This window comes from Pseudomonas entomophila, from assembly GCF_013523165.1.
GTDB lineage: Bacteria > Pseudomonadota > Gammaproteobacteria > Pseudomonadales > Pseudomonadaceae > Aquipseudomonas > Aquipseudomonas entomophila_A.
Window position 1 is genome coordinate 1 of the sequence record NZ_JAAMQI010000010.1, and the last position, 57,671, is coordinate 57,671.

Sequence of the window (57,671 nt, forward strand, 5' to 3'; positions counted from 1 at the left end):
CAGCACCATTTCAGCAGCTTGAACTTTGTGTTCTTTCGAATAAGAATTGCGCACTGATTTTGCCTCCAATTGGACGCCATTATAGCGTCCGAAGAAGGTGTCCAAAATCATTAAGCCAGTTCACCCCCGTGCCGCGATCGGGCCCGGCGGGCCCGCAAAACCAGCCCATTGGCCGTTGAATCCGGGCAATGCCCGTCACGCGACGCAGCCTGGCTCCGTCACTCACCCCCGCGCCTTCAGTCCTCTACCACCAACGTCCCGATCCCTTCCAGAATCGTCCGCAACGTGAGCGCCACCTCCTGCCAGTCCTCGCCCTCGGTGCTGTGCAGAATCTCCAGGCGGGTCTGCCCATTGAGCGCATCCCGGTCCCCCTCGGCGACCTCGATCAGCAGCCGCTCGCGGCCCAGCGTCACCGTCAGCGCATCGAGGGTGGAGAAATCCTCGCCCAAGGTCAGGTCGAGCGTGTCCTCGTCCGGGTAGCGCGTCATCAGGAACAGCTGCCCACCGGTGCACGAGCAGCACAGGGTGGCCATGTTCTCTTCTTCTTCATCGCACGGGGTGGCGATCAGCAGGGCGGCGTTGAGTTGCATGCAGTCAGCTTCCATTGAGTCGAGGCGCGATTCTGCCAGCCTTTTGCCCCGACCTGCACCTGCGCCTGCCGAGCGATGACCGAATATGTCGCAGCTCTGCAAGCCGCAGTGACCGGTCAGTCGTTAAGCTGCATGGTCGATGGTCACCCGTAAAGGCACAGCCCTGGGCAGTCGCTTTTGCAGATGGCCATCCTCGGGAACGGATGGGCGCCGAGCACCGTCTCACGCCTGAGTTCCACCGCCAGCAGGCCGGCGCCGGATTTCGGTCGGGCCAGGCCAGGCGGCAACGCGACGCTTCCTACACCAAAAAGCACAAGCGGAGTAAACAGATGGCGTTCTTCACCGCAGCCAGCAAGGCCGACTTCCAGCGACAACTGCAAGCGGCCCTGGCGCAGCACATCAGCGAACAGGCCCTGCCTCAAGTGACCCTGTTCGCCGAGCAGTTCTTCGGCATCATCCCCCTCGAAGAGCTGACCCAGCGCAGGCTGTCCGACCTGATCGGCTCGACCTTGTCGGCCTGGCGAATCATCGAGCGATTCGACCCCCGGCAGCCTCAAGTACGCGTCTACAACCCCGATTACGAGCGCCACGGCTGGCAATCGACCCACACCGTGGTCGAAGTGCTGCATGACGACCTGCCGTTTCTCGTCGACTCCGTGCGGACCGAACTGAACCGTCGCGGCTACAGCATCCATACCCTGCAGACCACCGTGCTGAGCGTACGCCGCGGCGCAGCGGGCGAACTGCTCGAGCTGCTGCCCAAGTCCAGCCAGGGCGAGGGCGTGACCCACGAATCGCTGATGTACCTGGAGATCGACCGCTGCGCCAATGCCGCCGACCTGAGCGTGCTGGCCCGCGAGATCGAGAAGGTCCTGGCCGAAGTGCGCATCGTGGTCGAAGACTTCGAGCCGATGAAGGCCAAGGTCCGCGACCTGCAGGCACTGGTCGAGCAGAGCGCCTTCACCCCTGCCGAAGCCGAGAAGACCGATGTGCAGGGCTTCCTGTCCTGGCTGCTGGACAACCACTTCACCTTCCTGGGTTACGAAGAGTTCGTGGTCGAGGGCGATGCCGGCGGTGGCCACCTGGCCTACGACTCGAACTCCTTCCTGGGCCTGCCCCGCCTGCTGCGCACCGGCCTGAGCGCCGAAGACCTGCGCATCGAGGACTATGCGGTCAGTTACCTGCGCGAACCGCGCCTGCTGTCCTTCGCCAAGGCGTCGCAGCCCAGCCGTGTGCACCGTCCGGGCTACCCGGACTACGTGTCGATCCGCGAGATCGACGCCGACGGCAAGGTCGTCAAGGAATGCCGCTTCATGGGCCTGTACACCTCCTCGGTCTATGCCGAGAGCGTGCACACCATCCCGTACATCCGCAGCAAGGTCGCCGAAGTCGAGCGCCGTTCGCAGTTCGACCCCAAGGCGCACCTGGGCAAGGAACTGACCCAGGTGCTCGAGGTGCTGCCGCGCGACGACCTGTTCCAGACCCCGATCGACGAGCTGTTCAGCACCGTCATGTCGATCGTGCAGATCCAGGAGCGCAACAAGATCCGCGTGTTCCTGCGCAAGGACCCGTACGGGCGCTTCTGCTACTGCCTGGCCTACGTGCCGCGCGAGATCTATTCCACCGAAGTGCGCCAGAAGATCCAGCAGGTCCTGATGGACCGGTTGCAGGCCACCGATTGCGAGTTCTGGACGTTCTTCTCCGAATCGGTTCTGGCACGCGTGCAGTTGATCCTGCGCGTCGACCCGAAGAACCGCATCGAGATCGACCCGCAGCAACTGGAGCACGAAGTGGTCCAGGCCTGCCGGTCGTGGAACGACGACTACTCGGCGCTGGTGGTCGAAAGCTTCGGCGAGGGCAAGGGCACCAACGTGCTGGCCAGCTTCCCGAAAGGCTTCCCGGCCGGGTACCGCGAGCGTTTCGCCCCGCACTCGGCGGTGGTCGATCTGCAGCACGTGGTGGCGTTGTCCGATGACAAGCCGCTGGCCATGAGCTTCTACCAGCCACTGACCCAGGTCGGCGAGCGCCAGCTGCACTGCAAGCTGTACCACGCCGACACGCCCCTGGCGCTGTCGGACGTCCTGCCGATCCTGGAGAACCTCGGCTTGCGCGTGCTGGGCGAGTTCCCCTACCGCCTGCGCCACGCCAATGGCCGCGAGTACTGGATCCACGACTTCGCCTTCACCTACAGCGAAGGCTTGAACCTGGACATCCAGCAGCTCAACGACACGCTGCAGGATGCATTCATCCACATCGTCAACGGCAACGCCGAGAACGATGCCTTCAACCGCCTGGTGCTGACCGCCGGCCTGCCGTGGCGCGACGTGGCGCTGCTGCGAGCCTACGCCCGCTACCTCAAGCAGATCCGCCTGGGCTTCGACCTGGGGTACATCGCCAGCACCCTGAACAACCACACCGACATCGCCCGCGAGTTGACCCGGTTGTTCAAGACCCGCTTCTACCTGGCGCGCAAGCTGACCCAGGACGACCTGGACGACAAGCAGCAGCGTCTGGAGCAGGCCATCGTCACCGCTCTGGACGACGTCCAGGTGCTCAACGAGGACCGCATCCTGCGCCGCTACCTGGACCTGATCAAGGCCACGCTGCGCACCAACTTCTACCAGCCTGACGCCAACGGCCAGCCCAAGAGCTACTTCAGCTTCAAGTTCAACCCGCGCGCCATTCCAGATCTGCCCAAGCCGGTGCCGAAGTTCGAAATCTTCGTCTACTCGCCGCGGGTCGAGGGGGTGCACCTGCGCTTTGGCAACGTGGCCCGTGGCGGCCTGCGCTGGTCCGACCGCGAAGAAGACTTCCGCACCGAAGTGCTCGGCCTGGTCAAGGCCCAGCAGGTGAAGAACTCGGTCATCGTGCCGGTGGGCGCCAAGGGCGGCTTCCTGCCGCGACGCCTGCCCCTGGGCGGCAGCCGCGACGACATCCAGGCCGAAGGCATCGCCTGCTACCGGATCTTCATCTCGGGCCTGCTGGACATCACCGACAACCTGCGCGAAGGCGAGGTGGTCCCACCGGCCAACGTGGTGCGTCACGACGATGACGACCCCTACCTGGTGGTGGCGGCGGACAAGGGCACCGCGACGTTCTCCGACATCGCCAACGGCATCGCCATCGACTATGGCTTCTGGCTGGGCGATGCCTTCGCCTCGGGTGGCTCGGCGGGGTACGACCACAAGAAGATGGGCATCACCGCCCGTGGCGCCTGGGTCGGCGTGCAGCGGCACTTCCGCGAGCGCGGCATCAACGTCCAGGAAGACCCGGTCACCGTGATCGGCATCGGCGACATGGCCGGTGACGTGTTCGGCAACGGTCTGCTGATGTCCGACAAGCTCAAGCTGGTGGCGGCCTTCAACCACCTGCACATCTTCATCGACCCGAACCCGGATCCGGCGCGCAGCTTCGCCGAGCGCCAGCGCCTGTTCGACCTGCCGCGTTCGGCCTGGACCGACTACGACAGCAGCCTGATCTCCGAGGGTGGCGGGATCTTCCCGCGCAGCGCCAAGAGCATCGGCATCACTGCACAGATGAAGGAACGCTTCGCCATCGAAGCCGACCGACTGACCCCGACCGAGCTGCTGCACGCCTTGCTCAAGGCGCCGGTGGACCTGCTCTGGAACGGCGGCATCGGCACCTACGTCAAGTCCAGCCGCGAGAGTCACGCTGATGTCGGCGACAAGGCCAACGACGCGCTGCGCGTCGACGGCAACGAGCTGCGCTGCAAGGTGGTGGGCGAAGGCGGCAACCTGGGCATGACCCAGCTCGGCCGGGTCGAGTTCGGCCTTCACGGCGGCGCCACCAACACCGACTTCATCGACAACGCCGGTGGCGTGGATTGCTCCGACCACGAAGTCAACATCAAGATCCTGCTCAACGAAGTGCTGCAGGCCGGCGACATGACCGAGAAGCAGCGCAACCAGCTGCTGGGCAGCATGACCGAGGAAGTCGGCACGCTGGTGCTGGGCAACAACTACAAGCAGACCCAGGCGCTGTCGCTCGCCGCACGCCGGGCTCGGGAGCGCATCGCCGAGTACAAGCGGCTGATGGCCGACCTCGAGGCGCGTGGCAAGCTCGATCGCGCGATCGAGTTCCTGCCCACCGAAGAGCAGCTGGCCGAACGCCTGGCCGCTGGCCAGGGGCTGACCCGTGCCGAGCTGTCGGTGCTGATCTCCTACAGCAAGATCGACCTCAAGGAGCAGCTGCTCAAGTCCCAGGTCCCGGATGACGACTACCTGACGCGCGACATGGAAACCGCGTTCCCGCCATCGCTGGTGCACACGTTCGCCGCCGCGATGCGCCGTCACCGGCTCAAGCGCGAGATCGTCAGCACCCAGATCGCCAACGACCTGGTCAACAACATGGGCATCACCTTCGTCCAGCGGCTGAAGGAGTCCACTGGCGCCAGCCCGGCCAATGTCGCCGGGGCCTACGTGACGGTGCGCGACGTGTTCCACCTGCCACACTGGTTCCGCCAGATCGAGGCGCTGGACTACCAGGTGCCGGCCGAGATCCAGCTGACCCTGATGGACGAGCTGATGCGCCTGGGCCGTCGGGCCACGCGCTGGTTCCTGCGCAACCGCCGTGGCGAACAGGATGCCGGCCGTGACGTGGCGCACTTCGGGCCGATCATCGCGCGCCTGGGCCTCAAGCTCGACGAGCTGCTCGAGGGCCCGACCCGCGAACGCTGGCAGGTGCGCTACCAGAGCTTCGTCAAGGCTGGTGTGCCAGAGCTGCTGGCGCGCATGGTGGCCGGTACCACGCACCTGTACGCGCTGTTGCCGATCATCGAAGCCTCCGACGTCACCGGGCACGATCCGGCCCAGGTGGCCCAGGCCTTCTTCGCCGTGGCCAGCTCGCTGGACCTGACCTGGTACCTGCAGGAAATCGGCAACCTGCCGGTGGAAAACAACTGGCAGGCCCTGGCCCGTGAAGCGTTCCGCGACGACATCGACCTGCAGCAGCGCGCGATCACCATCTCCGTGCTGCAGATGGCCGATGCCCCGCAGAACATGGACGAGCGTGTGGCGCTCTGGTGCGAACAGCACCGGCCGATGGTCGAGCGCTGGAAGGCCATGCTCGAAGACCTGCGCAACGCCAGTGGCAACGACTACGCCATGTATGCGGTGGCCAACCGTGAGCTGGTGGACTTGGCGTTGAGCGGGCAGGGGCAGTAAGCGGGAGGACATTGAAGGAAAGGGCCTGTGCCGCCGTGTGCAGGCCTTCTTTCACGTTGAAGCGGGTAAAGCTTGGGGCCGCGTTGCGGCCCATCGCGGCACGGGGGCCGCTCCTACAGGTGGATCGCGCGATGTTTTAATTCAGCGCTACGGTCCCATGTGTGCGCCCCCCGTGCCGCGATGGGCCGCAACGCGGCCCCAGGGCTTTTAACAAACCTTATCTGTAACCACCCTCACTTGAACCGCCGCTCCACCCCTTTCTCCACCAGGATCTTCGCCGAAATCTCCTCGACCGAGAAATGCGTCGAGTTGATGTGGGCGATGTTTTCCCGCCGGAACAAACTCTCCACCTCCCGCACCTCGAACTCGCATTGCGCGAAGCTCGAGTACCGGCTATTGGGCTTGCGCTCGTGGCGAATGGCAGTCAACCGGTCGGGGTCGATGGTCAGGCCGAACAGCTTGTGCTGGTACTTTTTCAGTACCGCCGGCAACTGCAGCCGCTCCATGTCGTCCTCGGTCAGCGGGTAGTTGGCCGCACGGATGCCGAACTGCATGGCCATGTACAGGCAGGTCGGGGTCTTGCCACATCGGGACACACCCACCAGAATCAGGTCCGCCTTGTCGTAGTAGTGGGTGCGGGCGCCGTCGTCGTTGTCCAGGGCGAAGTTCACCGCTTCGATGCGCTCCATGTAGTTGGAGTTGCCGCCGATGGAGTGCGACTTTCCCACCGAGTACGACGAATGCGCGGTCAGTTCCTGCTCCAGGGGCGCGAGGAAGGTCGAGAAGATGTCGATCATGAAGCCATTGGACGTGGCCAGGACTTCGCGGATGTCCTGGTTGACGATGGTGTCGAAGATGATCGGCCTGACCCCGTCGCGCTCGGCAGCGGCATTGATCTGCTGGACCATGGCCCGTGCCTTGTCGAGGGTATCGATGTACGGGCGGGTAAATTTGTTGAAGGGAATGGTATCGAATTGGGCCAGCAGGCTCTGACCCAGGGTCTCGGCGGTGATGCCGGTGCCGTCGGAAATAAAGAATGCGGTTCGCTTCATGGGCACCCTGGACCTTGGCTGATGGCGCGCGTGGGATATGATAAGTTCGTTTTGTCGTATGCAGCGGTCGACAGTTTCACTTATTTTCCAGGTCAGGACTACACACGCTCGACGCCTCATTCCTCGAGGAGCGAGCACTTCCCGCTTTTCCAAAACAATCAGTGGAGAGATCACCTTGGTAGAGTACGTAGTTTCCCTCGATAAGCTCGGCGTCCATGATGTGGAGCACGTAGGGGGCAAGAACGCCTCCCTGGGCGAGATGATCAGCAACCTCGCCGGGGCCGGTGTCTCGGTGCCAGGCGGCTTCGCCACTACGGCTCAGGCCTACCGCGACTTTCTCGAGCAGAGCGGCCTGAACGACCGCATCCACGCCGCCCTGGACGCCCTGGACGTCGACGACATCGCAGCCCTGACCCAGACCGGCGCGCAGATCCGCCAGTGGGTCATGGACGCCGAGTTCCCCCCGCGCCTGGACGCCGAGATACGCCGCGCCTTCGCCGAGATGGCCGCCGGCAACGACACCATGGCCGTCGCCGTGCGCTCCTCGGCCACCGCCGAAGACCTGCCGGACGCCTCCTTCGCCGGCCAGCAGGAGACCTTCCTCAACATCCGTGGCGTCGACAACGTGATCCGCGCCGCCAAGGAAGTCTTCGCCTCGCTGTTCAACGACCGTGCCATCGCCTACCGCGTGCACCAGGGCTTCGACCACAAGCTGGTGGCCCTGTCCGCCGGCGTGCAGCGCATGGTCCGCTCCGAGACCGGCACGGCCGGCGTGATGTTCACCCTCGACACCGAGTCGGGCTTTCGCGACGTGGTGTTCATCACCGGCGCCTACGGCCTGGGCGAGACCGTGGTCCAAGGCGCGGTGAACCCGGACGAATTCTACGTGCACAAGGCCACCCTGCAGGCCGGGCGCCCGGCGATCCTGCGCCGCAACCTGGGCAGCAAGGCCATCAAGATGATCTACGGCGACGAAGCCAAGGCCGGCCGCTCGGTCAAGACCGTCGACGTCGACCGCACCGAGCGCGCGCGCTTCTGCCTGAGCGACGCCGAAGTCGCCGAGCTGGCCAAGCAGGCCATGATCATCGAGCAGCACTACCAGCGGCCGATGGACATCGAGTGGGCCAAGGACGGCGACGACGGCCAGCTGTACATCGTCCAGGCGCGCCCCGAGACGGTGAAGAGCCGCTCCAGCGGCAACGTCATGGAACGCTACCTGCTCAAGGAAAAAGGCACCGTGCTGGTCGAAGGCCGGGCCATCGGCCAGCGCATCGGCGCCGGCAAGGTGCGGGTGATCAAGGACGTGTCGGAGATGGACAAGGTCCAGCCTGGCGACGTGCTGGTCTCGGACATGACCGACCCGGACTGGGAGCCGGTGATGAAGCGCGCCAGCGCCATCGTCACCAACCGCGGCGGGCGCACCTGCCACGCGGCGATCATCGCTCGTGAGCTGGGCATCCCGGCGGTGGTGGGCTGCGGCAACGCCACCCAGCTGCTCGAGGATGGCCAGGGCGTGACCGTGTCCTGCGCCGAGGGCGATACCGGCTACATCTTCGAGGGCGAACTGGGCTTTGACATCAAGCAGAACTCGGTCGATGCCATGCCCGAGCTGCCGTTCAAGATCATGATGAACGTCGGCAACCCCGACCGCGCCTTCGACTTCGCCCAGCTGCCCAACGCCGGGGTCGGCCTGGCGCGCCTGGAGTTCATCATCAACCGCATGATCGGCGTGCACCCCAAGGCCCTGCTGAACTACGCCGGCCTGCCGCCGGAACTCAAGGACAGCGTCGACAAGCGCATCGCCGGCTACGATGACCCGGTGGGCTTCTATGTCGAGAAGCTGGTCGAGGGCATCAGCACCCTGGCAGCGGCCTTCTACCCGAAAAAGGTCATCGTGCGCCTGTCGGACTTCAAGTCCAACGAGTACGCCAACCTGATCGGCGGCAAGCTGTACGAGCCGGAAGAAGAAAACCCCATGCTGGGCTTCCGCGGTGCTTCGCGCTACATCAGCGAGGCGTTCCGTGACTGCTTCGAGCTCGAGTGCCGGGCGCTCAAGCGCGTGCGCAACGAGATGGGCCTGACCAACGTCGAGATCATGGTGCCGTTCGTGCGTACCTTGGGCGAGGCCAGCCAGGTCGTCGACCTGCTCGCCGAAAACGGCCTGGCCCGTGGCGACAACGGCCTGCGCGTGATCATGATGTGCGAGCTGCCGTCCAACGCCCTGCTGGCCGAGGAGTTCCTGGAGTACTTCGACGGCTTCTCCATCGGCTCCAACGACCTGACCCAGCTGACCCTGGGCCTGGACCGTGATTCGGGTATCATTGCGCACCTGTTCGACGAGCGTAACCCGGCGGTGAAGAAGCTGCTGGCCAATGCCATCGCTGCCTGCAACAAGGCGGGCAAGTACATCGGCATCTGCGGCCAGGGGCCTTCGGACCATCCGGACCTGGCCAAGTGGCTGATGGAGCAAGGCATCGAAAGCGTGTCGCTGAACCCGGACTCGGTGCTCGAGACCTGGTTCTTCCTGGCAGAAAACCAGGGCGCCGCTTGATGTGATGAGGCGCGGGCGTGCCTGGCACGCCCGTGTGTGGATCTTTCAGGGCGAGGCTCAGCGATGAGCCTTGCCCTTTTTCGTACAAGTACCTTATGCAAAGCAGCAGTACCCTGTTTCCCGTGGCGTTGCTCAGTGCCGAGCGACGCGGCGACCTCAGCGAAGACGTCTACCGCATCAAGGCCGGCACCGGGGCGGACCCGTCGGTCGAACTGGCCGTGACCCGCCTGGGCCTGGCCAGCGAAACGCAGGCGAGTGGCGTGCCGGTGATCCTGCTGCATGGCAGCTTCTCCAATCGGCGTTTCTGGTTCTCTCCCAAGGGCATCGGCCTGGGCGCGTTCCTGGTGCGTGCCGGGTTCGATGTCTGGATTCCCGAGATGCGCGGCCATGGGCTATCGCCGCGCAATCGTCGCTGGCGCGACAACCGCGTGGCCGACTATGCCCGCGAAGACCTGCCGGCGATTGCCGCGTTCGTCCAGGAACAGTCCGGGCAAACGCCGCACTGGGTGGGTCACTCCCTGGGCGGCATCACCTTGGCCGCTGCCTTGGGCGGCGGGCACCTGGCGGCGAGCCAGGTGGCCAGCGTCGCCCTGTTCGGTACCCAGGTCAGCCACTTTTCGTGGGCCTTGAAGGTGCCGCTGGTGGAATGGTTCGCCCGGCGTGTGCTCAAGCGCTGCGCACAAGTCTCGGGGCCACGCCTGAAACGCGGCCCGGAAGACGAGCCGGTCGGCCTGGTCATCGAGGTGATGCGCTGGCATGGGCTGTTCGGTCGCTTCGGCGAAGGCCAGCATGATTGGTGGGCAGGCCTGGCCCAGGTCGAGGTGCCCATGCTGGCGGTGACCAGCCGCACCGACGCCCAGGACCCTGCCTGGGCCTGCCAGGCGTTGTTCGAGCAGGTGGGCAGCCCGCGCAAGCGCTTCCTGTGCCTGGGGCAGGAGCCCGGCTTCGCTGCGCTGGGGCATGTCGAGATGCTGGTGAGCAAGCAGGCCCAGGCGCAGGTCTGGCCGCTGGTACGCCAGTGGCTCGAACGGCCTGACACGCTCTTGCCCGAAGCGATGGCACCAGCGGGCGAGGCGGTGACGGGCTGAACATCGATTTGACCCGGTGGCGAGCCTGAAGGATGATCGCTCAGGCCCACGCCCACCTGCGTGGCAAAGCCCTTCGACAGCCCGCGAATCAAAGGAGTGTGCCATGCAGCATTACCTGACGCCTGACCTGTGCGATGCCTACCCGGACCTGGTCCAGGTGCTGGAACCGATGTTCAGCAACTTCGGAGGCCGTGATTCCTTTGGCGGGCCGATCGTCACCCTCAAGTGCTTCGAAGACAACTCCAAGGTTCGCGAGCAGGTCGAGCAGCCGGGCGAGGGCAGGGTGCTGGTGGTCGATGGCGGTGGCTCGCTGCGGCGCGCGCTGCTGGGCGACATGCTCGCCGCCAAGGCCGCCAGCAATGGTTGGGCAGGCCTGTTGATCTACGGCTGCGTGCGCGACGTGGATGCGCTGGCGCAGACCGACGTCGGTGTGCAGGCGCTGGCCAGCCATCCGCTCGCCACCGAAAAGCGCGGCCTGGGCGACCTCGGTGTGCCGGTCACGTTCGCGGGCGTGACCTTTCACCCCGGTCACTATCTGTACGCCGACAATAACGGCGTGATCGTATCCCCCAGCCCGTTGCACATGCCGGAGTGACGTGCCACGGGCGTCGTTGGAGCAGGAATGTTCGAGGAAGAAAACGCCCAGTGGGGCCTGGTGCATGCCCTGGTGCTCGATGGCCAGGGCGGCGCGCGTTCGATCGCCCGCACTGACCTGGATGGGCTGCACCTGCAGCCTGAAGAAAGCCTCTGGCTGCACTGGGACCGCGGTCATCCGCAGACCCGTGAATGGCTGCTGCGCGACAGCGGCGTGAGCGAGTTCGCCACCGAACTGCTGCTGGAAGAGAACACCCGTCCGCGCTTGTTGCCGCAGGCCCGCGAGGCGCTGCTGCTGTTCCTGCGCGGGGTCAACCTGAACCCGGGCGCCGAACCTGAAGACATGGTGTCGGTGCGCATCTTCGCCGACGCGCGCCGTGTCATTTCGCTGCGCCTGCGCCCCTTGCGCGCCAGCGACGAGCTGCTGCAGCAACTGGCCGAAGGGCGCGGGCCCAGGAACGCCTCCGAGCTGCTGCTGGTGATGGGCGAGCTGTTGACCGACAAGGTCCAGGCGCTGGTCGCCGACCTCAGCGAGCGGGTCGACGACGAGGAAGAGCGGGTCGATGCCGACGAACGCTACACGCCGGCCCACGGCAGCCTGCAGCAGATTCGCCGTCGGGCGGCCGCGCTGCGGCGTTTCCTGGCGCCGCAGCGTGACATCTATGCGCAGCTGGCCCGGCACAAGTGGAGCTGGTTCGCCGACAGCGACCTGGACTACTGGAACGAGCTGAGCAACAGCCTGATCCGCCACCTCGAGGAGCTGGAGCTGACCCGCGAGCGGGCCGCGTTGCTGCTGGAGAGCGAGGACCGTCGGCGTGGCGAGCGCATGAACATGACCATGTACCGCTTCGGCATCATCACCTGCATCTTCCTGCCCATGAGCTTTCTCACGGGGCTGCTGGGCATCAACGTCGGCGGCATTCCAGGGGCGGACAACCCGCACGGGTTCCTCTATGCCAGCCTGCTGGTGCTTGCCCTGGCCGTCGGGCAATGGTGGCTGTTTCGCAAGCTGCGCTGGACCGAACCATGACCGGCGCGCTCCGCCTGACGGCCTGCCAAGGGGGCATGGCCGCCTCGCTCGACACATTTAGCCACCTGGCAGGTGTGACCGATGCCCCGGCAGCCTCGTCTTTGACTCACATTGCGCGAGGTGCCCATGCACGATCCGTTTGAAGAATCCCTGCGCGACCTGCTCAAGGCGTCGCCGTCCGGCAAGGACCGAGACGACGCCGCCTGCCTGGGTCGCGTTCTCAAAACCGCCAACCGCCAGGTCGGTGCGGGCGATCTGTTCTCGTTGCTGGGCCGCTGCGTCCAGGGCCTGATGATCGCCGTCAACAACGGCTCGGCGCATGTCGCGCCGGTGCGTCGTACCCCTGCCGCTGGCAACGCTGATAAGGCCGACTGAATATGGAACTCGATCTGTGGACCCAGAGCCTGGTCACTGCCATGACCGCCCTCTGGACCAAGGTGGCTAACTTCATCCCCAACCTGTTCGGCGCCCTGGTCGTGGTGCTGCTGGGCTTCGTCGTCGCCAAGCTGCTCGACACCCTGTTGTCCAAGCTGCTGGCCAAGCTCGGCCTGGACCGCCTGATGAGCGGCACCGGCCTGACCAAGATGCTCGGCCGGGTCGGCATCCAGGTACCGATCTCGACCCTGATCGGCAAGATCGTCTACTGGTTCGTGCTGCTCATCTTCCTGGTCTCGGCCGCCGAGTCGCTGGGCCTGGAGCGGGTGTCCTCGACCCTGGACATGCTGGCGTTGTACCTGCCAAAAGTCTTCGGCGCCGCCATCGTGCTGCTGGCTGGCGTCCTGCTCGCCCAACTGGTCAACGGCCTGACGCGCGGCGCAGCCGAAGGCATCGGGCTGGAGTACGCCGCCGGGGTGGGGCGCATCGCCCAAGGGCTGGTGATCCTCATCAGCATCTCGGTGGCGATCAGCCAGCTGGAGGTCAAGACCGACCTGCTCAACCACGTCATCGTCATCGGTTTGATTACCGTTGGTCTGGCCGTTGCCTTGGCCATGGGCCTGGGCAGCCGTGAGATCGCCGGGCAGATCATGGCCGGGATCTACGTGCGCGAACTGTTCCAGGTGGGACAAGAGGTGCGGATTGGCGAGGTCGAAGGGCAGATCGAAGAGATCGGCACGGTCAAGACCACGCTGCTGACCGACGAGGGCGAGCTGGTCTCGGTCTCCAACCGCGAGCTGCTCGAGCGACACGTCAGTCGCCGCTGACCGTCGAAAAGCTGTTACTGTATGCCGCCGCGAAAACGGGCCCCTGGGCCACGCGGCGACATTGTCCTGACTGTCGGCCAGATTCGTGTTGAATAAAGCTCATCCGCTGCCCATGCGCTATGACCCCCACGCACTCTCCGACGAGGAGCTGGTGGCGCGTTCGCATGAGGAGCTGTTTCACGTGACGCGCGCCTATGAAGAACTCATGCGGCGCTACCAGCGCACCCTGTTCAACGTCTGCGCGCGTTATCTCGGGAACGACCGGGACGCCGACGATGTCTGTCAGGAAGTGATGCTGAAAGTGCTGTATGGCCTGAAGAATTTCGAGGGGAAATCGAAATTCAAGACCTGGCTCTACAGCATCACCTACAACGAATGCATCACCCAGTACCGAAAGGAGCGCCGCAAGCGCCGGTTGATGGATGCCTTGAGCTTGGATCCTCTCGAAGAGGCGTCCGAGGACAAGGCACCGAAGGCCGAGGAAAAGGGCGGGCTGGACCGCTGGTTGGTTCATGTCAACCCGATCGACAGGGAAATCTTGGTGTTGCGCTTCGTTGCAGAACTGGAATTTCAAGAAATCGCAGATATCATGCACATGGGCTTGAGCGCGACGAAGATGCGGTACAAGCGCGCACTCGACAAATTAAGGGAAAAATTTGCGGGTGGGGCTGAAACTTAGTCGCGTGTAGGGTTCTCTAACGCACCGGCGAGTCTGCTAGACTGGCCGCCAAGCCGTCCTACTGCTGCAGGGTAGGGGGGCTTAACTATCACCAGATGGGGATTTAACGGATGAAACTGAAAAACACCTTGGGCTTGGCCATTGGTTCGCTCGTAGCCGCCACCTCGATTGGCGCTATGGCACAAGGCCAAGGCGCTGTCGAAACTGAAATCTTCTACAAGAAAGAATTCTTCGACAGCCAGCGCGACTTCAAGAACGACGGCAACCTGTTCGGTGGCTCGGTCGGCTACTTCCTGACCGACGACGTTGAACTGCGTCTGGGCTACGACGAAGTCCACAACGCCCGTGGCGACGACGGCAAGAACATCAAGGGCTCCAACACTGCCCTGGACGCCGTTTACCACTTCAACAACCCGTACGACGCCATCCGTCCGTACGTGTCGGCTGGTTTCTCTCACCAGTCCGTCGGCCAGAGCTTCCGCGGCGGCCGCGACCACTCCACCTTCGCCAACCTGGGCGCTGGTGCCAAGTGGTACATCACTGACATGTTCTACGCCCGTGCCGGCGTTGAAGCTCAGTACAACATCGACCAGGGTGACACCGAGTGGGCACCAAGCGTCGGCGTCGGCCTGAACTTCGGTGGCAGCCCGAAAACCGCAGAATCGGCTCCAGTCGCTCCAGCACCTGTTGCTGACGTCTGCACCGACAGCGACAACGACGGCGTGTGCGACAACGTCGACAAGTGCCCGGACACCCCGGCCAACGTCACCGTTGACGCCGACGGCTGCCCAGCTGTTGCTGAAGTCGTTCGTGTCGAGCTGGACGTCAAGTTCGACTTCGACAAGTCGGTCGTGAAGCCAAACAGCTATGGCGACATCAAGAACCTGGCTGACTTCATGAAGCAGTACCCACAGACCACCACCACCGTTGAAGGTCACACTGACTCCGTCGGTCCAGACGCCTACAACCAGAAGCTGTCCGAGCGTCGTGCCAATGCTGTCAAGCAAGTGCTGACCCAGCAGTACGGTGTAGAGTCCAGCCGTGTTGATTCGGTTGGCTACGGCGAAAGCCGTCCGGTCGCTGACAACGCTACCGAAGAAGGCCGTGCTGTCAACCGTCGCGTTGAAGCTCAGGTCGAAGCTCAAGCCAAGTAATTGGTCTGATGCTTGACGAAAAACCCGGCTTCGGCCGGGTTTTTCCGTTTCTGCGTCACCCCTTTCGTCGTCCTCGACCCTGAGGATCTCGTCGAACAGCCTGCGCGTGTCGAGGCGTGTTCATCGTCGCAAAACCTGCAAGATGACGGTCGAGCGCACAGATACCCTGTCGCCCGCGCCAGGGGCTGGCTATAATCGCCTCCTCACTCACGTCGAGTCTTGCCTGCCCATGTATAACCTGGCCCGCCAGCTGCTGTTCACGCTTTCCCCGGAAACCTCCCACGACCTGTCGCTGGACCTCATCGGTGCCGGTGGCCGCCTGGGACTCAATGGCAAGCTGTGCAAGCAGCCTTCGTCCTGGCCGGTCACGGTGATGGGCCTGGACTTTCCCAATCCGGTAGGGCTGGCAGCAGGGCTGGACAAGAACGGCGCGGCCATCGACGGGTTCGGTCAGCTGGGCTTCGGCTTCGTCGAGATCGGCACCGTCACGCCACGGCCGCAGCCGGGCAACCCCAAGCCGCGTCTGTTCCGCCTGCCCGAGGCCACGGCTATCATCAACCGCATGGGTTTCAATAACCTGGGGGTCGATCATCTGCTGGCCCGCGTGCGCGCGGCCCGCTACACCGGGGTGTTGGGGATCAACATCGGCAAGAACGCCGACACGCCGGTCGAACGTGCGGTCGATGACTACCTGATCGGCCTGAGCAAGGTGTATGCCGATGCCAGCTACATCACCGTCAACGTCAGCTCGCCCAACACGCCGGGCCTGCGTACCCTGCAGTTCGGCGACTCGCTCAAGCAGCTGCTCGAGGCCTTGGCGACGCGTCGTGAGCAATTGACGTCGAACTACGGCCGGCGCGTACCGCTGGCCATCAAGATCGCGCCGGACATGACCGACGAGGAGACCGCCCTGGTTGCCGCGGCCTTGCTCGAGTCGGGCATGGATGCGGTCATCGCCACCAATACCACCCTGGGCCGCGAGGGCGTCGAAGGTTTGCCGTTCGCAGGCGAGGCGGGCGGTCTGTCAGGCGCGCCGGTGTTGCACAAGAGCACGCACACGGTCAAGGTGCTGGCTGGCGAGCTGGCCGGGCGGATGCCGATCATCGCTGCCGGTGGCATTACCGAAGGGCGCCACGCGGCCGAAAAGATCGCTGCCGGTGCCAGCCTGGTGCAGATCTATTCGGGCTTCATCTACAAGGGCCCGTCGCTGATTCGTGAATCGGTCGACGCGATCGCTGCGCTGCGCCGCTGATCGGCGCCCATGAAAAAGGGCCCCTGCAAGGGGCCCCTTGGGCGTCAGCCCGTCGCGCCAATGAGCGCGTCATGTGAGTGGAGTCAAAACCTCATTCAGCCAACGGCATGATTCTCGTTGAGTCGATGGATACCTGCAGTGCCGGTCAAACCGTCCCAGTTGTCGCCGCGCCCTTCGCGCCAGCCGTTGATCCAGGCCTGACGCACTGGAGCCAGACTGAACGGGCAAAGTTCGCGGGATTTGCCGGTGACCCCGTACTGGTAGCCACGTGAATATGCTCTTTCCAACGGATCACGCTTAAGTCTTCTCATAGGGTACTTCCCTCACTTGTTGACTGTATGTCCCGTCGGCCTCCTGGAGGCCGGGCAGACTGGGTCTGCCGGTAATGCGCTCGCTGCCGGCGTCGCGAGCCAGGGGCGCCGTCTCGTCCTGAGGCGACTGGCGTCAGTTCTAACCAATGCTCACGGCGCTGGGAATGATCGATTTGTCATAAGTACGTCATCTTTGATGATATGAGGGGATAAGCCGGGAAATGCTTCGCATCTTTATCCAGGGAAAACCCAGTAACAGCAGGGCTTTGCGCTACGTGGCGCACTGCAAGAGGGTGATCCATGGCACACTGGCCCGGCTACCGGAAACACGACGAAGGGTCACGGCTGAAACGCCTTGAACCGAATTTTCGAGCGTGCCCCGCACTCAAATGGCCTTGTGCCATGAGTTTGGGCGCTCGCTCTGGGCTTGCAGGACAAGCCGCTTGTCCCGAGGGTCGTTCGAACGCCTTCGGGTAAACAGGGGCCAGACGTGCGCGTCTGGCCCTCCGCAACCGCCAGCAAAGGCATTGGACTACTCATGTCGGACCGTCACGAACTTTATCTCACCTGCCCCAAGGGCCTGGAAGGCCTGCTCGCCGAAGAAGCGCGCACATTGGGGCTGCTGGAGGTGCGCGAGCACACCTCCGCCATCCGTGGCTCGGCCGACATGGAAACGGCTTATCGGCTCTGCCTGTGGTCGCGCCTGGCCAACCGCGTGCTGCTGGTCCTCGAGCGCTTCTCCATGAACAACGCCGAAGACCTGTATCACGGCGTGCAGGGCGTGGACTGGCAGGACCACCTCGCGGCCGATGGCTCCCTGGCCGTCGAGTTCAGCGGCCATGGCTCGGGCATCGACAACACCCACTTCGGTGCGCTCAAGGTCAAGGACGCCATCGTCGACCGCCTGCGCAACCGTGATGGGTTGCGACCGTCGATCGACAAGCTCAACCCGGACGTGCGCGTGCACCTGCGGCTCGACCGTGGCGAAGCGATCCTTTCGCTGGACCTGTCCGGGCACAGCCTGCACCAGCGTGGCTACCGCCTGCAGCAAGGCGCAGCGCCGTTGAAGGAAAACCTTGCGGCAGCGGTATTGATTCGTGCCGGCTGGCCGCGCATCGCCGCTGCCGGTGGCGCCCTGACCGACCCGATGTGCGGTGTCGGTACCTTCTTGGTCGAAGGTGCCATGATCGCTGCCGACATCGCGCCCAACCTCAAGCGTGAGCGCTGGGGGTTCAGCGCCTGGCTCGGCCATGTGCCGGCCCTGTGGCGCAAGGTGCATGACGAGGCGGTAGCCCGTGCTGCCGCCGGCCTGGCCAAGCCGCCGCTGTGGATCCGCGGCTACGAGGCCGACCCACGGTTGATCCAGCCAGGGCGCAACAACGTCGAGCGCGCCGGGCTGGGTGACTGGATCAAGATCTACCAGGGCGAGGTCGGCACGTTCGAGCCGCGGCCCGACCAGAACCAGAAGGGCCTGGTCATCAGCAACCCGCCATACGGCGAGCGTCTGGGCGATGAAGCCAGCCTGCTCTACCTCTACCAGAACCTGGGCGAACGGCTGCGTCAGGCGTGCATGGGCTGGGAGGCAGCGGTCTTCACCGGGGCGCCCGAGCTGGGCAAGCGCATGGGCCTGCGCAGCCACAAGCAATACGCGTTCTGGAACGGCGCCTTGCCGTGCAAGCTGCTGCTGATCAAGGTCCAGCCGGATCAGTTCGTCACCGGCGAGCGCCGTTCAGCCGAGACCGAGTCCGAACCTGGCCAGCGTGCGCCGGCTGCCGCTGCCGAAGCGGCCCGTCTGAGCGAGGGCGCGCAGATGTTCGCCAATCGCTTGCAGAAGAACCTCAAGCAACTGGGCAAGTGGGCGCGTCGCGAGCAGATCGAATGCTACCGCCTGTACGATGCCGACATGCCGGAGTACGCCGTGGCGGTCGATCTCTACAAGGACTGGGTGCACGTGCAGGAATACGCCGCGCCCCGTTCGATCGACCCGGAGAAGGCGCAAGCCCGCCTGCTGGATGTACTGGCCGCGATTCCGCGGGCATTGGGCGTGTCCCAGGAGCGTGTGGTGCTCAAGCGTCGCGAGCGCCAGAGCGGCACGCGCCAGTACGAGCGCCAGGCTACCCAGGGCCAGTTCCTGGAAGTCGCCGAAGGTGGCGTCAAGCTGCTGGTCAACCTGACCGACTACCTCGACACCGGGTTGTTCCTCGATCACCGGCCCATGCGCATGCGGATCCAGCGCGAGGCGGCTGGCAAGCGCTTCCTCAACCTGTTCTGCTACACCGCGACGGCCACCGCCCATGCGGCCAAGGGCGGTGCGCGCACCACCACCAGCGTCGACCTGTCCAAGACCTACCTGGACTGGGCGCGCCGCAATCTCTCGCTCAATGGCTTCTCCGACAAGCATCGGCTCGAACAGGGCGACGTGATGGCCTGGTTGCAGAATGCGCGGGACACCTTCGACCTGATCTTCATCGACCCGCCGACCTTCTCCAACTCCAAGCGCATGGAAGGGGTGTTCGACATCCAGCGTGACCATGTCGAGCTGCTCGACCTGGCCATGGCGCGGTTGGCGCCGGAGGGTGTGTTGTACTTCTCCAACAACTTCCGTCGCTTCGAGCTGGATGCCAACCTGGCCGAGCGCTATGTCGTCGAGGAAATCAGTGGTCAGACCCTGGACCCGGACTTCGCCCGCAACGGCAAGATTCACCGGGCCTGGCGCCTGACACTGCGCTGAGGCGGGCAGGGCGCTGGTGCAAGGCCGGCGCTTTGGTTCAGGGTGTGGTCGCAGCGAGCGCATGCCCGTTTTGACTGCGCCTGCGGGCCCTTTGGGCCAGACCTTTCAACGTCTTTGCCAACACGATGTGGACCACCTCGCTGCTCTGGCAGCGTGGTTCGTCCCCCTGTGGCAGCGGGCTTGCCCGCGATGCAGGCGGTGATGGGTCGGACGCTATCGCGGGCAAGCCCGCTCCCACAGGGTGGACTGCGCTTGCCTGTAATAGCCTGGTGAACGTGTGGATGCACCCGTGACCCTATCTTGAGGCTTTTTCCAAAGACGTTGAAAGGCCTGGTCTTTTGGGCCCGTAGCATCAGTCATGCCATGTGTCAGGCCAGACTTCACCGACACCGAAGGGGCAGGCGCGCTACCAAGGCCAGGCACCCCGGCGTCACGCGCCCGGGCGTGACGCCGGTTGCGTTCGGATCGGCCTACGGCTGACGCCGCAGGTCCAGCAGCACCTGGTCCAGGATCGCGCCAGCGCCCCAGGGCTTGGGATCGTTCAGGATCGCGGCGACCGCCCAGGTCGTGCCGTTGTCATCCCGGCTGAAACCGGCGATCGCCCGTACCGTGTTGAGCGTACCCGTCTTGATGTGGCCTTCGCCCATCATGGCGGTGCGCTTCAGGCGTTTGCGCATGGTGCCGTCCATGCCTACCAGCGGCATCGAACTCATGAACTCGGCGGCGTAGGGGCTTTTCCAGGCGGCCTGCAGCAGGGCCGCCATCTCGCGGGTACTGACCCGCTCGGCCCGCGACAGCCCCGAACCGTTCTCCATCACCAGGTGTGGCGAGGTGATGCCTTTACGGGCCAGCCACTGGCGGATCACCCGTTGTGCAGCGCGAGCGTCGTCGCCGTCGGCATCGGTGCGGAACTGGGCGCCGATGCTCAGGAACAGCTGCTGGGCCATGGTGTTGTTGCTGTATTTGTTGATGTCACGGATCACCTCGACCAGGTCCGGGGAGAAGGCCCGGGCCAGCAGGCGTGCGCTCTTGGGCACGTTCTCCACCCGGTCACGCCCCTGGATGACGCCACCGAGCTCGTTCCAGATCGCCCGGACCGCGCCTGCGGTGTAGGTCGGGTGGTCGAGCAACGACAGGTAGGTCTGCGAGTTGCAGCCCTCGCCGAGCTGGCCGGTGATCGTCACGGTGACGCCATCGGGCTCGGTGACCGGGCTGTAACGCACATCGCCCGTGCACTGGCGCGAGGCCACGGCCTTGACCTGATTGTCGACCCGGACCTTGGCGATCGGCGGCTCGACCGAGACCGAGACGGTGCCGCCGTCGTTGCGCGCGACGAACCGCAACGCCTTGAGGTTGACCATCAGCGCGTCGGGCTTGACCAGGAAGGGCTTGTTCAGGTCACCGCCATCGTCATTGAACTGAGGCAGATTGGGCTGCACGAAGTGGCTGCGGTCGAGCACCAGGTCGCCGGTGATGGTCCGCACGCCATTGGCGCGCAGGTCACGCATCAGCAGCCAGAGCTTCTCCATGTTCAGCTTGGGGTCGCCGCCGCCTTTGAGGTAGAGGTTGCCATTGAGCACGCCGTTGTTGAGCGTGCCGTCGGTGAAGAATTCGGTCTTCCACTGGAAGGTCGGACCCAGCAGCTCGAGCGCGGCGTAGGTGGTCACCAGTTTCATGGTCGATGCGGGATTGACCGACACGTCGGCGTTGAACACGGTGGAAGTGCCGGGCCCATCGAGCGGGATGGTCACCAGCGACAGGGCCGCGTCCTGCAGTTTGTTGGCCTTGAGCGCCTGTTGAACCTTGGGCGAGAGCGTGGTGTTGACCGGAGCGGCCTGGAGAGGGAGTGCCAGTGGCAGAAGCAGGCCGGCGAGCAGCAGCGGGCGAAACGATGTGAGCATGATGAAGTGACCCTGCGCGCGAAGGGTGGAACACAAGGGCTGTATAGATGATGGCCCTGAACACGAAACGTGCGCATTATGCCCCAAGCCTGCGTGCCCTGCGTCACGTTCGGCGTAAAAGCATGACAAAGGACCGGCCATCGTTTCAACAGCGCGCAATGGCCGGGCACCTCAACGGAAAAGGGCCAGCAGATGCTGGCCCTCGTCGGTGCGGTCTCAGGAAGCCGAGTTGATCGGCTTGTCCGGGTACCAGGCGTCCAGCAACGGGCTGACTTCGATCTTGGTCAGCTCCGGACGGCCCTTGAGCCAGGCTTCGACGGCAGCGCGCTGCGCTTCGGTGACCGAGCCACGCTCGGCCAGGCATACCAGACCGAAATCGTCGCCGCCGACGTAGTCCAGGCCATTGGCATCCATGGCGTCGGTCAGGAACGCATCGAGGAATGCATCGATCGCCTGATCATCCAGATCTTCCTTGAAGTCCAGGTTCAGCTCGAAGCCCAATTCCTGGAACTCGTCCACGCACAGTTTCTTGCGAAGACGACGGGAGCGGTTAGTGGCCATGAAACAATCCTCTTAGGTAATAACGCCGCGCAGTCTATCAGTTTCAGGGCGCCAATGCGTGCTCGCCCTTTCGACTGGCGAAGGGCACGGCCGCGCCACGCTGTCGGTCAGCGGATCGCAAGGATTCATGGCATTTCACGCATCAACGCAGATTCGGGTAGCGAGCCTAAGCGACTGATCCAAAATGAAATCGCGTTGGAAGCACGTGCTGGCAATCGCGATTCGAACGACGCATTGATAACCCATGTGCATCAATACATGAAAACAATTCACTTATCGTTTCAAGATGTGTCAAGCACACTGGCCATTCGCAAGCGAACAAGCAATCAATAAAATCGCTGGAGAAACAGCCATGTCATCCCCGTCCGCTCCTGCCGCGGCCTCTGGGCGCTCTCGCGCCGCAGCGGTGTTCCGAGTCACCTCGGGCAACTTCCTCGAACAGTTCGACTTCTTCCTGTTCGGCTTCTATGCCACGCAAATCGCCTCGGCCTTCTTCCCCGCGTCCAGCGAGTTCGCCTCGTTGATGATGACCTTCGCGGTGTTCGGTGCAGGCTTTCTCATGCGCCCGCTCGGGGCCATCGTCCTGGGCGCCTACATCGACGATGTCGGTCGTCGCAAAGGGCTGATCGTCACCCTGTCGATCATGGCCAGCGGCACTCTGCTCATCGTGCTGGTGCCCGGCTACGCGAGCATCGGCCTGGGGGCGCCTGCGCTCGTGCTGCTGGGTCGGCTGCTGCAAGGGTTTTCCGCCGGTGCGGAGCTGGGCGGCGTTTCCGTCTACCTGGCCGAGATGGCCACGCCCGGGCGCAAGGGGTTCTACACCAGCTGGCAGTCCGGTAGCCAGCAGGTGGCGATCATCGTCGCGGCTGCACTGGGGTACGCCTTGAACCAGGGGATGGCCCCTGCGCAGGTCGCCGAGTGGGGCTGGCGCATTCCGTTTGCCGTGGGCTGCATGATCATTCCGTTCATCTTCCTGCTGCGCCGCAACCTGGAGGAGACCGAGGAATTCGCCAAGCGCGCCCATCGCCCGAGCATGCGCGAAGTGGTCGGCACCCTGGCGCAGAACTGGCGCACGGTGCTGGCCGGCATGCTCATGGTGGCCATGACCACCAGTGCCTTCTACCTGATCACCGTGTATGCGCCGACCTTCGGCAAGACCGTACTGAACCTCAGCACCACCGATGCCTTGCTGGTCACGCTGCTGGTCGGGGTGTCCAACTTCATCTGGCTGCCGATCGGGGGCATGCTCAGCGATCGCTTCGGCCGCAAGCCCATGCTGGTCGCCATGACGGTGCTGACGGTCTTCACTGCGTATCCGGCCCTGTCGTTCCTGGCCCAGGCGCCGAGTTTCGGCCACATGCTCGAAGTGCTGCTGTGGTTCTCGTGCCTGTATGCGCTCTACAACGGCGCGATGATCCCGGCGCTGACCGAGATCATGCCGGTCGAAGTCAGGGTCGCCGGGTTCTCGCTCGCCTACAGCCTGGCGACTGCGCTGTTCGGCGGCTTCACCCCGGCCATGTCCACGTGGCTGATCCACACCACCGGTGACAAGGCCGCGCCTGCCTATTGGGTGACCTTCGCGGCGGCCTGCGCGCTGTGCGCCACCCTGGTCCTGTATCGTCGGATCGCTTTGCGCCCGCCTGTCGCCGCGTGACCGACGACCCTACCCCGGCGCGCCCGCGCCGGGCCCCTGTGCGTGCCGAGTGAGTCGAACCTTCCCATGAAATTGTCCACCTTGTCCTGCAAGACACTGGCGCTCGCCAGCCTGGTCGCCCTCAGCGGCACGGCACACGCCGAGCATTTGACCGTGATGACCTCCGGCGGCTTCACCGCCGCCTACAAGGCGTTGAGCCCAGGCTACGCTGCCGAACAGGGCGACACCTTGACCACCGTGCTGGGCCCTTCGATGGGCAAGGCTCCCGAAGCCATCCCCAATCGGTTGGCACGTGGCGAGCACGCGGACGTGGTGATCATGGTCGGCTATGCCCTCGACGAGTTGATCAAGCAAGGCAAGGTCGACCCTGCCTCGCGGGTCGAGCTCGCCGATTCGCGCATCGGCATGGTGGTGAAGGCGGGCGCGCCGACGCCAAGGATCGAGACCGATGCCCAGCTCAAAACCGTGCTGCTCAAGGCCTCGTCGGTGGCGTACTCCGACAGCGCCAGCGGTGTGTACATCCAGGATCAGTTGTTCAAGAAACTGGGCATCGAGCCGTCGATGCGCGGCAAAAGCACGATGGTCGAGAAAACGCCGGTCGCTTCGCGCGTGGCCCAGGGCGAGTACGAGCTGGGCTTTCAGCAGGTCGCCGAGCTGCTGCCGGTGCCCGGTGTGACGTTCGTCGGTAAGATCCCGGAGAACGTGCAGTCGGTGACACGGTTCGCCGCCGGCATTCCAGTGAACGCCGAGCACCCGACCCAGGCCGCAGCCTTGCTGCGCTACCTGGCCTCACCCCAAGCCCAGGCGTCCGTGCGCGCCACCGGTCTGGATTCAGTCGCCCACTGAGTGGCGTCGCACTTCCCGGATGCGTTCGACCAGGTCGAGCGCGGCAGGGGTCAACGTGCGGCCTCGACGCTGGATCAGGCCGACATTGCGGAACACTTCCGGCTCGATCAGTGGCACGCTTTTCAATAACGGATGCTCGCCGACGGGCATCGCGATGGAAGGCACCGGCGCGATGCCCAGGCCCGCCTCGACCAGGCCGAGCATGGTGGTGACGTGCCGGGTGAGGCAGATGCTGGGTCGCGCTGGCTGTACGTTCACCAGCGCCTGGTCCATCAAGAGCCGGTTGCCCGATGTCTCATCCAGCCCGATGTGCGCATGGGTGAACATCTCCGCCCAACTGACCTGCTCACGCGCGGCCAGCACGTGGTCCTTGCGGCAGGCGATCACGTAGCGTTCCTGCAAGAGCAGCTCGAAGTCCACCTCAGGGGCCAGGTTGCCGCTGAAGCTGACACCGAAGTCGGCCTCACCGCACGCCACGGCCGTGTTCACGTCGTTGGCGCTGGCGTCCAGAAGCTTCACGACGATGTTCGGGTACGCCTGGTGGAATGCGCTGACCACCGTCGGCATGAAATAGTAGGCCGTCGACGGCACACAAGCGATGGTGACGCTGCCGATGCGCGACGAGCGCTTGTTGCCGATGGTCATCAGCGCCAGGTCGACTTCATCCAGTACGCGTTCGGCCTGGGGCAGGAAAGCCCGGCCAACCGTGGTCAGGCTGACCCGGCGCGTGGTGCGCTCGAACAGCTTCACGTTCAACGCGGTCTCGAGCTTCTCGATGCGTCGGCTGAGCGCAGGCTGGGTGATGCGAATGGCCTCGGCGGCCTTGCGAAAGCTGCCGTTTTCGACGACGGCGCGAAAGGCTTGGAGATCGTTGAGGTCGAAGTTCAGGGACATCGAGGTGCCGCAGTGAGATCGGGGATCAAGGTGACCGACCCTTCGAGGGCGGCACTCACGGGAGGCGCCACTATACGCGCTGGACGTCATACGTAAAGGGCCTGCGCGACGATCAGGGTACGCGCTCGGCCTCGGTATGCATGGCATCGCGCAGGGCGCGCTCGACCCGGCGCATGTGCCGGCCCAAGGCCTGACGCCGTTGCCTGAGCTGTTTCGGCGACAACGCCTGCGCGTCACGCTGCAGTGCTTCACAGGCCGTGCACAATGCTTCGGCACCGAGCAGGCGCGCCGGCCCGAGGACCTTGTGCGCCAGTGCGGACAGCGCCTCCTGCTGCGTATCAGGGTCCAGGGCCATCAACCCGAGGACGTCCTGGTGCAGGCAGTGTCGAAGGGTCTCCAGCAGGCGTTGACGTTCCTGGGGGACGTTGCCGTCGATCGCGTCCAGCCCCTCCAGGTCGATTCGGGCGGTCATGGCCGTGGTCAGCGGGACGATGTGGGCCAGCCGTCTGCCCAAGGCCTGCAGGTCGATGGGCTTGAACAGGCAATCGTCCATGCCGGCGTCCAGGCACTGCTGGAGCACCTCTGGCTGGGCATTGGCCGTGTAGCCAAGAAGCGTGCAGCGCGGACGCCCGGTGCGGGCCTCCTCTTCGCGGATGCGGCGGGCCAGTTGATAACCATTCATGACCGGCATGTTGCAATCGACCACCAGCACGTCGAAGGTGCGTTCGCGCCAGCGCGCCAGGGCTTCCTCACCATGGCTCGCGCTCTGGTGGTGCACGCCGAGGAATGCCAACTGCTGGGCCAGCAGCATGACGTTGGCCGGATGATCGTCCACCACCAGCACGCGCAGGCGGGCATCGGGCGTATCGATCCGCACGACCGGCTCGGGCGCGTGCACCGGTTCTGTGGCCTGCAAGGGGACGGACAGGCGTACCCGTGTCCCGACCCCAAGCAGGCTGTCCATGGTCAGGCTGGCGCCCATCAGCTGGCAGATGGCCTGGCTGATCGCAAGGCCCAGGCCCGTACCGGCGCGGGCGCGATCGCTGTCCGGGTCGACTTGCGCGAAGGCGGTGAACAGCCGCTTGAGGTCCTCTGCGTGAATGCCGATGCCGCTGTCGCGCACCTCCAGCTCCAGGCAGGGGGTAGGCGGGTCGCCGACTTGGCGTGTGCGCATGCTGATGCGCACCTGACCATGGTCGGTGAATTTGATGGCGTTGCCGATCAGGTTGCACAGGACCTGCTTGAAGCGCATCGGGTCGAGCAGGGCATGACAATGCGCGTCCGCCGAGATGTCCACTTCCAGGGCCAGCCCTTTCTGCCGCGCCAGCCCGTCGAACATGCCGGCCACGGCCGCTACCAGTTCGGCCACGGCGACCGGTTCGGGGCTCAGGCTCAGGTGGCCGGACTCGATCCGGACGAAATCGAGAATGTCGCCGATGAGCTTGAGCAGGTCCTTGGCAGAGCGGTGCGCCACGGCGATCGCCTCGCGCTCGAGACGGCCTTGGTCGGCATGCTTGAGCGCCAGTTCGAGCATGCCGAGCACGGCGTTCATGGGGGTACGGATTTCATGGCTCATGGTCGCCAGGAACGTGCTCTTGGCCCGGTTGGCCTGGTCGGCACGCTGCTTGGCCAGGCTCAGGTCCTGAACCAGCTTGCGCCGGTCGCTGATGTCGATCCAGCCGCAGATGATGCCCTGGACCTGCCCGAGCGAATCGCGATAGGGCAGGATCCAGTGGTAGATGGTCAGCTCGCGATCCTTCAGGCGCAGCGGGCGGTCGGTGATCAGGGGCTTGGCCTGTTCCAGGACCTTCAGGTAGTCGGCCTGGATCTGGCGCGTGTAGGCGCACTTGTTCACCACGCTGTCCTGCAGGCGCTTTCCGAGGACCTCGTCGGCGCTGGCCTGAACCGCGTCCAGGTAGCTCTGGTTGCAGGTCTGCATCCGCCCCTCACGGTCACGAACGTACATCGGGTGCGGCGTGCCGTCGAGCAGCGTGCGCATGAAGGCCACCTGGTCGTTCAAGGCCCGTTCGGCGCGTTCACGCTGGGCGATCTGGCGGCGCAGCCGGGTGTTCCAGATCAGCGACAGGACCAGCAGCAGGACCGTGGCGATGACGATCTGCAAGGCGATGCGCTGGTAGGCCTGCCAGCGCGTGTCGTCAAGGTGACCGTAACCACGCCAGCGACTGTTGATGACCCCCAGCTCCTCGGGCGAGATGCTCAACAGGGCCTTGTCGAGGATCTGGGCCAGCTCCTTGCAGCGCAACGGCGTCGCCATCGAGAACACCGCTGGCGCTTCGCCGACCGTCGTGCGCATGACCAGCGTCGAGTCGTTGGCCAAGGCATGGTTGGCATCGACCAGGGACGCGACGGCGGCATCGACCTTGCCGTCCTTGAGCAGGGCGATGGCCTGGGCGGTACTGTCGCTGATGGTCTGCAGGATGTGCGGATGCTGTTGTGCCAGCGTTTCGGCCAGCGGCGTGTCGCGCGGGATGGCCAGTTTCCGGTGGGCGAGGTCTTCGAGCGAGACCGGCTGCCGCTCGCCGCGCGTGCTGATCAGGATGTAGGAGGTCTCCAGGTAGGGGCGACTGGCGCTCAACTGGTCGGCGTGGTGCTCGGGATGGCCGATGGCGGCGATCACGTTGGCCTTTCCCTCCTTGAGCTGACGGACCATCTCTTCGATGCCCTTGGTGCGGATGACCTCGAAACGCAGGCCGGTGCGCAGGCGGATCAGCTCCAGCAGGTCGGCCGCGATGCCACGGAAGTTGCCCTGCTTGTCGAAGAACGTCAGCGGCGCGGCAGTCTCGTCGATCACCACGCGCATGACGGGATGGTCGTGCAACCAGCGCTCTTCACGTGGCGTGAGCTGGAGTTTGCGATCGGTCATCAAGGTATCGCTGCCCGTGCTCCAGCGTTCGAAAATGTCCTTGCGCGTGAGCGCTGGCAAACCGGACAGCACGGCGTTGACCAGCTCCAGCAGGACCGTGTCGTCGCGGCGCAAGGCGAAACCGAAACCGACCGCTTCGTGTTTGCCGAAGTTGGCCATCTTCAAGTTCGGCAGGTGGCTCTGGTTGAGTTGGTAGAGCGTGGAAATGGTGTCGCCGATGAACACGTCGGCCTGCTCGAAGGCCACGGCGTTCAAGGCACTGGCGGAGGTGGGATGACTCTGCAGCGTCGCCCCGGGATAGGTCGCATGGACCTCGGCCAGGGGCAGGTAGTGGTAGAGCATGCCCAGGCGCAGGCCGGCCAGGCCCATGTCCAGAGGCCGCTTTTCGCTCTGGCGGGTCACCAGCACAGGCTGATCGGTGGCATACGGCACCGACAGGCTCAACTCTGCAAAGGCCGCTTCGTAGCCGTTGGCGCTGCCCAGCAGGTCGACATGGCCGTCCTTCAACGCCTGGATCGCAGCCTGGCGGTCGGGATAACGCAGCACCTTGATCGGCAGCCCCAGGCTTGCGCCCAGGACCGCCGCATGATCGGCAGTCAAGCCCTGGTAATCCCGCCCTCCGGACGTGATGTCGAACGGCGGATAATCGGGCGCGGACGTCCCCAGGCGCAGTTCACGATGGCGTTCGAGCCAGCGTCGCTGCGGGGCGTTCAAGGTCACCTTCACAGGCGGCGGATGACCCCGATCGAGCAGGGTCAAGGGTAAGGGGGGCATGACATCGGGGGCCGCGAGGGCCGGGCACACCGCCAGCAGCCACCCGACGCACAGCCATGCCAGAGGCCGGGACATGATCAGGTCAGACCAGGGCGTTGCGTTTGGCGATATCGATGAGCTCGACCAGCGAGGCGGCGCGCAACTTCTGCATCAGACGCTTCTTGTAGGTGCTGACGGTCTTGTTGCTGAGAAACATGCCGCTGGCGATTTCCTTGTTACTGCGGCCTTGCGCGAAAAGTTGTAACACCATAAGTTCTCGATCATTGACCAACTTGAATAACTCCAGGTCCCGGCTCTCACTTTCTTGAACCGGATTGATGGCCTGGCTTGGGAAATAATTGTAACCAGACAGTACCGCCTTGATGGCGCTCAACAATTCGCTCAAGTCCTCCTGCTTGCACACGTACCCGGCGGCGCCAGAGTGCATGCAGCGCACGGCGAACAGGGCAGGGGACTGTGCCGTCAGCACCAGCACCTTCAGGGGCAGTGCCATGGACTGAAAGCGCGACAGGACTTCCAGGCCATCGAGCTTGGGGATGCTGATGTCGAGAATGACCAGGTCGGGGCGGCACTCGCGAACCATCTGCATGGCATCCACGCCATTATCGGACTCACCCACGACCTTGTAACTTTGGTTTTCCAGCAACATGCGAACGGCCAAGCGAATGACCGGGTGGTCATCGACAATGAAGACAGAATACATATAACTTTCCATAGATGTCGGATGCAGGGCAGCACCTTAGCTCAGTTGTTAGATGACGGACATGAGCGTTCGGGCTTTAAGAGTTATCTAGGAAAGGGACTACAACAAAAAATCATCAAACCTACAAAATACGGTGGCGGTGCACGTCTCCAAATGAGTCGCCATCGTCGCAAGAAGACCTTCGTAGAGGGTGTGCGGCCGGATGCCGCAGCGCAGGCCGGTCGCCAGGGTTGTACCTCGCCTGGCGCCCTGGACGAGCGCCAGGCGCATCGCTATGCGCCGCTGGCGCGGCCGGTCATTTCGCGCGCCATCTCGCTGGCGTAGCTGTCGGTCATGCCGGCGATGAAGTCGATCATGCGCAGGAAGGCCGCATGCAGCGACCCCTCGGGCGAAGGCGCACTGTTGCCGAGCAGGTCGAGCACGCGCCGGCTCTTGAACGACGGCGAGCGTCCGCCATGCTGCTCCAGGGCTGCGCCGCAGAAGGCGTTGAGCAGGATGTCCAACGTCGTATAGGCGCCGATCTCGTGCAATGTCTTGCGCTTGTCCTGAAAGATCTTCTTGCGTGCCACATCCTTGGCTTGCAGCACGCATTGCTTGGCAGGCCCATGCATGTGCTCGACCAGATCGCCGCTCAAACGGCCTTCGAGCAGCGCCGACTGTTGCTCGACGAAAGCGCGCGCCGCCGCATTGGTCAAGTGTTCGATGGCCTTGCCACGCAGGATGGCCAGCTTGCGCCGCCGTGAATCGTTCGGCCCCAGCTGCCGGTAGGTGTCCGGCAAATCATCCCCGACCAGATTGAGCAGCAGGGCTTCGACTTCCTCATACCCCAGCAACTCCATTTCCAGCCCGTCTTCCAGGTCGATCAGCGCATAACAGATGTCGTCTGCCGCTTCCATCAGGTAGACCAGCGGGTGGCGTGCCCAGCGCTGTTCGTCGAGTTGCGGCAGGCCGAGTCGTCCGGCGATCTGCTCCAGCAATGGCAGCTCGCTCTGGTAACAGCCGAACTTGTGTTTCTTGTAGCCCAGCGCGTCGGCATGCCGCGCGCTCCATGGGTACTTGAGGTACGTCCCCAGGGTGGCGTAGGTCAGGCGCATGCCGCCTTCGAACTGGTGGTACTCGAGCTGGGTCAGCACCCGGAAACCCTGGGCGTTGCCTTCGAAATTGAGAAAGTCGCCACGCTCGTCGTCGCTCATGTCGTCCAGCCAGCCGCGCCCGGCAGCCTGCTGGAACCAGTGGCGGATCGCATCTTCGCCCGAGTGGCCGAACGGCGGATTGCCGATGTCGTGGGCCAGGCAGGCCGACTGCACCACCATGCCCAGGTCGCTTGGCGCACACCAGTCGGGCAGCGCATCACGCAGCGTCTCGCCCACACGCATGCCTAGCGAACGACCCACGCAACTGACTTCCAGCGAGTGGGTCAGGCGCGTGTGGATGTGGTCGTTGCTGGTCACCGGGTGAACCTGGGTCTTGCGACCCAGACGGCGGAATGCACCGGAGAAGATGACGCGGTCGTGGTCCTTGTGGAAGGGGCTGCGGCCCAGTTCCTCAGGGCTGTACAACGCCTTGCCCAGGCGTTCGCGGGTCAGCAGAGTCTGCCAGTCCAAGGTCGATCTCCGGTCAGGTGAAGGTCTGGCTGCCCGCGACAGGGCACGTGTGCAACGCTCAGTGTCGCTGGCGACGCGCCTGAAGCAGCATGCGCGCCAGGGGGATCAAGGTCGCGCCGATGCGCACCAGGCGCGTCAGCTTGCCGCCGCGCATGCCCTTGCCGGTCAGAAAGCCCAAGGCACTGACGGCGCTGACACCCCATAGCGGTGCATGGTTCAGGCCCATGCCACCTTGCAGCGAACTGCCCATGGAACGCAAGCGGTGCAGCGGCGACAGCAAGTGCGACGTCTCCTGACGGATTTCCTGACGGTGCATTTCCATGCGCAGGCGCAGCAAGGCCTTGCGCAGTTCGCGGGGGTCGCGTGAATCGGGAAGAGTAGGCAGGCTCATGGCAACAGGCGCTCCCGGTCCTTGGCAAGTTCTTCGAGGGTGGCGTGGAACGGCGACGACTCATCGAACACGGCAGCTTTCAGGCGCAGGCCGCAGAAGAGCGTGGCCAGGGCGTAGAAGATGCACAGGCCGATGATGCCGGTCAGGCGGTAGGTGTCCCATACCAGTACCAGCAGCAAGCCCGACAGTGCGCACAACAGCAGCAGCGCGAACAGCAAGCCCAGGCCTGCGAACAGCAGCAACCTCAGCGAACGGGTCTTCTGTTCCTGCAGTTCGATGCCGAACAGTTCCAGGTGACCATGCAGCAGGCCGAGTACGGAAGCGCCGAGGCGCCGAGCCGTCGAGGCACTGCCGGTCTCCACTGTTTCCTTATCCATGGAGGTTCCTTAGCGGCGATTGGCCAACAGACCGATCAGCAGACCGACGCCAGCAGCGATGCCGACCGCCTGCCAGGGTTTTTCGCGGATGTACTCATCGGCGACGCACAGCACTTCCTCGCCACGCTGGCGGACGGTGTCGTGGGTCGATTCGAGGGTCTGACGGGCTTGCAGCAGGCGCTCTTCGATCTGGCCGCGCAGCTCGGTGGCCTGGTCGCCAGCGATGTCGGCGGTGTCGGTCAGCAGCTTTTCGGTGTCACGGATCAGCGTCTGGATGTCGTCCCGGAGGATGTCTTGTGCCTGCTTTACCGAAGTGGTCATGCGTGTCTCCCTGCAGAAGTATGTGGAGGGTTCGAGTCTCGGACCGCTTCGAAGGTTCAGCCCAAGGCCTTGGTACAGCGTTTGCTTTGTCCTTGCGCAAAATCTTAGATGCCGCACCGGATGCGTGCATGGTTTTTCACGCACAAGGATCACGTTCCTCCCAAAACGGCCCGGTCTGGTCGTCGGCCTGCTTCCTGTTCGCGCCCGTATACGTCAGTGTCGTTCGGGCCTGGCACTGAAACGGTGCGATAGGGCAGGTGAATGATCGGTAAAGGTGCCTTTTTTTCAGGTAGACCTTCGATGGAATCACTCCACACGGCCACGGGCGCGCTCGTTCACGGGGCCAACACGCTGTTTCTTCTCATGGGCGCCATTCTGGTGCTGGCCATGCACGCAGGCTTCGCGTTTCTCGAGGTCGGTACGGTGCGGCACAAGAACCAGGTCAATGCCCTGTGCAAGATCCTCAGCGATTTCGCCGTCTCGGCCATGGCCTACTTCTTCGTCGGCTACTGGGTCGCCTATGGCATCGACTTCATGCGACCGGCCGCCGTGCTGACCCAGGACCAGGGCTATGCCCTGGTCAAATGCTTCTTCCTGCTGACCTTCGCGGCGGCGATCCCGGCCATCATTTCCGGCGGCATCGCCGAGCGTGCGCGTTTCGCCCCGCAGCTGTGCGCCACAGCGTTGATCGTGGCGCTGGTCTACCCCAGCTTCGAAGGCATCGTCTGGAATGGCAACCTGGGTGTGCAGGCCTGGCTCACGGCCCGTTTTGGCGCACCGTTCCACGATTTCGCAGGCTCGGTGGTGGTGCATGCCATGGGCGGCTGGCTGGCGCTGGCTGCGATCATCCTGCTGGGCGCGCGTCGCGGACGTTACCGAGAGGGTCGGGTGGTGGCCTTCGCGCCGTCGAGCATCCCGTTCCTGGCCCTGGGCTCGTGGATCCTGATCGTCGGCTGGTTCGGCTTCAACGTCATGAGTGCGCAGACCTTGGAAGGGGTCAGCGGGCTGGTGGCGATCAACTCGCTCATGGCCATGGTCGGCGGAACGCTGGCGACGCTGCTGGCCGGTCGCAACGACCCTGGCTTCCTGCACAACGGCCCATTGGCGGGTCTGGTGGCCGTGTGTGCCGGGTCGGACGTGATGCACCCGGTCGGTGCACTGGCCACCGGCCTGATCGCAGGCGTGCTGTTCGTCTGGAGCTTCACGGCGGCGCAGAACCGCTGGAAGATCGATGACGTGCTGGGTGTCTGGCCGTTGCACGGTTTGTGCGGCCTCTGGGGTGGCCTGGCCTGCGGGGTATTCGGCCTGACAGGCCTGGGCGGCATGGGAGGCGTCAGCCTGATCAGCCAGGTGATCGGCAGCCTGGCCGGCGTGCTGGTGGCGCTGGTCGGCGGCTTCGTCGTCTATGGCGCGATCAAGTGGATGCACGGTCTGCGCCTGGATCAGGAGCAGGAGTTCCAGGGCGCGGACCTGGCCTTGCACCGGATTGGCGCCACCAGCCAGGACTGAGCGGTCCGGTCCCTGCGGCGGGCGGTCGGTGCAAGCGGCTGTCGATGGGCTTAGACTGAGGGCTGCTCTGTCGTCGGAGAGGCTGGACATGCCACCTGAATGCCAGTTGTTCGCAACCCTGGGGTGCCACCTGTGCGAGGTGGCCGAAAACTTGCTCATGCCCTGGGTCGACCACGGCCTGCTGGTCGAGCTGGTCGACATCAGCGAGCACCCGGAGTGCATCGAGCGCTATGCCTGGCGCCTGCCGGTGCTGCGTCGGTGCGACACGGGTGCCGAGCTCGACTGGCCGTTCGACGAGGCGCAGATCGCCAGCTTTCTGCGCTGAGGGGGAGGCGTTGCCGTTTGACGTTGCCGGGCAGGCTCTCTATCCTGTATGCCTATACAGTGAAGGTGGTAGAGAACCGATGGTCAATGTCGAGCAATTGAAGTACAGCGTCAATCGCATGGAGGTGGACAGCGTCCTCGAGGCGGCGCTGGAGCTGCGCCTCGACGGCCTGGTGGTCGGTGAGCGCACGCCGTTCGGCAAGGTGCACTTCAACACCTGTTTCGCCGAGGTCGAGGCCTTGTTCCAGCGCGCCGGTTATCATCGGCCGCTCGATGTGGTCGGTTACGAAGGGCAGGTCTATGCCTTGTACGACCCCAGCCGCTGGGAGGCCGTGCAGGTGCTGCGCTGGCTCAAGGAGCGCAGCGAGACATCGCCGAACGCTGGTTGCCCCGTCGCGCTTGGCGGATAATGCCGCGTCTTTTCGTCACCGAGTCATTGCCATGTCCGCGCCGTTCGACCCCGCCTTGCAGCAAGCCAGCACGGTCTGCCTCCCGCCCGGTGCATGGAGCACCGTGCTCGATTGCCTGAGCGAGCATTTCAAGGCCGTGGGCCGGGAAGGGTGGCTCGACCGTTTTCAGCGGGGTCGCGTGCTCGATGCCGCAGGCCAGCCGGTGCCGGCGGACTTGCCCTATCGCCGCGGTCTGCGGCTGCATTATTTTCGCGAAGTGCCCAACGAGCGCCCGATTCCGGTTCAGGAGGTCATCCTGCACGTCGACGAGCACCTGGTGGTGGTCGACAAGCCGCATTTTCTGCCGGTGACGCCGACGGGCGAGTACGTCGAGCAGACCTTGCTGCGCCGCTTGATCCGTCGGCTGGACAATCCGCACCTGGTTCCGCTGCATCGCATCGATCGTCACACCGCCGGGCTGGTGCTGTTCTCCAGCAACCCCCAGAGCCGCAGCGCCTACCAGCGGCTGTTTCCCGAGCGCCGTATCGACAAGCAGTACCAGGCCATCGCCCCGGCCTTGCCCGACCTGCCAGTGCCGTACGTCCACACGAGTCGGCTGGCCCATGGGGAACCGTTCTTCCGCATGCAGGAAGTGCCCGGCGTGGCGAACAGCGAAACCCACCTCCAGGTGCTGGAAAAGCGGGGTGAGTGGTGGCGCTACGGGCTGTCCCCGGTGACGGGCAAGACGCACCAGTTGCGGGTGCACATGGCCGCGTTGGGGGCTGCGATTCAGTACGATCCGTTCTACCCGACCCTGGTCGCGCAGGCCGATGACTACCAGAAGCCGTTGAAACTGCTGGCGCAAGGGTTGAGTTTCGTGGATCCCCTCACAGGGGAAGAGCGGGCATTCGACAGCGCGCTGACCTTGGACTGGGCCTGATAGGACGCTGCCTTCGACACACGGAGGTGTGTTCAGTCGAGTCGCCTGTCTGTGCACTGGCGCCGCCTGCATCGCGGGCAAGCCCGCTCCCACAGGGTGCCAGTCAATGGGCTGATACCGGGCAGAGTTGCTTGGAATGAGGACCAGTGGGAGTCCGCCCGCCGCCTTGGCGCCGACGGTAGCTGGCAGGATCCGGAGCTTTATTGCTGATCGATTTAGGGCCGCTTTGCGGCCCATCGCGGCCGGTCCGGCGCCCCGGCAGGGGCCGCTCCTACACCCGTAGTCCCACCGCGGGGTTGCAAGCTATCGCAGTCACCTGTGGGAGCGGCCCCTGTGCCGCGATTGGGCCCGCAGGGCCCACAAAATCCTGAAATTATTCCTTTTAAAATCAACAAAATATCTTATGTTCTATGAGAGCTGGCTTGCCAGCGATGAGGCCCTGTCATGCACCGCCTCAATCACTGGCCAGCCCACTGCCTTTCGCACCTACCGGTTGAACCGCTCGACCAGCGAATACTGACCCGTCGCCGTGCGCGTCAGCTCCTCGCTCAGCAGCGCCGAGCTCTGGGCCTGTTCCGAGGTCTGGTCGGCCAGTTGTGCGATGGTGGTGATGTTGCGGCTGATCTCGTCGGCCACGGCGGTCTGCTCTTCGGTCGCGGCGGCGATCTGGGTGGTCATGTCGGTGATGTGCGCCACCGCATCGCTGATGCCCGACAACGCCCGGTCGGCTTCCATCACCCGTGCCACGCCTTCTTCGGCCTGACGATGCCCGGCCTCCATGGTCAGCACCGCGTTGTTGGCGGTCTGTTGCAGCTTGGCGATCAGCGCATGGATCTGCCCGGTGGACTCGGCCGTGCGCTGCGCCAGCTGGCGCACTTCATCGGCAACCACCGCAAAGCCACGGCCCATCTCGCCTGCCCGTGCCGCTTCGATGGCGGCATTGAGTGCCAGCAGGTTGGTCTGATCGGCAATGCCCTTGATCACATCGACCACGCCACCGATCTCGTCGCTGTCCTTGGCCAGTTGCGTGACTGTCTGCCCCGTCTCGCCCACGGCGGTGGACAGGCGCTCGATGGCTTCGCGGGTTTCCCCGGCGATCAGGCGGCCTTCGCCAGTCAGGCGATTGGCCTGCTGCGTGGCATCGGCCGTGCGCTGCACGTGGGTCGCCACCTCCTGGGTGGTGGTCGCCATCTGGTTGACGGCCGTGGCCACCTGCTCGGTTTCCACACGCTGGCGCTCAAGGCCGGTCGAACTCTGGTGCGCCAGGGCATCGGACTGCTTCGCCTGCTGGCTCAGGTGCTCGGCACTGTCCTGCAGGCGGGTCAGGCAGGTCTTGAGGCGAGCATCCTGGCTGAGCATGGCCATTTCCAGGCGGGCCTGCACGCCGCGGCTGTCGGTGTACATCTGCGCGATCAGGGCATCGGAGGTGGTCTGCTCGGCCAGGCGCAGCAGGCGCTTGAGGCCGCGCTGCTGCCAGCTCAGGCCCAGCAGCCCCAAGGGCACGCTCGACGCGGCTGCCAGGGCGAAGCCCCAGCCCTGGCCCATCCAACTGCCGATCAGGAAACCGATCTGGCTGACCAGGATGAACGGCAGCCAGTTCTGCGCCACGGGCAGCCAGGTGTCCCGACGCGGCACGGCGGACTTGCCCTGGGCCAGACGCTGGTACAACTGCTCGGCGCGGCGGATCTGCTCGGCCGTGGGCTTGACGCGCACCGATTCGAAGCCGATCACCTGGTCCTTCTCGAAGATAGGCGTGACGTAGGCGTTGACCCAGTAGTGATCGCCCGACTTGCAGCGGTTCTTGACGATGCCCATCCAGGGCTGACCCTGCTTGAGCGTCTGCCACATGTGGGCGAAGACGGCTTGCGGCACGTCGGGATGGCGGACCAGGTTGTGCGCCGCACCGATCAGCTCATCGCGCGTGAAACCGCTGATGTCGATGAAGTCATCGTTGCAGTAGGTGATGACCCCTTTGGCATTGGTCGTGGAAATCAACCGCTGCTGGGCAGGGAAAGTCCGTTCTCTCTGGGTGATCGGTTGGTTGTTACGCATCTGCTGTTCTATCCGCGAAGGCTTTGAACAGCTATCGGCACCCCTGCGCGTTTGTTGAGCGCGATTTCGGGAAAAGTTCCCAGGCAATGGCCTTTTTTTCGAAGGGCAGAATGCCATACAGAGGCGGGTATGGGCCGAAGGCAGGGCAACGATGATGGCCGAGTCGTACGAGACGATGACGGCGTCCTCCCCGGGCCGCAAGACGGCCCCGGGAGGCGAAGCAGGCCGCCTTACTGTGCGATCAGCTGGCGCAACACGTAATGCAGGATACCGCCGGCCTTGAAGTACTCCACTTCATTGAGCGTGTCGATCCGGCACAGCACCTCCAGCTCACGCACCTGCCCGTCTTCCTGGATGATACGCAGGGGTAGGCTCATGCCAGGGCGGATCGTCGCCTCGCGCAATCCGCCTACATCGATGCGTTCCTTGCCGGTCAGCCCCAGCGATTGACGGTTGTCGCCCGTCTTGAACTGCAGCGGCAGCACGCCCATGCCCACCAGGTTGGAGCGGTGGATGCGCTCGAAGCTCTCCGCCAGCACGGCCTTGACCCCGAGCAGGTTGGTGCCCTTGGCGGCCCAGTCACGGCTCGAGCCGGTGCCATACTCCTGGCCTGCGATCACCACCAGCGGCGTCCCTTCGGCCTGGTAGCGCATGGCGGCGTCGTAGATCGCCAGTTTTTCCCCGCTGGGAACGTGCAGGGTGTTACCCCCTTCCTCACCGCCAAGCATCTCGTTGCGAATACGGATGTTGGCGAAGGTGCCGCGCATCATCACCTCATGGTTGCCCCGACGCGAGCCATAGGAGTTGAAGTCGCGCGGCTCCACGCCCTTGTCACGCAGGTAGCGACCGGCCGGGCTGTCGGCCTTGATGTTGCCGGCAGGGGAGATGTGGTCGGTGGTCACCGAGTCCCCCAGCAAGGCCAGGATGTGCGCGCCCTGGATGTCATCGATGGCTGGCGGCGGCCCGGCGATCTCGTCGAAGAACGGCGGGTGCTGGATGTAGGTGGAGTCGTCCTGCCAGACATAGGTGGCCGCCTGGGGTACCTCGATGGCCTGCCATTGCGCGTCGCCGGCGAACACCTCGGCGTATTCCTTGTGGAACATCTCGGTGTCGACCTTGGCCACGGCATCGGCGATTTCCTGCTGTGTCGGCCAGACATCACGCAGGTAGACCGGCTGACCGTGGGTGTCCATGCCCAACGGGTCCTGCGTCAGGTCGACGCGCACGCTGCCTGCCAGGGCATAGGCGACCACCAGGGGCGGGGAGGCCAGCCAGTTGGTCTTGACCAGCGGGTGCACGCGACCTTCGAAGTTGCGGTTGCCCGACAGCACCGACGCCACGGTCAGGTCTCCCTGGGTCACGGCCTGTTCGATGGCCTCGTCCAGCGGCCCGGAGTTGCCGATGCAGGTGGTGCACCCGTAGCCGACCAGGTCGAAGCCCAGGGCATCGAGGTAGGGCGTCAGGCCGGCGGCCTGGAAGTACTCGGTCACCACCTTCGAGCCGGGAGCCAGGGAGCTCTTGACCCAGGGCTTGCGTTGCAGGCCTTTCTCCACGGCCTTCTTCGCCACCAGCCCGGCGGCCATCATCACGCTCGGGTTGGAGGTGTTGGTGCAGGAGGTGATCGCCGCGATCACGACGGCGCCATCGCGCAGCACATGGGTCGCATCGCCCTGGGTGTAGCTGACCTCGCCGGCCTGATCGGCGCTGCCCACCGCTGCGCCCCCGCCGCCTTCGCTCTCCAGACGGCCCACGTCCTTGCGCGCCGGCTTGGGTTGCAGGTCGAGGAAGCTGTCGAAGGCTGCGGCCACGCGCGGCAGTTCGACGCGGTCCTGGGGCCGTTTGGGCCCTGCCAGGCTGGCCTGCACCTCGTTCATGTCCAGCGCCAGCGCATCGCTGAAGACCGGCTCCTGGCCGGGCAGGCGCCACAGCCCTTGGGCCTTGCAGTAGGCTTCCACCAGCTCGACGGTTTCCTGGGGGCGGCCTGACAGGCGCAGGTAGTCCAGCGTCACCTCGTCGACCGGGAAGAAGCCGCAGGTGGCGCCATATTCCGGTGCCATGTTGGCGATGGTGGCACGGTCGGCCAGCGGCAACTGCGCCAGGCCATCGCCATAGAATTCGACGAACTTGCCCACCACGCCCTTCTTGCGCAGCATCTGGGTCACGGTCAGCACCAGGTCGGTGGCGGTGATGCCTTCGCGCAGCTTGCCGGTCAACTTGAAGCCGATCACTTCCGGGATCAGCATCGACACCGGCTGGCCGAGCATGGCTGCCTCGGCCTCGATCCCGCCGACGCCCCAGCCCAGCACGCCCAGGCCGTTGATCATGGTGGTGTGCGAGTCGGTGCCGACCAGGGTGTCGGGGAAGGCGAAGGTGCGTCCGTCTTCTTCGCGGGTCCAGACGGTCCGGCCCAGGTATTCCAGGTTGACCTGGTGGCAGATCCCTGTCCCCGGGGGCACCACGCTGAAGTTGTCGAAGGCGCTCTGGCCCCAGCGCAGGAACGCATAGCGCTCGCCGTTGCGCTGCATTTCGATCTCGACGTTCTCGGCGAAGGCGTGGTCGCTGGCGTACTTGTCGACCATGACCGAGTGGTCGATCACCAGGTCCACCGGCGACAGCGGGTTGATGCGCTGTGGGTCGCCGCCCGCCTTGGCCATGGCGGCGCGCATGGCGGCCAGGTCGACCACGGCAGGTACGCCAGTGAAGTCCTGCATCAGCACGCGCGCCGGGCGGTACTGGATCTCGCGGTCCGAGCGCTTGTCCTTGAGCCAGCCGGCCAGGGCGTGCAGGTCGTCACGGCTGACGGTCTGGTCGTCCTCCCAGCGCAGCAGGTTCTCCAGCAGGACCTTGAGCGACATCGGCAGGCGCTGCAGGTCGCCCAACTCGCGCGCGGCGTCGGGCAGGCTGTAGTAGTGGTAGACGCGGTCTGCCACGGTGAGGGTCTTGAGGGTATTCAGGCTATCGAGCGAGGGCATTGCCAACTCCTTCTGCGCCGGTGCCCGGCACATCATGAAGTGTCGCCGGTGTCACCGCTCTGTATGAGGGTCCGCACGGCACGGACCAGGCTCAAGGGCCGGGCTGCATCGCCCGACCTGACCCTACACTGGACCGGTCGGGCAGGTCGCAGGTTCAGATCGGTTCCTTTATCATTCGCCGCCTTGTCGCCGCGGCTCTCGCGGTGGAACAAGGCGTGCGCCTGAGGCGCCGCCGTCGTGGAGTGAAAGATGGATACCCTGTTGATGCATTGCCGGCCCGGTTTCGAGGGCGAGGTCTGCGCCGAGATCAGCGAGCACGCCGCCCGCCTGGGCGTGCCGGGCTATGCCCGCAGCAAACCGCAGACCGCCTGCGCCGAGTTCGTGTGCCTGGAGCCCGGTGGGCCGGAGCGGCTGATGGGCGGCGTGCGGTTCGAGCAGCTGATCTTCATCCGGCAATGGGCCCGGGGGCGCTTCGTCGACCTGCCGGAGCAGGACCGCATCAGCGTGCTGCTCGAGCATCTGGCCGACCTGCCGGTGTGCGCGAGCCTGTGGCTGGAGGTGCTCGACAGCAACGACGGCAAGGAGCTGTCGACTTTCTGCCGCAAGTTCGAGGTCCCGCTGCGCAAGGCCCTGCTCAAGGCCGGTCGACTGGTCGAACAGGCCCAGGGGCTGCGCTTGCTGCTGACCTTCATCAGCGGGCGCCGGGTGTTCCTGGGCTTGGCCGAAGCAGGCAATTCGGCGCACTGGCCCATGGGCATTCCGCGGCTCAAGTTCCCTCGCGAGGCCCCCAGCCGTTCGACGCTCAAGCTGGAGGAAGCCTGGCACCACTTCATCCCCCGCGACGAGTGGGACGTGCGACTGTCCGACGACATGACCGGCGTCGACCTGGGCGCCTCGCCTGGCGGCTGGACCTACCAGCTGGTGCGCCGGGGCATGCTGGTGACCGCCATCGACAACGGGCCGATGGCCGAGAGCCTGATGGACACCGGCCTGGTCCAGCACCTGATGGCCGACGGCTTCACCTGGCAGCCCAGGCAGACGGTGGACTGGATGGTCTGCGACATCGTCGAGAAGCCGGCGCGCACCGCGTCGCTGATCGAGACCTGGCTGGGTGAGGGCCTGTGCCGCGAAGCGGTGGTCAACCTCAAGCTGCCGATGAAGCAACGCCATGCCGAGGTGCGACGGTTGCTCGAGCGCATGGAGGCAGGCTTCAAGGCGCGCAAGGTGCGGGTGTCGATCGCCTGCAAGCAGCTGTACCACGACCGGGAAGAGGTGACCTGCCACCTGCGGCGGCTGGACCTCAAGCCCCGCGCACGGTAAGGCGTGAGCAGGGCGCGCCGCGCCTTCGGTGCCGGCCCACGCGCCCTGCCCAGGGCGGTGCGCCAGGGGCCTACGGTTGTCCCAGCACCGCCGCCAAGCGTTCTTCGCCCGGCGCGCCCTGCAGGCTTTGCAAGCGGCCTTGCTTGTCTCGGTAGAAGATCGCTGGCGTCGCGCTCAATCCCAACGATTGCATCAGGGCCTGGTTGGCCTCCAACCGCTTGCCCAAGGCGGCAGGCACAGGCGCCAGCGGTGCCAGCGGGCTGCTCCTGCCCGCCTTCTCATGGTCGGCCAGGGCCTTGGCCGGATCCTTCGCGGCCAGCAGCGCCGCCGACTTGCCCAGGCTGTCGGGGCGGATGATGCCGACCATCACGTGCCGCACCTGCACCTTGCCCGAGGCGACCCAGGGGCGTACCTGCTCCCAGAACAGGGTGCAGTAGGGGCAGTTGGGGTCGCTGAACACGTAGAGCGTCTGCGGCGCCTCGTCCTGGCCATCGGCGATCCAGGCCGACTGTGCCAACTGGCCCCAGACCGCTTCGCCCATCGGCCCGTACACCAGTCGCTCCAGGGGCTCGGCGCTCAGGTCCTGACCCTGGTCATCGAACAGCGTGCCGACCAGCACGTGCTGGCCGTCCGCGGTGAGGTACAGCGCCATGGCACTGTTCTGGTACTCGGCGGCGTAGCCCTGCAGGCCGCCGGGCGTCTCGAAGCGGCCCTTGATCACTGCGCCCTTGTCCTGCAACTGGCGGATCGGTTCGGGCAGCGACTCGGCATGGGCCAGCGAGGCGCACAGCAGGGTCGACAGCAGAGACAATCGTGTAAGCGAACGCATGATCAAGGTCCTTTGGAATCGGGGGCAGGCGGGGCCGCCTGCAGAAGGGGAAGCAGGGCATGGCGCAGGCTGGCGCGTGACAACTCGCCCAGGTGGCTGCCCACCAAGCGGCCATTGGCGTCGTAGAACAGGGTGGTCGGCAGCGCGCCCGAGCCGACCTGACGCCCCAGCTCACCCTGCTCATCGAACAGCACGTGCGACAGGTCCAGGCCGGCGGTCATCAGGAAGGTGCCGAGCAATTCAGGCGTTTCGCCCTGGTTGACCAGCAGAAAGGTCAGCTGCGGATAGGCACGTCGAGCGTCCTGCAGCACCGGCAGCTCGCGGCGACAAGGTGGGCACCAGCTGGCCCACAGGTTGACCACCAGCGGTCGCCCGGCATAACCCTGCAAGGGCACCGGCCGATGCTGCGCATCCTCGAGGGTCAGGTCGGGCAACCGGGTATGCTCCACCTGCCAGTGGCCGAGCAGGCCGCCCAGCGTCCACACGACCACGCCACCGAGCAGGCTCCAGGCCAGCGGACGACACGCGTGAGGCCTGCGCCAGGCGAACAGCAGGGCGGCGAGGGCGGCGCCCAGCACACCGGGTGCCATCAGGAAGCCGCCATCGCGCACGTCCAGGGCTTGCCAAGGGTCGGCCTGGTAACTGGACCAGTAGGCGACGACGAAGCCGATCCGCGCGCAGATCAGGCCCACCAGCAGCAGGTTGAAGACGGGTGTCCGGGTATCCACGTGGCCACGCCGGACCCACCACCCGCCGATCAGGCTTGCCACGACCAGCGCCACGAGCAGCACCAGATGATCGAAGGCCACTGTCAGAGGGCCAAGGTTCAGGCTCAACATCAGCCCTGGCTCCGGGTCTGCTGCCAGTGTGCGAGGAACGTCGCCGCATCGACCTGACCGGTCAGGCGACGGGCGCGACGCTCCTGCCCGTCGGGACCCAGCCAGATCAGCGTGGGCGGGCCGGGCACCTGATAGCGGCGCAGCAGCTCACGGCTGGCCTCGCCGTCGGTGGTCACGTCCAGGCGCAGCTGCCGTACACCGGCCAGGCTGGCCTGGACCTCGGCGCGGGCGAACACCTCGCGCTCCATGACCTTGCAGGCCGCGCACCAGGCGGCCGAATAGTCCAGCATGACCCATTGGCCTGCCTGACGCGCTGCGTCCAGTTCGCGCTGCAAGGCGGTCGGATCGCTGACGGTCGTGAACGCCTCGTAAGAGGCAGGCAACACGCCGGAAATGCCTGGCCCAGTGAACGGGTGCAGCGGCTGCCAAGGGTTATCGGCGCCTGCGCTGGCCCCGACCATCAGCAACGCGCCCCACAGGCCGGCGACCAGCCCCAGCGAGCGCAAGTGAGGCAGCGACTGCAGCGTCAGCCACAGGGCCCAGGCCAGTGCCAGCAGCCAGGCGCCGCACAGGGCCACCACCAGTGGTGCGGGCAGCAGGCTGCGAACGGTGTACAGCGCCATGCCCAGGAACACGAAGCCGAACACGCCCTTGACCCGGTTCATCCAGGCGCCGGGGCGGGGCAGGTAGCGGTTGCCCAGGGTCACCAGCAGCCACAGGGGCGCCCCCATGCCCAGGCCCAGGCTGAACAGCACCAGGGCGCCCTGCCAGGCATCGCCGCTCTGGGCGATGTACAGCAGCGCGCCGGCCAGCGGCGCAGTCATGCACGGCCCCAGCAACAGGCCGGACAACACACCCAGCAAGGCCGCGCCGTACAGGCTGCCGCCGCGGGCGCCCTGTCCGGCGCGATCGAGTCGGTCGCGCAGGGCCACGGGCAGTTGCAGCTCGAACGCGCCGAACATCGGCAGGGCCAGCACCACGAACAGGCCCGCCAGGGCGCCGAGCAGCCAAGGTTGCTGCAGCCACGCCTGCAAGCTGGCGCCCAGCAGGGCGGCCAGCACGCCGAGCGCTGCATACACCAGGGCCATGCAGACCACGTAGACCCCGGCCAGCAGCCAGCCACGGCGCGCGCTGGCGCCCGTGCCCAGCACCAACCCGGCCAGGATCGGCAGCATTGGCAGCGAGCAGGGGGTGAACGCCAGCAGCAGCCCCAGGCCGAAGAACGCCAGCAGGCTCCAGCCCAGGCCACGGCCGTCCAGCGTGCCGGCCAGACGCTGATCGTCGGCCAGGGCCGGCGTCGTGGCCGAGGGCGCAGTGCCGCCCAGTTCGATCACGCGGGTCTGCGGTGGGTAGCACAAGCCGGCGTCGGCGCAGCCCTGCCAGCCCAGGCGCAGTGAGCCGGTGGCGCTGGCGGGCAGGTCCAGGGTCAAGGCATGGCGGTAGATGGCCGATTCGCCGAAGAAAGCGTCGTGGTGCGTCGTCGCCGCTGGCAGCACCGGGCGTTGCTCGACGGGCAAGCCTTCGAACGACAGGCGCTTCTGGTACAGGTAGTAGCCGTCGCGGATGGCGAAGTGCAAGCGCATCTGGCCGTCGGGCAGCCGCTCCTGGCTGAACGCGAAGGCCTGATCGACCGGCAGGAAGTCCGGCTGACGATCGAACGGGTTGGCCTGCAGCGCCCCGGCGAGCGACAGCAGGATGAACAACAGCAGCGAGCGCATGACGAGCACCTGGATGAGACAAGACAGGGGGCATGCTCGGCAGGTGGGATTAACCACGGATTAATCGCTGCCTCGCCGGGCACATGCGGTCTTGTTTCCCCTCGGGTGCACGGCATAATCCTGGCTTAATTCGAGCCTGTTCCACTTCGTGTCCCGTTTCTGGAGGCCCAGCATGCACGTACTGCTTTGCGAGGATGACGACCTGATCGCCAGCGGCATCGTCGCGGGTCTGGGCGCTCAGGGGTTGGTGGTCGACAGGGTCGCCACGGCCTCGGCAGCGCGAGCCATGCTGCAGGCCGCGCGCTTCGACGCGATGGTCCTCGACCTCGGCCTGCCCGACGAAGACGGCCTCAAGCTGCTGCGACGCCTGCGCCAGCAGGGCGAAACCCTGCCGGTGCTGGTGCTCACAGCGCGCGATGCCGTCACCGATCGGGTGGACGGGCTGCAGGCCGGTGCCGACGACTACCTGCTCAAGCCGTTCGACCTGCGCGAGCTGGCGGCGCGGCTGCACACCGTCTTGCGACGGGTGGCCGGCCGCGCAGTCAACGTCATCGAACATGGCCCGTTGCGCTACGACCCCAGCCGCTGCGAGGCCAGTCTCGCCGGGCAGCCGGTCGACCTGTCGCGCCGTGAGCAGGCGCTGCTTCAGGCACTCCTGCAGAACCCGGGCCGTGTGCTGTCCAGCGAACAGCTCAAGGATTGTGTGTACGGGTTCGGCGACGAGGTCGAGAGCAACGCGCTCAACGTGCACATCCATCACCTGCGGCGCAAGCTGGGCAACGGTATCGTCGAGACCGTGCGCGGCCTGGGCTATCGCCTGGGGCCGGCGCAGCTGCCTGGCGCACCTGCGTCATGAGCCTGCGCCTGCGCCTGAGCCTGATCCTGGGCAGCGCCTTCATCGTCATCTGGGCCCTGGCCGCGGCCTGGATGCTGCGCGACTTGCGCCAGCAGATGATGTTCTCCCTCGACCAGCGTCTGGTCGCCTCGGCGCGCATGGTCGCCGGGCTGGTCGACCAGTTGCCCCAGCCGCTCTCGGCCCGGGACGAGGCGGCGCATTTTTCGGCCGACCAGCTCAGCGTGCCGGACGGCATGGCGTGCCAGGTCAGTTCGCTGCGCGGCGAGATCCTGGCCAGCAACCATGCGCACGACGGCACGATGGACACCCGGCGCAGCGGGTTTCTCGATCAGGTCATCGACGGCGTGAGCTGGCGCACCTTCAGTTACGAGCATGGGGATGTACGCATCACCACGGCTGACCGCCATGAGGAGCGCGAGGCGCTGAACCGCTCGATCCTGCTGGCCGCGTCCGCCCCGGTGCTGATGGCCCTGTTCGGCAGCCTGGGGCTGCTCTGGGTCGGCCTGGGCAAGGGGTTGGCACCCTTGCAGCGCATGCGCGACGCGTTGATGCGGCGCCGCGCCGACAGCGTCGAGCCGTTGCAGGTGGCCGGCATGCCCAGCGAGCTGCAGCCCTTGCTGGAGACCCAGAACCAGCTGTTCCGGCGCATTGCCCAGGCCTTGGAGCGCGAGCGTCGCCTGACCGACGATGCCGCGCACGAACTGCGCAGCCCGCTGACCGTCGTCAAGACCCACCTGCAAGTGGCCCGCATGACCGACGGCCCGGTGCGCGAGCAGGCCCTGGCCCATGCCGAGGAAGGCGCCGACCGCCTGCACCGAACCCTGGAGCAGCTCCTGTTGCTGGCCCGCGTCGAGGGCAGCCTGTCGTTCGACGATGGCCTCCAGTGCAGCGCCGCACAAGTGGTGCGCCAGGCCGTGCAGGACACCGGTGGCGACCCGCGGCGCATTCTGCTGCGCCTGCCCGACGAGGCCGCCCAGGTCTACCTGAGCATGCCGGCACCCTTGGCGGTGGCGGCGCTGCGCAACCTGCTGGACAACGCATTGCGTCACGCCGGCAGCGAGTCGCCCGTGGAGCTGGCCCTGCAGCTGAGCGGGGACCGCGCGGCCTTCGTCGTGCGCGATCATGGGCCGGGCATTCCCCAGGCGGACCTCGAACACCTGACCGAACGGTTCTGGCGCCATGGCCAGAGCAGTGGGTGCGGCCTGGGGCTGGCGATCGTCCAGGCCATCGCCCAGCGCTGCGCGGCGCACCTCGAGTTCGACAGCCCGGGCGACGGGTTGCGGGTGCGCCTGGAGGTCCCGGCGCGGGTTGGCTGATCGCCTGCGCATGAGCGACAATGGGGGCCCCTTCACGGAGCTGCCCATGATCGACCACACCCCTGATGCCGTCCTCGATGCCAGCGGGCTCAATTGCCCGGAGCCGGTGATGATGCTGCACCAGCACGTGCGCGACCTGGCGGCCGGCGGCCTGCTCAAGGTGATCGCCACCGACCCCTCGACGCGGCGCGACATTCCCAAGTTCTGCACCTTCCTCGGGCATGAGCTGGTGAACCAGCAGGAAGACGCCGGCACCTACCTGTACTGGATTCGCAAGAAGGACGATTGAGCACTCGGCTGGTCGGGCGTGCGCCCAGCGCCTACACTGCGCTCCCCTGACTGGAGAGCGCCATGCTGATTGTTGCCGACGAAAACATCCCGCTGCTCGACGCCTTTTTCGCAGGCTTTGGCGAGATTCGCCGTTACCCAGGGCGTGCCATCGACGCCGCCTGCGTCAAGGACGCCGACGTGTTGCTGGTGCGCTCGGTGACCCGGGTCGATCGTCACCTGCTGCAGGGCAGCCGCGTGCGTTTCGTCGGCACCTGCACCATCGGTACCGATCATCTGGACCTCGAGCATTTCGCCCAGGTCGGGATCCACTGGACCAGCGCGCCGGGCTGCAACGCACGGGGCGTAGTGGACTACGTGCTGGGCAGCCTGCTGACCCTGGCCGACCTCGAAGGCGTCGACCTGGCCACGCGCACCTACGGCGTGGTCGGAGCAGGCGAGGTCGGCGGGCGGCTGGTGCACGTGCTGCGTGGACTGGGCTGGAAGGTGCTGGTCTGCGACCCGCCACGCCAGGCCCGCGAGGGTGGCGACTTCGTCAGCCTCGACACGGTGCTCGCGCAGTGCGATGTGATCAGCCTGCACACCCCCTTGCTGCGCGACGGCCCGCACCCTACCTGGCACCTGCTCGGCGGCGCACAGCTGGCGCAGTTGCGCAGCGGCGCCTGGCTGATCAATGCCAGCCGCGGGCCGGTGGTCGATAACGCGGCGCTGCGTGAAGGGCTGCAGGCGCGTGACGACCTGCATGCGGTACTCGACGTCTGGGAAGGCGAGCCCCAGGTGGACCTGGCCCTGGCCGACCTGTGCACCCTGGCAACGCCGCACATCGCCGGTTACAGCCTGGATGGCCGCCAGCGCGGTACGGCCCAGGTCTACCAGGCCCTGTGCCGTTGGCTGGGCCGGGCGCCGCAGGTGCACCTGGCTGCCCTGCTGCCTGCGCAGGCGCTGACCGAACTGACTTTCGACGGCGCCGCCGATCCGGCCTGGGTGCTCTCGACCCTGTGCCGCGCGGTGTACGACCCGCGTCGCGACGATGCGGACTTCCGCCGCAGCCTGAGCCGCGACGTGGCCGCGCAGAAGGCCGGGTTCGATCGGTTGCGCAAGCAGTATCCGCCGCGTCGGGAGATCGAAGGGCTGCGCGTGAAGGTGGCGGGGCAGGGGGAGGCCGTAGCTGCACTGGCGCGGGCGTTGGGGGCGCAGGTGGTATGAAGCGCTGTCGGGGGCGATGAGGGCTGTCCGTAGAGGCCTGGACCAGGGGCGAAACGGTGGTGACGGGCCAGCCGCCATCGCCGGCAAGCCGGCTCCCACACAGGTTGCCTGTGCCGGTCAACGTACGCTGCAGGGAAGGGGTCAGTACGAAGAAGCGAAGAAGGTACGACGCCTGGTCTCAGACCTGCACCGAACCTGTGGGAGCGGGCTTGCCCGCGATGACGCAAGCATCCAGGGCGAAGCTCGTACAGTGCTTCGACACGGGGTCGGTCACTGATCCATCACCCCTCAACGAAACAGCCCGACCTTCACACCTCGTGCCCCGGCATGAAGGTCGGGCCTACTGCATTCAATGCGACTCACTGCGCTCTTTTTCGAGTTCCTTGCAGGCCTGCTGGATCATCGACTCGGTGATCGGCACTTCGCGGCCTTGCTGATCGATGATCGAACCACAGGCGTGAAGCTGTTCATGCGGTTGCTGGGTGTTCGGGGTGTCTTGGTGGGTGTGCATGCTCATGTCCTGTCTCCTCATCAGGTTTCAGCTCAGGGTAGACGCAGGCGATGTCGGGCGTATGACAGCCTCGACAGGGCCGATGCCAGTCCAACAGAATCGCGCTCGGAACGCCAGAGCCCCTTTAGAACGAAGGGTTATAGGCATGGAGGCAATTGGCCGGTCAGCGCTGCGTCTGTGGGGTGGGACGCCTGTGGGGTCGCCAGGGTTCCCACCGGTCGTCGCGATGATAGTCTTGACCTTTCGCTCTCACAGGCCTGCCCCATGCGCTTACCGCTGTCCTCTCCGCAACGCCAGGCCGTGCGCCTGGCCTGGCGCTTCGTTCGCCCCTACCGTACGCGCCTGCTGCTGGCCTTGCTGGCCCTGGTGGTGACCGCCGGCATCACCCTGTCCCTGGGGCAAGGCATCCGGCTGCTGGTCGACCAGGGCTTCATGACCCGTTCGCCGCACCTGCTCAACCAGTCCATCGCCCTGTTCATGGGCCTGGTGCTGGCCTTGGCCCTGGGCACGTTCAGCCGCTTCTACCTGGTCTCGTGGATCGGCGAGCGGTGCGTGGCCGACCTGCGTCGTGCGGTGTTCGATCATCTGCTGAGCCTGCATCCAGGCTTCTTCGAGGACAACCGCAGCGCCGAGATCCAGTCGCGGCTGACCACCGACACCACGCTGTTGCAGTCGGTGATCGGCTCGTCCTTGTCGATGTTCCTGCGCAACGTGCTGATGGTGATCGGCGGCATCGTGCTGCTGTTCGTCACCAACCCCAAGCTCACCAGCATCGTGGTCGCCGCCTTGCCGTTGGTGCTGGCGCCGATCCTGCTGTTTGGCCGCAGCGTGCGCCGGCTGTCGCGCCAGAGCCAGGACCGGGTCGCCGACGTCGGCAGCTACGTGGCCGAAACCCTGAGTCAGATCAAGACCGTGCAGGCCTATAACCATCAGGCGTGCGACCGTCAGCGTTTTGCCGAGACGGTAGAGGACGCCTTCGACGTCGCCCGGCGCCGCATCGCCCAACGCGCCTGGCTGATCACCCTGGTGATCGGGCTGGTGCTCGGTGCGGTCGGTGTGATGCTCTGGGTGGGCGGCATGGACGTGATCGCCGGGCGCATCTCCAGCGGCGAACTGGCGGCCTTCGTCTTCTACAGCCTGATCGTCGGCAGCGCCTTCGGCACCTTGAGCGAGGTCATCGGTGAGCTGCAACGCGCCGCCGGGGCCGCCGAACGCATCGCCGAGCTGCTCGCCGCGCGCAGCCAGATCCTGCCACCGGCCGTTCCAGCACCGATGCCAGGAGGGCGCGCCACGGGCCGGGTCGAACTTCAGGGCGTGCAGTTCGCCTACCCATCGAGGCCTGGCGTCGCAGCGCTGGACGGCCTGGACCTGTGCATCGAACCGGGCCAGACGGTGGCGCTGGTCGGCCCGTCGGGCGCCGGCAAATCGACTCTGTTCGACTTGCTGCTGCGTTTCTACGACCCTCAGCAGGGCGTCATCCGCCTCGACGGCCAGGCCCTCGATACGCTGGACCCGGCCACGTTGCGCCGTCAGTTCGCCCTGGTCGCGCAGCAGCCTGCACTGTTTCGCGGCAGCGTCGAGGACAACCTGCGCTATGCCAGGCCCGACGCCCTTCAGGCCGACGTCGAAGCGGCCGCCCGCAGCGCGCACGCCCACGACTTCATCCTTCGATTGCCCGACGGTTACCAGACCCTGTTGGGCGAGGGCGGCATCGGCCTGTCCGGGGGGCAGCGCCAGCGCCTGGCGATCGCACGTGCGTTGCTGGCCGATGCGCCGATCCTGCTTTTGGACGAAGCGACCAGCGCCCTGGATGCCCAGAGCGAGCACCTGATCCAGCAGGCGCTGCCGTCGCTGATGGCCGGGCGCACCACCCTGGTCATCGCCCACCGCCTGGCCACCGTGCAGCATGCCGACCGCATCGCCGTCATGGACCAGGGGCGCGTGGTCGCCATCGGCACGCACCGCCAACTGCTCGACAGCAGCCCGTTGTATGCCCGGCTGGCGGCGCTGCAGTTCGGTCAGCCAGGAGATCACGTCAAGCCAGTGAGCGGTTTGTAACAAATTTGTCGCACTGGCTTGAGAGCATGCGCGTCGGCTGTTGCACATACCGTGAGGGTCGCCCGTTTGCAGGCGCCTTCTCCCCGGCGGATGCGGTTCACTCGCACCACAAGGACGTCCGCACCCTGCCTGCCAGCGGTCTGTGCTGCGTTCTCCGTCCTTGTTCCGAGAGTGACTGTCTTGCGTAAATCCCTGCGTGTGCAATTTCTCACCCTGCTGGGCGGTAGCCTGGCGGCGATGCTGGTGATCGCCATGGTCTGTTTCCAGTTCCTGTCCGCCAGCGTGCGCGACTACGGCGCGCTGATCGACGGCCCGCTGCGCGAGTCGCAACTGATCGACGAAGCCAACCTGCAGTTCAAGGTGCAGGTTCAGGAATGGAAAAACGTGTTGCTGCGCGGTCGCGATCCAGCCGAGCTCGACAAATACTGGCAACAGTTCCAGGCGCGCGAGCAGCAGGTACAGCACCTGCTCGATCAACTGATCGGCGAGGGCGATGCCGAGCTGCGTGGCCCGCTGACCCAGCTCAGGGAAAGTCACCAGCGTCTGGGCGAGGCCTATGAGCGCGGGCGGCAGGCATTCCTCGCCGCAGGGGGCGACCCGCGCGCAGGCGATCTGGCGGTCAAGGGCGTGGACCGCGCGGCCAGCGAGCAGATGAGCGCGCTGGTCGAGCAACTGCGCAAGGAGGCCCGCCAGCAGGCGCAGGGCATCAGCGCCCGTGCCGAACGCACCGTGTGGTGGGGTGCGCTGGTGATGCTGATCTCCGCGCTGTCGGTGGGTGTCTTGAGCCTGTGGCTGCTCAACCGCACGCTGATCGCGCCGATTCGTGTGCTGATCGACTACGTCGCCCAACTCAGCCAAGGCCATTTCGCGGCGCGGGTCGTCGACGGTCGTCAGGACGAGCTGGGCCGCCTGGCCGTGGCCGCCAACACCTTGCGCGATTTTCTCGCCGAGACCATCGGCAGCCTCAAGCGCAACACCGTGGCGCTGGAAACCGCCAGCGACCAGTTGCGCGGCGTGGCCAGCGACATGGCCCGCGGTACCCACGATCAGTTCCAGCGCACCGACCAGGTCGCCACCGCCATGCACGAAATGTCCGCCACGGCGCAAGAGGTGGCCCGCCACGCGGCGGATGCCGCGAAGGCCGCCGACGAGGCCGATCGCAGTGCCCAGGCCGGCGAGCAGGTGATGCAGACCACCATCGACCTGATCGAGCAGGTCAACCGCGAAATCGCCGGCACGGCCGGTGTGATTCGCCATCTGGAGAACGACAGCACGCGCATCGGCAAGGTGCTGGAAGTGATTCGTGGCATCGCCGAGCAGACCAACCTGCTGGCGCTCAACGCCGCCATCGAAGCAGCCCGCGCGGGCGAGGCCGGGCGTGGCTTTGCCGTGGTCGCCGACGAAGTGCGCAGCCTGGCCCAGCGTACAGCGGCCTCGATTGCCGAAATCCACCAGATCATCGAAGCCGTGCAGTCGGGCGCGGTCGAGGCCGTCAAGGCCATCGAGAGTGGCCAGCAACGCAGTGAAGCCGGAGCAGGGCAGGTGGTCGAGGCCGGCCGCATGCTGCAACGGATCACCACCTCGGTAGAGGCGATCCGCGACATGAACCGGCAGATCGCCACGGCGGCCGAAGAACAGACCAGCGTGGCCGACGACATCTCGCGCAACCTGGTGGACATTACCCGGATCGCCACCGACAACCAGCACGCCGTGCACCAGACTGAGCAGGCCGGGCAACGGTTGCAGGGGTTGTCCGGTCAGCTCGGTGCGCTCACGGCTCGGTTGAGTGCCTGAAGCAGTGGCAAGCTGCACATGAAAGCGATCTGTAGGTGGTCGACGTGACCGAGCTGCGTGGCCTTACGCCCGGGCATCGGTCACGTTGACCTAGCGAGGGTGAAAGGCGCAGGCCATGTGCAGCGTTGGCCGGGGCGAAGGGCCTGGTGACGGCCTGCGGGTGTCTGGGTGCGTTCCGGTGGTTTCGGACACGTCCTACGCCTCGGTTTGCTATGCTCTGCTCCTTTTTTCAGAGCGGAGCTGTCATGGCTGCTTTCGATCATACGCGCCAGCTCGGTCGCGCCGACCACCGGACCCTGGGCCTGGCGGCGTTGGGCGGGGCGCTGGAGATCTACGACTTCATCATCTTCGTGTTCTTCGCGCTGACCCTGAGCCAGCTGTTCTTCCCGCCCCAGATGCCCGAATGGCTGCGCCTGCTGCAAAGCTTCGGCATCTTCGTCACCGGTTACCTGGCGCGTCCTCTGGGCGGCCTGGTGATGGCGCATTTTGCCGATCACCTGGGGCGCAAGCGGGTGTTCGGCCTGAGCATCCTGATGATGGCCCTGCCGTGCCTGCTGATCGGGGTGATGCCGACCTATGCCGACATCGGCTATGCCGCGCCGTTGATCCTGCTGGCCCTGCGCATCCTGCAAGGTGCGGCAGTCGGGGGCGAGGTGCCGAGCGCCTGGGCCTTCGTCGCCGAACACACGCCGCCGGGCCGGCGTGGCTACGCCCTGGGCTTCCTGCAGGCCGGGCTGACCTTCGGCTACCTGCTCGGCGCGCTGACCGCGACCGCCCTGGCCAAGGTCTACAGCGCGCAGGAAATCCTCGATCACGCCTGGCGTTACCCGTTCCTGCTGGGCGGCGTGTTCGGCCTGGTCGGCGTTTGGCTGCGCCGCTGGCTCAGCGAAACGCCGGTGTTCCTGGCCCTGCGCGAGCGGCGTGAGCAACCGGTGGCGTTCCCTCTGCGCCAGGTGCTGTCCCGGCACCGTCAGGCATTGATCCCGGCAGCGTTGCTGACCTGCGTGCTGACCTCGGCGGTGGTGGTGCTGGTGGTGATCACGCCCACCGTGATGCAGCAGCGCTTCGCCCTGGACGCCGGGCAGACCTTCGCCCTGAGCGCGGTGGGCATCGTGTTCCTGAACATCGGCTGCGTGGTGGCCGGGCTGCTGGTCGATCGCTTCGGCGCCTGGCGCGCCCTGATCGGTTACAGCCTGCTGCTGCCGGTCGGGGTCGGCACGCTGTACGCGAACCTGGTCGGCGCCTGGGGCTGGACGGGGCTGGCCTATGCGGTGGCCGGGCTGTGCTGCGGCGTGGTCGGGGTGGTGCCGTCGATCATGGTCGGCCTGTTCCCGGCGCCGGTGCGGGTGTCGGGGATTTCGTTCACCTACAACCTGGCGTATGCCGTGTGGGCCAGCGTCACGCCCCTGGCCTTGATCGCCCTGATGCCGTGGAGCCCCTGGATCTGCGTAGCGTTCTGTGCAGTCATGGGGCTGGTGGGGGCGATGACGGGCTGGTACTTCGGGCGTCATGCACCGCTCGAGACGCGTGCGCCGCGTGCCGCCTGGTGCGCCGAGGAGTAGGACGGGCACGCTGACCCGACATGAGGCCGTGTGCGTCCCCATGAAAAAGCCCAGGTCGCAGGGCCTGGGCTTTTTCGTACGCGACGGCGTCGATCACATGTTGGGGTAGTTCGGGCCGCCAGCGCCTTCCGGGGTCACCCAGACGATGTTCTGCGCCGGGTCCTTGATGTCGCAGGTCTTGCAGTGCACGCAGTTCTGCGCGTTGATCTGGAAGCGCGGGCTGCCGTCTTCCTGGCTGACCACCTCATAGACGCCAGCAGGGCAGTAGCGCTGAGCCGGCTCGTCGTACAGCGGCAGGTTGCTGGCGATCGGGACGTTCGGGTCGATCAGCTTCAGGTGGCACGGTTGTTCCTCCTCATGGTTGGTGCTGGAGAGGAACACCGAACTCAACTTGTCGAAGCTGAGCTTGCCGTCAGGCTTGGGGTAGTCGATCTTCTTGGAGTCGGCAGCCAGCTTGAGGCAGGCATAGTCCGGCTTCTTGTTGCGCAGGGTGAAGGGCAGCTTGCCCTTAAACCAGTTCTGGTCGATGTAGTTGAACGCGGCACCGAACAGCGGGCCGAACTGGTGCATGGCCGGGCCGAAGTTGCGGCTGGCGTGCAGTTCTTCGTAGACCCAGCTGGCCTTGAAGGCCTGGGTGTAGCCGTCCAGCCGGTCACCGCCCTCGCGGCCGGCGGCCAGGGCATCGACCACGGCATCGGCGGCGAGCATGCCGGACTTCATGGCCGTGTGGCTGCCCTTGATCTTGGCGAAGTTGAGCGTGCCCAGGTCGCAGCCGATCAGCGCGCCGCCGTCGAAGACCATCTTGGGCAGCGAGTTCAGGCCGCCCTTGCAGATGGCACGTGCGCCGTAGCTGATGCGCTTGCCACCCTCGAGGTACTGGCTGATCACCGGGTGGTGCTTCAGGCGCTGGAACTCGTCGAACGGCGACAGGTACGGATTGCTGTAGGCCAGGTCGACGATCAGGCCGACCACCACCTGGTTGTTCTCCAGGTGATAGAGGAACGAGCCGCCGGTGTTGTCGGCATTGAGCACGTCCAGCGGCCAGCCGGCCGTGTGCACCACCAGGCCTTGCTCGTGGCGCGACGGCTCGACTTCCCAGATTTCCTTGAGGCCGATGCCGTAGTGTTGCGGGTCGGCCTCGCTGTCGAGGTCGAAACGGCGGATCAGCTGCTTGCCGATGTGCCCACGGCAGCCTTCGGCGAACAGCGTGTACTTGGCGCGCAGTTCCATGCCGGGCGTGTAGAGGCCGTCCTTGGGCTGACCTTCGCGGTCCACGCCCAGGTCACCGGTAACGATGCCGCGGACCACGCCGGCCTCGTCGATCAGTGCCTCCTGGGCGGCGAAGCCGGGGTAGACCTCCACGCCGAGGTTCTCGGCCTGCTGGGCCAGCCAGCGGCACAGGTTGCCCAGGGAGATGATGTAGTTGCCCTGGTTGTGCATGGTGCGGGGCACGAACAGGTCCGGCACCTTGACCGAGCCGGCCGGGTCCTTGAGCACATAGATGTCGTCGCGCTTGACCTCGGTGTTCAGCGGCGCGCCCATGGCCTTCCAGTCAGGGAACAGTTCGTCGAGGGCGCGGGACTCGAACACGGCGCCGGAGAGAATGTGGGCGCCGACCTCGGAGCCTTTCTCGACCACGCAGACGCTGATCTCGGTGTTCGTCTCGGCGGCCCTCTGCTTCAGGCGGCAGGCAGCCGAGAGGCCGGCAGGGCCTGCGCCGACGATGACCACGTCGAATTCCATGTATTCGCGTTCCACAGGTTCTCTCCTACTCAAGGCTCATCAGCGGTTGCTTGTCGGGGTGGGCGCAACTCTGGGTGCACGGCGCCTGGGCCGTGGCTTTCTCCAACGCCGCACTGCACCGCTTTGTCGTGGCGAGCATTATATCTACACCAGGGGAAGGGTCCAATACAAACGTTTGTTTGAATGTGCTCGAAGCCCGTGAAAACGCCAGGTCGCGGCTGGACGCTGGCCGATTTGCCGTATTGACCCGATGGGGTGATGCGGTCAAGATACGAGCGGTTTTACGCTCGCCGTAGGCTGGCCGTTGGGCAAGTGAGCATGCTGGAAGACCGGGTGCAGCGCAGGGGATTCCCGCCAGGGCCCGGGTCGTCGTGCAGTCTACACGCCACGACAGGAAATGACCCGCAGGTTTTGTCCTGGTGCGGACCGGGCCGGTCGGTCCATGGTCGATCCACCCGCCGCCAGACGTTTCCAGACGTGCCCAGACCCACGCGCATCGCCGGGCCAGTCCCAGGCGACTTTCTATTCACCGGAGAGTAACGAGGAATCCATGAAGGTTCTTGTAGCTGTCAAACGAGTGGTCGACTACAACGTCAAGGTTCGCGTCAAGGCGGATCACTCCGGCGTCGACCTCGCCAACGTCAAGATGTCCATGAACCCCTTCTGCGAGATCGCCGTGGAAGAAGCCGTACGCCTCAAGGAAAAAGGCGTCGCCACCGAGATCATTGCCGTGAGCGTCGGCCCGACCGCCGCCCAGGAGCAATTGCGCACCGCGCTGGCGCTGGGCGCCGACCGGGCCATCCTGGTCGAGGCCGCCGACGAACTCGGTTCGCTGGCCGTGGCCAAGCTGCTCAAGGCCGTGGTCGACAAGGAACAGCCGCAGCTGGTCATCCTCGGCAAACAGGCCATCGACAGCGACAACAACCAGACTGGCCAGATGCTCGCCGCGCTGACCGGCTTCGCCCAGGGCACGTTCGCCTCCAAGGTCGAAGTCGCCGGCGACGCGCTGAACGTCACCCGCGAAATCGACGGCGGCCTGCAGACCGTTGCCCTGAAGCTGCCGGCCATCGTCACCACCGACCTGCGCCTGAACGAGCCGCGCTACGCGTCGCTGCCGA

The 57,671-nt window shown here is 65.5% G+C and carries 45 protein-coding genes and 1 pseudogene (1 of these 46 running past the window's edge); 27 read left to right on the top strand and 19 right to left on the bottom strand.

What is annotated here, in order from left to right; translation table 11 throughout:
- Nucleotides 1-236: 236 nt before the first annotated feature.
- Nucleotides 237-590: a hypothetical protein gene (locus G7Z99_RS10135; protein WP_181093572.1), complete on the bottom strand. Its 354-nt coding sequence runs from the start codon at nt 588-590 to the stop codon at nt 237-239.
- Between the two features lie 329 nt (nt 591-919).
- Between G7Z99_RS10135 and G7Z99_RS10140 the strand changes: the two genes are divergently transcribed.
- Complete coding sequence (locus tag G7Z99_RS10140; RefSeq protein ID WP_181093573.1) at nt 920-5,773, top strand: NAD-glutamate dehydrogenase; 4,854 nt, start codon at nt 920-922, stop codon at nt 5,771-5,773.
- Nucleotides 5,774-6,006: 233 nt separating this feature from the next.
- Here the strand turns inward: G7Z99_RS10140 and ppsR are convergent, their stop codons facing one another.
- The gene (ppsR, locus tag G7Z99_RS10145) at nt 6,007-6,825 is read right to left on the bottom strand and encodes a posphoenolpyruvate synthetase regulatory kinase/phosphorylase PpsR (protein WP_181093574.1); all 819 of its coding nucleotides are present in this window, start codon (nt 6,823-6,825) and stop codon (nt 6,007-6,009) included.
- A gap of 175 nt (nt 6,826-7,000) precedes the next feature.
- Here ppsR and ppsA point away from each other — a divergent pair, with 175 nt between their 5' ends.
- From ppsA to G7Z99_RS10190, 9 genes are all read left to right on the top strand, one after another.
- Nucleotides 7,001-9,376, top strand: a complete 2,376-nt coding sequence (ppsA, locus tag G7Z99_RS10150) for a phosphoenolpyruvate synthase (protein ID WP_181093575.1) — start codon at nt 7,001-7,003, stop codon at nt 9,374-9,376.
- A 95-nt stretch (nt 9,377-9,471) separates the two neighbouring features.
- The gene (locus G7Z99_RS10155; protein WP_181093576.1) at nt 9,472-10,464 is read left to right on the top strand and encodes an alpha/beta fold hydrolase; all 993 of its coding nucleotides are present in this window, start codon (nt 9,472-9,474) and stop codon (nt 10,462-10,464) included.
- Between the two features lie 103 nt (nt 10,465-10,567).
- Nucleotides 10,568-11,059 carry a ribonuclease E activity regulator RraA gene (gene rraA, locus G7Z99_RS10160; RefSeq protein ID WP_181093577.1) on the top strand — a complete coding sequence of 164 codons (492 nt, stop codon included), beginning with the start codon at nt 10,568-10,570 and terminating at the stop codon, nt 11,057-11,059.
- Nucleotides 11,060-11,086: 27 nt separating this feature from the next.
- Nucleotides 11,087-12,088 (top strand): zinc transporter ZntB, encoded by a 1,002-nt coding sequence (locus G7Z99_RS10165; RefSeq protein ID WP_181093578.1) that lies wholly within the window; start codon nt 11,087-11,089, stop codon nt 12,086-12,088.
- A 126-nt stretch (nt 12,089-12,214) separates the two neighbouring features.
- Nucleotides 12,215-12,463 carry a CrfX protein gene (locus G7Z99_RS10170; protein ID WP_181093579.1) on the top strand — a complete coding sequence of 83 codons (249 nt, stop codon included), beginning with the start codon at nt 12,215-12,217 and terminating at the stop codon, nt 12,461-12,463.
- Nucleotides 12,464-12,465: 2 nt separating this feature from the next.
- Nucleotides 12,466-13,290 (top strand): mechanosensitive ion channel family protein, encoded by an 825-nt coding sequence (locus G7Z99_RS10175; RefSeq protein ID WP_060394270.1) that lies wholly within the window; start codon nt 12,466-12,468, stop codon nt 13,288-13,290.
- A gap of 88 nt (nt 13,291-13,378) precedes the next feature.
- Nucleotides 13,379-13,969, top strand: coding sequence for an RNA polymerase sigma factor SigX (gene sigX, locus G7Z99_RS10180; RefSeq protein WP_181093700.1), 591 nt, complete (start codon nt 13,379-13,381; stop codon nt 13,967-13,969).
- Between the two features lie 110 nt (nt 13,970-14,079).
- Complete coding sequence (locus tag G7Z99_RS10185; protein ID WP_181093580.1) at nt 14,080-15,123, top strand: OmpA family protein; 1,044 nt, start codon at nt 14,080-14,082, stop codon at nt 15,121-15,123.
- Between the two features lie 229 nt (nt 15,124-15,352).
- The gene (locus G7Z99_RS10190; RefSeq protein ID WP_181093581.1) at nt 15,353-16,375 is read left to right on the top strand and encodes a quinone-dependent dihydroorotate dehydrogenase; all 1,023 of its coding nucleotides are present in this window, start codon (nt 15,353-15,355) and stop codon (nt 16,373-16,375) included.
- Between the two features lie 95 nt (nt 16,376-16,470).
- Here G7Z99_RS10190 and rmf read toward each other — a convergent pair whose 3' ends face one another.
- On the bottom strand, nt 16,471-16,686 hold the full coding sequence (gene rmf, locus G7Z99_RS10195; RefSeq protein ID WP_085987436.1) for a ribosome modulation factor: 216 nt from the start codon (nt 16,684-16,686) through the stop codon (nt 16,471-16,473).
- A gap of 538 nt (nt 16,687-17,224) precedes the next feature.
- Here rmf and rlmKL point away from each other — a divergent pair.
- On the top strand, nt 17,225-19,417 hold the full coding sequence (rlmKL, locus tag G7Z99_RS10200) for a bifunctional 23S rRNA (guanine(2069)-N(7))-methyltransferase RlmK/23S rRNA (guanine(2445)-N(2))-methyltransferase RlmL (RefSeq protein WP_181093582.1): 2,193 nt from the start codon (nt 17,225-17,227) through the stop codon (nt 19,415-19,417).
- Nucleotides 19,418-19,887: 470 nt separating this feature from the next.
- Here rlmKL and dacB read toward each other — a convergent pair whose 3' ends face one another.
- Both dacB and G7Z99_RS10210 read right to left on the bottom strand, forming a co-directional pair.
- On the bottom strand, nt 19,888-21,318 hold the full coding sequence (gene dacB / locus G7Z99_RS10205; protein ID WP_181093583.1) for a D-alanyl-D-alanine carboxypeptidase/D-alanyl-D-alanine endopeptidase: 1,431 nt from the start codon (nt 21,316-21,318) through the stop codon (nt 19,888-19,890).
- A gap of 216 nt (nt 21,319-21,534) precedes the next feature.
- Nucleotides 21,535-21,879, bottom strand: coding sequence for a YggL 50S ribosome-binding family protein (locus G7Z99_RS10210; protein WP_181093584.1), 345 nt, complete (start codon nt 21,877-21,879; stop codon nt 21,535-21,537).
- Between the two features lie 352 nt (nt 21,880-22,231).
- Between G7Z99_RS10210 and G7Z99_RS10215 the strand changes: the two genes are divergently transcribed.
- Together G7Z99_RS10215 and G7Z99_RS10220 are read left to right on the top strand one after the other, a co-directional pair.
- On the top strand, nt 22,232-23,533 hold the full coding sequence (locus tag G7Z99_RS10215; protein WP_181093585.1) for an MFS transporter: 1,302 nt from the start codon (nt 22,232-22,234) through the stop codon (nt 23,531-23,533).
- Between the two features lie 66 nt (nt 23,534-23,599).
- Nucleotides 23,600-24,379 (top strand): substrate-binding domain-containing protein, encoded by a 780-nt coding sequence (locus tag G7Z99_RS10220; RefSeq protein ID WP_181093586.1) that lies wholly within the window; start codon nt 23,600-23,602, stop codon nt 24,377-24,379.
- Here the strand turns inward: G7Z99_RS10220 and G7Z99_RS10225 are convergent.
- From G7Z99_RS10225 to G7Z99_RS10255, 7 genes are all read right to left on the bottom strand, one after another.
- Nucleotides 24,365-25,273, bottom strand: coding sequence for a LysR family transcriptional regulator (locus G7Z99_RS10225; protein WP_181093587.1), 909 nt, complete (start codon nt 25,271-25,273; stop codon nt 24,365-24,367). The two genes, G7Z99_RS10220 and G7Z99_RS10225, sit on opposite strands and share 15 nt — an antisense overlap.
- Before the next feature lie 112 nt (nt 25,274-25,385).
- On the bottom strand, nt 25,386-29,006 hold the full coding sequence (locus tag G7Z99_RS10230) for a transporter substrate-binding domain-containing protein (RefSeq protein ID WP_181093588.1): 3,621 nt from the start codon (nt 29,004-29,006) through the stop codon (nt 25,386-25,388).
- A gap of 7 nt (nt 29,007-29,013) precedes the next feature.
- Nucleotides 29,014-29,634 (bottom strand): response regulator transcription factor, encoded by a 621-nt coding sequence (locus G7Z99_RS10235; protein ID WP_181093589.1) that lies wholly within the window; start codon nt 29,632-29,634, stop codon nt 29,014-29,016.
- Between the two features lie 272 nt (nt 29,635-29,906).
- Complete coding sequence (locus tag G7Z99_RS10240) at nt 29,907-31,238, bottom strand: deoxyguanosinetriphosphate triphosphohydrolase (protein ID WP_181093590.1); 1,332 nt, start codon at nt 31,236-31,238, stop codon at nt 29,907-29,909.
- Nucleotides 31,239-31,296: 58 nt separating this feature from the next.
- Nucleotides 31,297-31,629: a hypothetical protein gene (locus tag G7Z99_RS10245; RefSeq protein ID WP_181093591.1), complete on the bottom strand. Its 333-nt coding sequence runs from the start codon at nt 31,627-31,629 to the stop codon at nt 31,297-31,299.
- Nucleotides 31,626-32,006, bottom strand: coding sequence for a phage holin family protein (locus G7Z99_RS10250; RefSeq protein ID WP_181093592.1), 381 nt, complete (start codon nt 32,004-32,006; stop codon nt 31,626-31,628). Before G7Z99_RS10250 ends, G7Z99_RS10245 begins: the two co-directional genes overlap by 4 nt.
- A 9-nt stretch (nt 32,007-32,015) precedes the next feature.
- A complete protein-coding gene (locus tag G7Z99_RS10255) occupies nt 32,016-32,327 on the bottom strand; it encodes a DUF883 family protein (protein ID WP_181093593.1) in 312 nt (103 codons plus the stop codon).
- Nucleotides 32,328-32,627: 300 nt separating this feature from the next.
- On the opposite strand from G7Z99_RS10255, the gene G7Z99_RS10260 reads away from it, so the two are divergent.
- The 4 genes from G7Z99_RS10260 to G7Z99_RS10275 all read left to right on the top strand — a co-directional run bounded on the left by G7Z99_RS10260 (nt 32,628) and on the right by G7Z99_RS10275 (nt 35,489).
- Complete coding sequence (locus G7Z99_RS10260; protein ID WP_181093594.1) at nt 32,628-33,836, top strand: ammonium transporter; 1,209 nt, start codon at nt 32,628-32,630, stop codon at nt 33,834-33,836.
- A gap of 88 nt (nt 33,837-33,924) precedes the next feature.
- Nucleotides 33,925-34,161 carry a glutaredoxin family protein gene (locus G7Z99_RS10265; protein WP_181093595.1) on the top strand — a complete coding sequence of 79 codons (237 nt, stop codon included), beginning with the start codon at nt 33,925-33,927 and terminating at the stop codon, nt 34,159-34,161.
- A 79-nt stretch (nt 34,162-34,240) separates the two neighbouring features.
- On the top strand, nt 34,241-34,570 hold the full coding sequence (locus tag G7Z99_RS10270; RefSeq protein ID WP_181093596.1) for a transcriptional regulator: 330 nt from the start codon (nt 34,241-34,243) through the stop codon (nt 34,568-34,570).
- 31 nt (nt 34,571-34,601) lie between these two features.
- Complete coding sequence (locus G7Z99_RS10275) at nt 34,602-35,489, top strand: pseudouridine synthase (protein WP_181093597.1); 888 nt, start codon at nt 34,602-34,604, stop codon at nt 35,487-35,489.
- Between the two features lie 486 nt (nt 35,490-35,975).
- Here G7Z99_RS10275 and G7Z99_RS10280 read toward each other — a convergent pair whose 3' ends face one another.
- Nucleotides 35,976-37,541: a methyl-accepting chemotaxis protein gene (locus tag G7Z99_RS10280; RefSeq protein ID WP_181093598.1), complete on the bottom strand. Its 1,566-nt coding sequence runs from the start codon at nt 37,539-37,541 to the stop codon at nt 35,976-35,978.
- 230 nt (nt 37,542-37,771) lie between these two features.
- On the bottom strand, nt 37,772-40,513 hold the full coding sequence (gene acnA, locus G7Z99_RS10285; RefSeq protein ID WP_181093599.1) for an aconitate hydratase AcnA: 2,742 nt from the start codon (nt 40,511-40,513) through the stop codon (nt 37,772-37,774).
- Between the two features lie 249 nt (nt 40,514-40,762).
- On the opposite strand from acnA, the gene rlmM reads away from it, so the two are divergent.
- Nucleotides 40,763-41,833 carry a 23S rRNA (cytidine(2498)-2'-O)-methyltransferase RlmM gene (rlmM, locus tag G7Z99_RS10290; protein ID WP_181093600.1) on the top strand — a complete coding sequence of 357 codons (1,071 nt, stop codon included), beginning with the start codon at nt 40,763-40,765 and terminating at the stop codon, nt 41,831-41,833.
- Nucleotides 41,834-41,903: 70 nt separating this feature from the next.
- Here rlmM and dsbG read toward each other — a convergent pair whose 3' ends face one another.
- Genes dsbG through dsbD form a run of 3 tightly spaced genes read right to left on the bottom strand, consistent with a single transcriptional unit; the run spans nt 41,904 to nt 45,219 of the window.
- The gene (gene dsbG / locus G7Z99_RS10295) at nt 41,904-42,662 is read right to left on the bottom strand and encodes a thiol:disulfide interchange protein DsbG (RefSeq protein WP_181093601.1); all 759 of its coding nucleotides are present in this window, start codon (nt 42,660-42,662) and stop codon (nt 41,904-41,906) included.
- Nucleotides 42,663-42,664: 2 nt separating this feature from the next.
- Nucleotides 42,665-43,501 (bottom strand): TlpA disulfide reductase family protein, encoded by an 837-nt coding sequence (locus G7Z99_RS10300; RefSeq protein WP_181093602.1) that lies wholly within the window; start codon nt 43,499-43,501, stop codon nt 42,665-42,667.
- Nucleotides 43,501-45,219, bottom strand: a complete 1,719-nt coding sequence (dsbD, locus tag G7Z99_RS10305; protein WP_181093603.1) for a protein-disulfide reductase DsbD — start codon at nt 45,217-45,219, stop codon at nt 43,501-43,503. Before dsbD ends, G7Z99_RS10300 begins: the two co-directional genes overlap by 1 nt.
- Nucleotides 45,220-45,391: 172 nt before the next feature.
- Between dsbD and G7Z99_RS10310 the strand changes: the two genes are divergently transcribed.
- The 4 genes from G7Z99_RS10310 to pdxB all read left to right on the top strand — a co-directional run bounded on the left by G7Z99_RS10310 (nt 45,392) and on the right by pdxB (nt 48,885).
- A complete protein-coding gene (locus G7Z99_RS10310) occupies nt 45,392-46,075 on the top strand; it encodes a response regulator (RefSeq protein WP_181093604.1) in 684 nt (227 codons plus the stop codon).
- Nucleotides 46,072-47,391 (top strand): ATP-binding protein, encoded by a 1,320-nt coding sequence (locus G7Z99_RS10315; protein WP_181093605.1) that lies wholly within the window; start codon nt 46,072-46,074, stop codon nt 47,389-47,391. The genes G7Z99_RS10310 and G7Z99_RS10315 overlap by 4 nt, the downstream gene beginning before the upstream one ends.
- A gap of 49 nt (nt 47,392-47,440) precedes the next feature.
- Nucleotides 47,441-47,680, top strand: coding sequence for a sulfurtransferase TusA (tusA, locus tag G7Z99_RS10320; RefSeq protein WP_181093701.1), 240 nt, complete (start codon nt 47,441-47,443; stop codon nt 47,678-47,680).
- 62 nt (nt 47,681-47,742) lie between these two features.
- Complete coding sequence (gene pdxB / locus G7Z99_RS10325; protein WP_181093606.1) at nt 47,743-48,885, top strand: 4-phosphoerythronate dehydrogenase PdxB; 1,143 nt, start codon at nt 47,743-47,745, stop codon at nt 48,883-48,885.
- Nucleotides 48,886-49,234: 349 nt separating this feature from the next.
- On the opposite strand, the gene G7Z99_RS10330 is transcribed toward pdxB, so the two are convergent.
- A complete protein-coding gene (locus tag G7Z99_RS10330) occupies nt 49,235-49,402 on the bottom strand; it encodes a PA1571 family protein (RefSeq protein WP_375139145.1) in 168 nt (55 codons plus the stop codon).
- 258 nt (nt 49,403-49,660) lie between these two features.
- Here G7Z99_RS10330 and G7Z99_RS10335 point away from each other — a divergent pair, with 258 nt between their 5' ends.
- The 4 genes and pseudogenes from G7Z99_RS10335 (at nt 49,661) to G7Z99_RS10345 (ending at nt 54,810) form a co-directional block, all read left to right on the top strand.
- Nucleotides 49,661-51,454 carry an ABC transporter transmembrane domain-containing protein gene (locus G7Z99_RS10335; protein WP_181093608.1) on the top strand — a complete coding sequence of 598 codons (1,794 nt, stop codon included), beginning with the start codon at nt 49,661-49,663 and terminating at the stop codon, nt 51,452-51,454.
- A gap of 750 nt (nt 51,455-52,204) precedes the next feature.
- A pseudogene (locus G7Z99_RS20140) lies at nt 52,205-52,315 on the top strand (hypothetical protein); the annotation flags it as partial.
- Between the two features lie 228 nt (nt 52,316-52,543).
- The gene (locus G7Z99_RS20145) at nt 52,544-53,248 is read left to right on the top strand and encodes a methyl-accepting chemotaxis protein (protein WP_375139147.1); all 705 of its coding nucleotides are present in this window, start codon (nt 52,544-52,546) and stop codon (nt 53,246-53,248) included.
- A gap of 245 nt (nt 53,249-53,493) precedes the next feature.
- Entirely contained in the window at nt 53,494-54,810 is a 1,317-nt protein-coding gene (locus tag G7Z99_RS10345; RefSeq protein WP_181093610.1) for an MFS transporter, read from the top strand.
- A 93-nt stretch (nt 54,811-54,903) separates the two neighbouring features.
- Here G7Z99_RS10345 and G7Z99_RS10350 read toward each other — a convergent pair whose 3' ends face one another.
- Nucleotides 54,904-56,568 carry an electron transfer flavoprotein-ubiquinone oxidoreductase gene (locus G7Z99_RS10350; RefSeq protein WP_181093611.1) on the bottom strand — a complete coding sequence of 555 codons (1,665 nt, stop codon included), beginning with the start codon at nt 56,566-56,568 and terminating at the stop codon, nt 54,904-54,906.
- Between the two features lie 535 nt (nt 56,569-57,103).
- Between G7Z99_RS10350 and G7Z99_RS10355 the strand changes: the two genes are divergently transcribed.
- A protein-coding gene (locus tag G7Z99_RS10355; protein ID WP_181093612.1) for an electron transfer flavoprotein subunit beta/FixA family protein crosses the window boundary here: on the top strand, nt 57,104-57,671 show its 5' portion. It continues 182 nt past the right edge of the window; only the first 568 of its 750 coding nucleotides appear in the window; it begins with the start codon at nt 57,104-57,106; its stop codon lies off the right edge, out of view.

Bases quoted from the DNA above. Each gene is read 5' to 3' on its own strand.
- G7Z99_RS10135 (WP_181093572.1), bottom strand. From the start codon at position 590: ATGCAACTCAACGCCGCCCTGCTGATCGCCACCCCGTGCGATGAAGAA.
- G7Z99_RS10140 (WP_181093573.1), top strand. From the start codon at position 920: ATGGCGTTCTTCACCGCAGCCAGCAAGGCCGACTTCCAGCGACAACTG.
- ppsR (WP_181093574.1), bottom strand. From the start codon at position 6,825: ATGAAGCGAACCGCATTCTTTATTTCCGACGGCACCGGCATCACCGCC.
- G7Z99_RS10155 (WP_181093576.1), top strand. From the start codon at position 9,472: ATGCAAAGCAGCAGTACCCTGTTTCCCGTGGCGTTGCTCAGTGCCGAG.
- rraA (WP_181093577.1), top strand. From the start codon at position 10,568: ATGCAGCATTACCTGACGCCTGACCTGTGCGATGCCTACCCGGACCTG.
- G7Z99_RS10165 (WP_181093578.1), top strand. From the start codon at position 11,087: ATGTTCGAGGAAGAAAACGCCCAGTGGGGCCTGGTGCATGCCCTGGTG.
- G7Z99_RS10170 (WP_181093579.1), top strand. From the start codon at position 12,215: ATGCACGATCCGTTTGAAGAATCCCTGCGCGACCTGCTCAAGGCGTCG.
- G7Z99_RS10175 (WP_060394270.1), top strand. From the start codon at position 12,466: ATGGAACTCGATCTGTGGACCCAGAGCCTGGTCACTGCCATGACCGCC.
- G7Z99_RS10185 (WP_181093580.1), top strand. From the start codon at position 14,080: ATGAAACTGAAAAACACCTTGGGCTTGGCCATTGGTTCGCTCGTAGCC.
- G7Z99_RS10190 (WP_181093581.1), top strand. From the start codon at position 15,353: ATGTATAACCTGGCCCGCCAGCTGCTGTTCACGCTTTCCCCGGAAACC.
- rmf (WP_085987436.1), bottom strand. From the start codon at position 16,686: ATGAGAAGACTTAAGCGTGATCCGTTGGAAAGAGCATATTCACGTGGC.
- rlmKL (WP_181093582.1), top strand. From the start codon at position 17,225: ATGTCGGACCGTCACGAACTTTATCTCACCTGCCCCAAGGGCCTGGAA.
- dacB (WP_181093583.1), bottom strand. From the start codon at position 21,318: ATGCTCACATCGTTTCGCCCGCTGCTGCTCGCCGGCCTGCTTCTGCCA.
- G7Z99_RS10210 (WP_181093584.1), bottom strand. From the start codon at position 21,879: ATGGCCACTAACCGCTCCCGTCGTCTTCGCAAGAAACTGTGCGTGGAC.
- G7Z99_RS10215 (WP_181093585.1), top strand. From the start codon at position 22,232: ATGTCATCCCCGTCCGCTCCTGCCGCGGCCTCTGGGCGCTCTCGCGCC.
- G7Z99_RS10220 (WP_181093586.1), top strand. From the start codon at position 23,600: ATGAAATTGTCCACCTTGTCCTGCAAGACACTGGCGCTCGCCAGCCTG.
- G7Z99_RS10225 (WP_181093587.1), bottom strand. From the start codon at position 25,273: ATGTCCCTGAACTTCGACCTCAACGATCTCCAAGCCTTTCGCGCCGTC.
- G7Z99_RS10230 (WP_181093588.1), bottom strand. From the start codon at position 29,006: ATGTCCCGGCCTCTGGCATGGCTGTGCGTCGGGTGGCTGCTGGCGGTG.
- G7Z99_RS10235 (WP_181093589.1), bottom strand. From the start codon at position 29,634: ATGTATTCTGTCTTCATTGTCGATGACCACCCGGTCATTCGCTTGGCC.
- G7Z99_RS10245 (WP_181093591.1), bottom strand. From the start codon at position 31,629: ATGAGCCTGCCTACTCTTCCCGATTCACGCGACCCCCGCGAACTGCGC.
- G7Z99_RS10250 (WP_181093592.1), bottom strand. From the start codon at position 32,006: ATGGATAAGGAAACAGTGGAGACCGGCAGTGCCTCGACGGCTCGGCGC.
- G7Z99_RS10255 (WP_181093593.1), bottom strand. From the start codon at position 32,327: ATGACCACTTCGGTAAAGCAGGCACAAGACATCCTCCGGGACGACATC.
- G7Z99_RS10260 (WP_181093594.1), top strand. From the start codon at position 32,628: ATGGAATCACTCCACACGGCCACGGGCGCGCTCGTTCACGGGGCCAAC.
- G7Z99_RS10265 (WP_181093595.1), top strand. From the start codon at position 33,925: ATGCCACCTGAATGCCAGTTGTTCGCAACCCTGGGGTGCCACCTGTGC.
- G7Z99_RS10270 (WP_181093596.1), top strand. From the start codon at position 34,241: ATGGTCAATGTCGAGCAATTGAAGTACAGCGTCAATCGCATGGAGGTG.
- G7Z99_RS10275 (WP_181093597.1), top strand. From the start codon at position 34,602: ATGTCCGCGCCGTTCGACCCCGCCTTGCAGCAAGCCAGCACGGTCTGC.
- G7Z99_RS10280 (WP_181093598.1), bottom strand. From the start codon at position 37,541: ATGCGTAACAACCAACCGATCACCCAGAGAGAACGGACTTTCCCTGCC.
- acnA (WP_181093599.1), bottom strand. From the start codon at position 40,513: ATGCCCTCGCTCGATAGCCTGAATACCCTCAAGACCCTCACCGTGGCA.
- rlmM (WP_181093600.1), top strand. From the start codon at position 40,763: ATGGATACCCTGTTGATGCATTGCCGGCCCGGTTTCGAGGGCGAGGTC.
- dsbG (WP_181093601.1), bottom strand. From the start codon at position 42,662: ATGCGTTCGCTTACACGATTGTCTCTGCTGTCGACCCTGCTGTGCGCC.
- G7Z99_RS10300 (WP_181093602.1), bottom strand. From the start codon at position 43,501: ATGTTGAGCCTGAACCTTGGCCCTCTGACAGTGGCCTTCGATCATCTG.
- dsbD (WP_181093603.1), bottom strand. From the start codon at position 45,219: ATGCGCTCGCTGCTGTTGTTCATCCTGCTGTCGCTCGCCGGGGCGCTG.
- G7Z99_RS10310 (WP_181093604.1), top strand. From the start codon at position 45,392: ATGCACGTACTGCTTTGCGAGGATGACGACCTGATCGCCAGCGGCATC.
- G7Z99_RS10315 (WP_181093605.1), top strand. From the start codon at position 46,072: ATGAGCCTGCGCCTGCGCCTGAGCCTGATCCTGGGCAGCGCCTTCATC.
- pdxB (WP_181093606.1), top strand. From the start codon at position 47,743: ATGCTGATTGTTGCCGACGAAAACATCCCGCTGCTCGACGCCTTTTTC.
- G7Z99_RS10330 (WP_375139145.1), bottom strand. From the start codon at position 49,402: ATGAGCATGCACACCCACCAAGACACCCCGAACACCCAGCAACCGCAT.
- G7Z99_RS10335 (WP_181093608.1), top strand. From the start codon at position 49,661: ATGCGCTTACCGCTGTCCTCTCCGCAACGCCAGGCCGTGCGCCTGGCC.
- G7Z99_RS20145 (WP_375139147.1), top strand. From the start codon at position 52,544: ATGTCCGCCACGGCGCAAGAGGTGGCCCGCCACGCGGCGGATGCCGCG.
- G7Z99_RS10345 (WP_181093610.1), top strand. From the start codon at position 53,494: ATGGCTGCTTTCGATCATACGCGCCAGCTCGGTCGCGCCGACCACCGG.